At 69.7% G+C, this 57,671-nt stretch carries 51 protein-coding genes (1 of these 51 running past the window's edge); 15 read left to right on the top strand and 36 right to left on the bottom strand.

The window, feature by feature from the left end; all coding sequences use genetic code 11:
- Positions 1–175: 175 nt before the first annotated feature.
- Genes CLV67_RS42400 through CLV67_RS42410 form a run of 3 tightly spaced genes read right to left on the bottom strand, consistent with a single transcriptional unit; the run spans position 176 to position 1,414 of the window.
- On the bottom strand, positions 176–790 hold the full coding sequence (locus CLV67_RS42400; protein WP_106329111.1) for a hypothetical protein: 615 nt from the start codon (positions 788–790) through the stop codon (positions 176–178).
- A complete protein-coding gene (locus CLV67_RS42405; RefSeq protein ID WP_106329113.1) occupies positions 790–1,086 on the bottom strand; it encodes a hypothetical protein in 297 nt (98 codons plus the stop codon). The genes CLV67_RS42400 and CLV67_RS42405 overlap by 1 nt, the downstream gene beginning before the upstream one ends.
- 1 nt (position 1,087) lies before the next feature.
- Positions 1,088–1,414, bottom strand: a complete 327-nt coding sequence (locus CLV67_RS42410; RefSeq protein ID WP_106329115.1) for a hypothetical protein — start codon at positions 1,412–1,414, stop codon at positions 1,088–1,090.
- 211 nt (positions 1,415–1,625) lie between these two features.
- On the opposite strand from CLV67_RS42410, the gene CLV67_RS42415 reads away from it, so the two are divergent.
- Together CLV67_RS42415 and CLV67_RS42420 are read left to right on the top strand one after the other, a co-directional pair.
- Complete coding sequence (locus CLV67_RS42415; protein WP_106329117.1) at positions 1,626–2,822, top strand: DNA polymerase III subunit delta'; 1,197 nt, start codon at positions 1,626–1,628, stop codon at positions 2,820–2,822.
- A 125-nt stretch (positions 2,823–2,947) separates the two neighbouring features.
- A complete protein-coding gene (locus CLV67_RS42420; RefSeq protein ID WP_106329119.1) occupies positions 2,948–4,213 on the top strand; it encodes an SGNH/GDSL hydrolase family protein in 1,266 nt (421 codons plus the stop codon).
- 125 nt (positions 4,214–4,338) lie between these two features.
- Here the strand turns inward: CLV67_RS42420 and tmk are convergent, their stop codons facing one another.
- A complete protein-coding gene (gene tmk, locus CLV67_RS42425; protein ID WP_239166812.1) occupies positions 4,339–6,372 on the bottom strand; it encodes a dTMP kinase in 2,034 nt (677 codons plus the stop codon).
- Between the two features lie 182 nt (positions 6,373–6,554).
- On the opposite strand from tmk, the gene CLV67_RS42430 reads away from it, so the two are divergent.
- The gene (locus CLV67_RS42430) at positions 6,555–7,760 is read left to right on the top strand and encodes an amino acid deaminase/aldolase (RefSeq protein WP_239166813.1); all 1,206 of its coding nucleotides are present in this window, start codon (positions 6,555–6,557) and stop codon (positions 7,758–7,760) included.
- A 7-nt stretch (positions 7,761–7,767) separates the two neighbouring features.
- Here the strand turns inward: CLV67_RS42430 and CLV67_RS42435 are convergent, their stop codons facing one another.
- Entirely contained in the window at positions 7,768–8,397 is a 630-nt protein-coding gene (locus CLV67_RS42435) for a TetR/AcrR family transcriptional regulator (protein ID WP_106329123.1), read from the bottom strand.
- Between the two features lie 115 nt (positions 8,398–8,512).
- Between CLV67_RS42435 and CLV67_RS42440 the strand changes: the two genes are divergently transcribed.
- Positions 8,513–9,811 carry a D-arabinono-1,4-lactone oxidase gene (locus CLV67_RS42440; RefSeq protein ID WP_106329125.1) on the top strand — a complete coding sequence of 433 codons (1,299 nt, stop codon included), beginning with the start codon at positions 8,513–8,515 and terminating at the stop codon, positions 9,809–9,811.
- Positions 9,812–9,881: 70 nt separating this feature from the next.
- Here CLV67_RS42440 and topA read toward each other — a convergent pair whose 3' ends face one another.
- The 6 genes from topA to CLV67_RS42470 all read right to left on the bottom strand — a co-directional run bounded on the left by topA (position 9,882) and on the right by CLV67_RS42470 (position 18,024).
- Positions 9,882–12,701 carry a type I DNA topoisomerase gene (gene topA, locus CLV67_RS42445; protein ID WP_106329127.1) on the bottom strand — a complete coding sequence of 940 codons (2,820 nt, stop codon included), beginning with the start codon at positions 12,699–12,701 and terminating at the stop codon, positions 9,882–9,884.
- 193 nt (positions 12,702–12,894) lie between these two features.
- Positions 12,895–13,698: a hypothetical protein gene (locus tag CLV67_RS42450; RefSeq protein ID WP_106329129.1), complete on the bottom strand. Its 804-nt coding sequence runs from the start codon at positions 13,696–13,698 to the stop codon at positions 12,895–12,897.
- Positions 13,699–13,702: 4 nt separating this feature from the next.
- Positions 13,703–14,233 carry a hypothetical protein gene (locus CLV67_RS42455; RefSeq protein WP_106329131.1) on the bottom strand — a complete coding sequence of 177 codons (531 nt, stop codon included), beginning with the start codon at positions 14,231–14,233 and terminating at the stop codon, positions 13,703–13,705.
- Positions 14,234–14,337: 104 nt separating this feature from the next.
- Positions 14,338–16,749: a sodium-translocating pyrophosphatase gene (locus tag CLV67_RS42460; RefSeq protein WP_106329133.1), complete on the bottom strand. Its 2,412-nt coding sequence runs from the start codon at positions 16,747–16,749 to the stop codon at positions 14,338–14,340.
- 481 nt (positions 16,750–17,230) lie between these two features.
- A complete protein-coding gene (locus CLV67_RS42465) occupies positions 17,231–17,671 on the bottom strand; it encodes an ATP-binding protein (protein WP_106329135.1) in 441 nt (146 codons plus the stop codon).
- On the bottom strand, positions 17,668–18,024 hold the full coding sequence (locus tag CLV67_RS42470) for an STAS domain-containing protein (RefSeq protein ID WP_106329137.1): 357 nt from the start codon (positions 18,022–18,024) through the stop codon (positions 17,668–17,670). The genes CLV67_RS42465 and CLV67_RS42470 overlap by 4 nt, the downstream gene beginning before the upstream one ends.
- A 112-nt stretch (positions 18,025–18,136) precedes the next feature.
- Here CLV67_RS42470 and CLV67_RS42475 point away from each other — a divergent pair, with 112 nt between their 5' ends.
- Positions 18,137–20,503, top strand: coding sequence for a DEAD/DEAH box helicase (locus CLV67_RS42475; RefSeq protein WP_106329139.1), 2,367 nt, complete (start codon positions 18,137–18,139; stop codon positions 20,501–20,503).
- Between the two features lie 73 nt (positions 20,504–20,576).
- Complete coding sequence (locus CLV67_RS42480; protein ID WP_106329141.1) at positions 20,577–21,821, top strand: acyltransferase family protein; 1,245 nt, start codon at positions 20,577–20,579, stop codon at positions 21,819–21,821.
- Here CLV67_RS42480 and CLV67_RS42485 read toward each other — a convergent pair.
- The 8 genes from CLV67_RS42485 to ssd form a co-directional block, all read right to left on the bottom strand.
- On the bottom strand, positions 21,813–22,172 hold the full coding sequence (locus CLV67_RS42485; RefSeq protein WP_203737662.1) for an Rv3654c family TadE-like protein: 360 nt from the start codon (positions 22,170–22,172) through the stop codon (positions 21,813–21,815). The two genes, CLV67_RS42480 and CLV67_RS42485, sit on opposite strands and share 9 nt — an antisense overlap.
- Positions 22,169–22,534: a TadE family type IV pilus minor pilin gene (locus tag CLV67_RS42490; RefSeq protein WP_106329143.1), complete on the bottom strand. Its 366-nt coding sequence runs from the start codon at positions 22,532–22,534 to the stop codon at positions 22,169–22,171. Before CLV67_RS42490 ends, CLV67_RS42485 begins: the two co-directional genes overlap by 4 nt.
- Positions 22,531–22,659, bottom strand: coding sequence for a DUF4244 domain-containing protein (locus CLV67_RS42495; protein WP_239166816.1), 129 nt, complete (start codon positions 22,657–22,659; stop codon positions 22,531–22,533). Before CLV67_RS42495 ends, CLV67_RS42490 begins: the two co-directional genes overlap by 4 nt.
- A 141-nt stretch (positions 22,660–22,800) precedes the next feature.
- Positions 22,801–23,499 carry a type II secretion system F family protein gene (locus tag CLV67_RS42500; protein WP_106329147.1) on the bottom strand — a complete coding sequence of 233 codons (699 nt, stop codon included), beginning with the start codon at positions 23,497–23,499 and terminating at the stop codon, positions 22,801–22,803.
- Positions 23,496–23,672 carry a hypothetical protein gene (locus CLV67_RS52365; protein WP_170154214.1) on the bottom strand — a complete coding sequence of 59 codons (177 nt, stop codon included), beginning with the start codon at positions 23,670–23,672 and terminating at the stop codon, positions 23,496–23,498. The genes CLV67_RS42500 and CLV67_RS52365 overlap by 4 nt, the downstream gene beginning before the upstream one ends.
- Positions 23,669–24,415, bottom strand: coding sequence for a hypothetical protein (locus CLV67_RS42505; protein WP_239166818.1), 747 nt, complete (start codon positions 24,413–24,415; stop codon positions 23,669–23,671). The genes CLV67_RS52365 and CLV67_RS42505 overlap by 4 nt, the downstream gene beginning before the upstream one ends.
- Before the next feature lie 5 nt (positions 24,416–24,420).
- On the bottom strand, positions 24,421–25,590 hold the full coding sequence (locus tag CLV67_RS42510; RefSeq protein WP_106329151.1) for a TadA family conjugal transfer-associated ATPase: 1,170 nt from the start codon (positions 25,588–25,590) through the stop codon (positions 24,421–24,423).
- Entirely contained in the window at positions 25,587–26,642 is a 1,056-nt protein-coding gene (gene ssd / locus CLV67_RS42515) for a septum site-determining protein Ssd (protein WP_203737670.1), read from the bottom strand. The genes CLV67_RS42510 and ssd overlap by 4 nt, the downstream gene beginning before the upstream one ends.
- 230 nt (positions 26,643–26,872) lie before the next feature.
- Here ssd and CLV67_RS42520 point away from each other — a divergent pair, with 230 nt between their 5' ends.
- Together CLV67_RS42520 and CLV67_RS42525 are read left to right on the top strand one after the other, a co-directional pair.
- Complete coding sequence (locus CLV67_RS42520) at positions 26,873–27,241, top strand: STAS domain-containing protein (protein WP_106329154.1); 369 nt, start codon at positions 26,873–26,875, stop codon at positions 27,239–27,241.
- Between the two features lie 334 nt (positions 27,242–27,575).
- Complete coding sequence (locus CLV67_RS42525) at positions 27,576–28,376, top strand: HAD family hydrolase (RefSeq protein WP_106329156.1); 801 nt, start codon at positions 27,576–27,578, stop codon at positions 28,374–28,376.
- A gap of 431 nt (positions 28,377–28,807) precedes the next feature.
- On the opposite strand, the gene CLV67_RS42530 is transcribed toward CLV67_RS42525, so the two are convergent.
- Together CLV67_RS42530 and CLV67_RS42535 are read right to left on the bottom strand one after the other, a co-directional pair.
- Complete coding sequence (locus CLV67_RS42530; protein WP_106329158.1) at positions 28,808–29,290, bottom strand: PH domain-containing protein; 483 nt, start codon at positions 29,288–29,290, stop codon at positions 28,808–28,810.
- Positions 29,291–29,310: 20 nt separating this feature from the next.
- Positions 29,311–30,042: a Fic family protein gene (locus CLV67_RS42535; RefSeq protein ID WP_106329160.1), complete on the bottom strand. Its 732-nt coding sequence runs from the start codon at positions 30,040–30,042 to the stop codon at positions 29,311–29,313.
- A 223-nt stretch (positions 30,043–30,265) separates the two neighbouring features.
- Here CLV67_RS42535 and acs point away from each other — a divergent pair, with 223 nt between their 5' ends.
- The 4 genes from acs (at position 30,266) to CLV67_RS42555 (ending at position 36,504) form a co-directional block, all read left to right on the top strand.
- Positions 30,266–32,227 carry an acetate--CoA ligase gene (gene acs / locus CLV67_RS42540; RefSeq protein ID WP_106329161.1) on the top strand — a complete coding sequence of 654 codons (1,962 nt, stop codon included), beginning with the start codon at positions 30,266–30,268 and terminating at the stop codon, positions 32,225–32,227.
- 289 nt (positions 32,228–32,516) lie between these two features.
- Entirely contained in the window at positions 32,517–34,874 is a 2,358-nt protein-coding gene (locus CLV67_RS42545; protein ID WP_106329328.1) for an immune inhibitor A domain-containing protein, read from the top strand.
- 166 nt (positions 34,875–35,040) lie between these two features.
- Positions 35,041–35,511, top strand: coding sequence for a hypothetical protein (locus CLV67_RS42550; RefSeq protein ID WP_106329163.1), 471 nt, complete (start codon positions 35,041–35,043; stop codon positions 35,509–35,511).
- Positions 35,512–35,577: 66 nt separating this feature from the next.
- Complete coding sequence (locus CLV67_RS42555) at positions 35,578–36,504, top strand: alpha/beta fold hydrolase (protein WP_106329165.1); 927 nt, start codon at positions 35,578–35,580, stop codon at positions 36,502–36,504.
- 1,075 nt (positions 36,505–37,579) lie between these two features.
- Here CLV67_RS42555 and CLV67_RS42560 read toward each other — a convergent pair.
- From CLV67_RS42560 to CLV67_RS42580, 4 genes are all read right to left on the bottom strand, one after another.
- Positions 37,580–37,945: a hypothetical protein gene (locus CLV67_RS42560; protein ID WP_106329168.1), complete on the bottom strand. Its 366-nt coding sequence runs from the start codon at positions 37,943–37,945 to the stop codon at positions 37,580–37,582.
- Positions 37,942–41,388, bottom strand: a complete 3,447-nt coding sequence (locus CLV67_RS53940; RefSeq protein ID WP_239166814.1) for an SseB family protein — start codon at positions 41,386–41,388, stop codon at positions 37,942–37,944. Before CLV67_RS53940 ends, CLV67_RS42560 begins: the two co-directional genes overlap by 4 nt.
- A 245-nt stretch (positions 41,389–41,633) precedes the next feature.
- On the bottom strand, positions 41,634–41,927 hold the full coding sequence (locus CLV67_RS42575; RefSeq protein ID WP_106329170.1) for a WXG100 family type VII secretion target: 294 nt from the start codon (positions 41,925–41,927) through the stop codon (positions 41,634–41,636).
- A gap of 16 nt (positions 41,928–41,943) precedes the next feature.
- The gene (locus CLV67_RS42580) at positions 41,944–42,261 is read right to left on the bottom strand and encodes a WXG100 family type VII secretion target (RefSeq protein WP_106329172.1); all 318 of its coding nucleotides are present in this window, start codon (positions 42,259–42,261) and stop codon (positions 41,944–41,946) included.
- A gap of 264 nt (positions 42,262–42,525) precedes the next feature.
- On the opposite strand from CLV67_RS42580, the gene CLV67_RS42585 reads away from it, so the two are divergent.
- The 3 genes from CLV67_RS42585 to rarD all read left to right on the top strand — a co-directional run bounded on the left by CLV67_RS42585 (position 42,526) and on the right by rarD (position 46,188).
- Positions 42,526–44,289 (top strand): type VII secretion protein EccE, encoded by a 1,764-nt coding sequence (locus CLV67_RS42585; protein ID WP_146169516.1) that lies wholly within the window; start codon positions 42,526–42,528, stop codon positions 44,287–44,289.
- Between the two features lie 350 nt (positions 44,290–44,639).
- Positions 44,640–45,014, top strand: a complete 375-nt coding sequence (locus CLV67_RS42590) for a phage holin family protein (RefSeq protein ID WP_106329176.1) — start codon at positions 44,640–44,642, stop codon at positions 45,012–45,014.
- A 265-nt stretch (positions 45,015–45,279) separates the two neighbouring features.
- Positions 45,280–46,188, top strand: a complete 909-nt coding sequence (gene rarD / locus CLV67_RS42595; protein WP_106329178.1) for an EamA family transporter RarD — start codon at positions 45,280–45,282, stop codon at positions 46,186–46,188.
- Positions 46,189–46,451: 263 nt separating this feature from the next.
- Here rarD and CLV67_RS42600 read toward each other — a convergent pair whose 3' ends face one another.
- The 11 genes from CLV67_RS42600 to nuoH all read right to left on the bottom strand — a co-directional run.
- Positions 46,452–47,120, bottom strand: coding sequence for an anti-sigma factor family protein (locus tag CLV67_RS42600; protein ID WP_106329180.1), 669 nt, complete (start codon positions 47,118–47,120; stop codon positions 46,452–46,454).
- Positions 47,121–47,248: 128 nt separating this feature from the next.
- The gene (locus CLV67_RS42605; protein ID WP_043522768.1) at positions 47,249–48,043 is read right to left on the bottom strand and encodes an IclR family transcriptional regulator; all 795 of its coding nucleotides are present in this window, start codon (positions 48,041–48,043) and stop codon (positions 47,249–47,251) included.
- 222 nt (positions 48,044–48,265) lie between these two features.
- Positions 48,266–49,225 carry a polyprenyl synthetase family protein gene (locus CLV67_RS42610; protein WP_239166820.1) on the bottom strand — a complete coding sequence of 320 codons (960 nt, stop codon included), beginning with the start codon at positions 49,223–49,225 and terminating at the stop codon, positions 48,266–48,268.
- Positions 49,226–49,383: 158 nt separating this feature from the next.
- Positions 49,384–50,304 (bottom strand): pyridoxamine 5'-phosphate oxidase family protein, encoded by a 921-nt coding sequence (locus tag CLV67_RS42615; RefSeq protein ID WP_203737663.1) that lies wholly within the window; start codon positions 50,302–50,304, stop codon positions 49,384–49,386.
- 96 nt (positions 50,305–50,400) lie between these two features.
- Positions 50,401–51,933, bottom strand: a complete 1,533-nt coding sequence (gene nuoN, locus CLV67_RS42620) for an NADH-quinone oxidoreductase subunit NuoN (RefSeq protein WP_106329182.1) — start codon at positions 51,931–51,933, stop codon at positions 50,401–50,403.
- Between the two features lie 2 nt (positions 51,934–51,935).
- Positions 51,936–53,477 carry an NADH-quinone oxidoreductase subunit M gene (locus CLV67_RS42625; RefSeq protein WP_106329184.1) on the bottom strand — a complete coding sequence of 514 codons (1,542 nt, stop codon included), beginning with the start codon at positions 53,475–53,477 and terminating at the stop codon, positions 51,936–51,938.
- Entirely contained in the window at positions 53,474–55,396 is a 1,923-nt protein-coding gene (gene nuoL / locus CLV67_RS42630) for an NADH-quinone oxidoreductase subunit L (RefSeq protein ID WP_203737664.1), read from the bottom strand. The genes CLV67_RS42625 and nuoL overlap by 4 nt, the downstream gene beginning before the upstream one ends.
- Positions 55,397–55,407: 11 nt before the next feature.
- The gene (gene nuoK / locus CLV67_RS42635; RefSeq protein ID WP_106329188.1) at positions 55,408–55,707 is read right to left on the bottom strand and encodes an NADH-quinone oxidoreductase subunit NuoK; all 300 of its coding nucleotides are present in this window, start codon (positions 55,705–55,707) and stop codon (positions 55,408–55,410) included.
- Entirely contained in the window at positions 55,704–56,447 is a 744-nt protein-coding gene (locus CLV67_RS42640; protein ID WP_106329190.1) for an NADH-quinone oxidoreductase subunit J, read from the bottom strand. Before CLV67_RS42640 ends, nuoK begins: the two co-directional genes overlap by 4 nt.
- Entirely contained in the window at positions 56,444–57,004 is a 561-nt protein-coding gene (nuoI, locus tag CLV67_RS42645) for an NADH-quinone oxidoreductase subunit NuoI (RefSeq protein WP_106329192.1), read from the bottom strand. The genes CLV67_RS42640 and nuoI overlap by 4 nt, the downstream gene beginning before the upstream one ends.
- 1 nt (position 57,005) lies before the next feature.
- On the bottom strand, positions 57,006–57,671 hold the final stretch of the coding sequence (gene nuoH, locus CLV67_RS42650; protein WP_106329194.1) for an NADH-quinone oxidoreductase subunit NuoH. Its footprint extends 720 nt past the window's final position; only the last 666 of its 1,386 coding nucleotides appear in the window; its start codon lies beyond the right edge, outside the window; it ends in the stop codon at positions 57,006–57,008.

Raw genomic sequence — 57,671 nt, forward strand, 5'->3', positions numbered from 1 at the left:
ACGCCAGAATGATCCTCGCCCGCTTGGCCAGCACCTGCGCCGTCGACCCCCGACGCGTCCAGTTCGTCAGCGTCACCCGCTCCCGCTCAGTCAAATCAGAGGCACCATCGGACGACCAGCACGCGACATCCTCCGACGCTACACCGAATAACCGGCGAACTTCAGGCGCAGGACACTAGACGGAAAGCGGGGACTGGAGGTCGGTGGCTCCGGCCAGCAGGTCTTCGGCGTCGTCGTAGCTGTCGGCTATCGCTTGGAGCAGGCGGGCTCCGATCGCGGCGGCCGCGGCGGCTCGGTCTGCGGGTGGGTGGTCGTCGGCCAGGAGGGTTATCGCCTCGGTGGAGAGCATCACCTCGGCCAAGGTGGCTGCCAGGTCTGCTCGGGCACGCAGCATCCAGCTTGTCAGGGCGTCGGCCAGGTCGGCGGTGGCCTCCATCCGGTGGCCCAGACTGTCGGGGCCTCCGTTGAGGTGCTCGGCGGCGCCTCGGCGGGCCTTCTCGTAGGCCTCGGCAGCCTCGCCCGACCAACCGCCGGCCGGCGGTAGCGCGTCGGCCAGGTCGGCGTAGGCGCGGGCGTCGGCTCGCAGCTCGGGGACCGCGTCCAGCATGGGTGCCGGGTGCAGGGCGGCCACCGCGCGGGCGGCGTCGCCGGGTAGCAGGCGGACCCGGCGCAGCTCGCGCCAGACGTCGTGGCCGCCGGGCGCGCCGACGCCGGACAGAGCCTCGTCGACCCTGGCCAGCAACGGCGTGGCGGTGGCCAGCAGCTGATCCAGCTGGTCCAGCTGGTCCATCACAGGCCTCGCTGGAGTCTGCGGCGGACCAGGTCGTCGGTCTCGGTGTAGTGGCGTGCGCCGGAACGGACGGAACGGGCCATCTCCGTCAGGTGGGCGGAGGCGTCGGCGGCCTCACGGGCGCGGGCGGCGAGGATCGTGGACCAACCGGCGTAGAGGGCACGGCCGATCCGCCCTGGGCGGCCGGCGTCGTCGGCACCGAAGTCGGCGGCTCCCGGCACCAGCTCCGGCACCCGCCGGTCCATGATGGCCAGTGCCGCTGCGGCCTGGTCAATCTGGTCAGCGACTCGGTCCACGTCAGTGCCCCTCCAGCGTGCGGAACGATCCGAACACCTCAGCGTGCAGTTTCTCCCGTGCCCAGCGTGCGGCCTCGGCCGCGCTGGTCACCACGGAACGGATCTCCCGGGCGAACTCGGCCGGCTGACGATGCTGCAGACCGCCGTGCACCCGAACGTCCACGATGTCCCCCACGGCGGTGACGACGACCTCGATCGACTGATCCGGCGAGTGGACCGAGACGGTGTGTGCGGCCACCGCCTTGTCGAAGTCGGCACGCAGCTCCTCGATGTGCCGATATCGGTCGATCGCCTCGTCGATCCACGCCTCGTCGATCTCGCGGGCCATCCATGGCTCCTCACCGCGCGTCATGTCGCCGTCGCGTTCCGGGTTGAGACCGTACCCCCTCGGGCGACCGCCTCGCTACGGCTGTCCGTCCCCTGTGGATAACTCCGAACGACAGTACGCTCCGTTACCGTAACGACTCGAAGGGGCTACCTTGAGTGATCAACTCACACCGGTGGCGGTTTCTGTCGGTGGCTCGCCATACGATCGTCGGGTGAGTCACCAAGACGTCTTCTCGGAGCTGGTCGGCCAGGACGAGCCGGTCGAGGCCCTGCGCCGGGCCGCCGCGGCGGCCGCCCGGATCGTGGCGGGCGAGCCGGGCGGTGGCGGCATGACCCACGCCTGGATCTTCACCGGGCCACCGGGGTCGCGGCGCACGGTCGCGGCCCGGGTGTTCGCTGCGGCACTGCAGTGTGTGCGCGACGGCGCCGGGTGTGGTGAGTGCCACGGCTGCCACACGACGCTGGCCGGCACCCATGCCGACGTGCAGGTGGTCACGACTGAGGGCCTGACCATCAAGACCGAGGAGACGCGCGGGGTGGTGCTGCGGGCGGCGAGCGCGCCGACCGGAGGCCGCTGGCAGGTGGTGATCATCGAGGCGGCCGACCGGCTTCACGAGCGGGCCAGCAACGCGCTGCTCAAGGGGATCGAGGAGCCCCCGCCGCGCACGGTCTTCCTGCTGTGCACGCCGTCGGTCCATCCTGACGACATCCTGGTGACGATCCGGTCCCGGTGCCGGCTGGTCTCGCTGCGCCAGCCGCCGTCCGCGGCGGTCGCCGACTTCCTGGTGCAGCGGTTCGGCATCGCGCCGGATCAGGCCGGGTGGGCGGCCGCAGCGTCGCAGGGTGACGTGGAGCGAGCCCGTCAGCTGGCCGCCGACCCGGAGGCGCGGGGCCGGCGCGAGGAGGTTCTCTCCGTTCCGCGCAAGCTGTCCAACATCGGGGCCTGTTTCGACGTGGCCGCAAGGCTGGAGGCGGCCACGAAGCTGGAGGCGGCGAGCGCGGTGGCCGAGCTCGACGTGGCGGAGCGGGCCGCCCTGGAACGGGCGCTCGGCGCGGGCGGCACCGGCCGGGGCGCGACCACGGCGATGCGGGGTGCCGCCGGCCAGCTGAAGGAGCTGGAGCGCAATCAGAAGCTGCGGGCCACCCGCGCCCAGCGGGATGCGCTCGACCGGGCGCTGCAGGACCTGATCGGTTTCTACCGGGACGTGCTGGTCACCTCGATGCGGGCGCCAGTGCCGGTGGTGCACGGCGATCTTGCGGCGGTGTCGGCCGCGGCGGCCGAGAAGTGGTCGCCGGAAAGCACGCTGCGCCGGCTGGAGGCCGTGCTGACCTGCCGTGAGGCGATCGACAAGAACGTGAAGCCACAGGTCGCGCTGGAGGCCATGATGGTCACCCTCTGGAAGGGTTGATCTCCGGAAGTTGCGACCCCCCAGGGCAACACGGAAGACATCGACGGTCATCTTGACGCCGTGATCGGGGCGACCCTACGTTACGAGGGCTCGACCGTCCTGTTTCCGAAAGTTTCGGAGTACCGATGTCGACTCGACGCGAGATCCTGGCTCTGGCCTCCGGCGCCGCGGTCACCGCTGCAGCCCTTCCCGCTCCGGCGTACGCGGGTGGCCGCGACGACGGCTGGACCGCGACCTGGGCCGCCGCCCCCACGACCGTCCCGCCCGGACCCCCGGCGGAGCTGACCGCCCAGACCGTCCGCCAGGTGGTGCACACCAGCCTCGGCGGCGACCGGATCCGGATCCGCCTGACCAACGAGTTCGGCGTCACCCCGCTGCGGATCGGTGAGGTGCACGTCGCGATCCGGGCCGGTTCCGGTGCGAGCACCGACGCCCGCCCGGGGACCGACCGGCGGGTCACCTTCGGCGGACGCGATTCGGTGACTGTCCCGGCCGGATCACCGCTGGTCAGCGACCCCGTCCGGCTGACGGTTCCGCCCGGCGCCGACCTGGTGATCAGCATCTACCTCCCGGAGCGCACCGCGGTCACCACCCTGGCGGCGTTCGCCTTCCAGGAGAACGTGATCGCTGCGGGCAATGTCACCGCGGCCGCGCACGTCACTCCGACCAGCACGATCACGCAGTACCCGTTCCTGTCCGGCGTGAGCGTGTCCAGCGGGGCGGGTGCGGTCGTCACGCTCGGCGACTCGATCACCAATGGGGCGAACACCGAGACGAACGCCAATCACCGCTGGCCGGACCTGCTCGCCGCCCGGTTCCGGGCCGCGGGTATCAGGCGCGGTGTCGCGAACGTGGGAGTCTCCGGGAACCGGCTGCTGCACGATCCGAACCCGGCGCCGGGTTCCCCGGCCGAGACGTTCGCGGCATATTTCGCGCACAGTGCGCTGCGGCGGTTCGACCGGGACGTCGTGGCCCAGCCCGGCGCGAGCTACCTGGTGGTGCTGCTCGGGGTGAACGATCTCGGTCATCCGGGTACGGTCGCGCCGCTGACTGAGATTGTCAGCGCGGACGATCTGATCTGGGGGCACCGGCAGCTGATCACCCGCGCCCGGCAGGCGGGGCTCAGGGCGTACGGCGCCACGATCTTGCCTTTCAAAGGCGACACCCTCGGCTTCTACACACCGGAGAACGAGCGGAAGCGGTCGGCCCTGAACCGCTGGATCCGGACGTCCGGCGAGTACGACGGAGTGATCGATTTCGACGCGGCGGTTCGTGACGCGGCCGACCCGGAGCGGCTGGCCGCCGCCTACGACAGCGGCGACCACCTGCACCCCAACGACGCGGGAATGGCCGCGATGGCCGCAGCCGTCCCCCTACGCCTGTTCAGGTAGCCAGCGCGGGCCCAGAAAAGGGGCCGGCGCCGGCCGGAAAAGGTATCCGGGGCGCCAGCAGGAAAGGCGTCCGGCGCCGGACGCAGGAGGCCGACGCCGACCGAGGAAGGCGCGGGCTGAAAGCATCAACTGACCGAAGCCTCGGCAGGGCTGAGCAGGCCCGATATCCGCTGGACGACGGCGTCGGCGATCTCGTCGACCGGCCGGGACGCGTCGAGCACCAGGTAGCGCTTGGGGTCGGACGCGGCCAGGTCGAGGAAGGCGTACCGGACCCGCTCGTGGAAGGCCCGGGACTCGCTCTCCAGGCGGTCGGTACCCACACCGCGGGAGTCGACCCGGGTCAGCCCGACGCCGGGGTCCACGTCGAGCAGGACGACGAGGTCGGGCTTGAGGCCGCCGGTCGCCCACGCGGAGAGCCAGGAGACCTCCTGGACCGGCAGGGTACGCCCGGCGCCCTGGTAGGCCAGCGAGGAGTCGACGTACCGGTCACTGATCACGACGGCACCGCGGGTCAGGGCCGGCCGGACCACCGTGGCGACGTGGTGGGCCCGGTCGGCGGCGTAGAGCAGCGCCTCGGCCCGCGGTGACGGCGCCTCGGTCTTGTCACGGTCCAGCACCAGGCCGCGGATCCGGGCCCCGATGTCGGTGGCACCGGGCTCACGGGTGACGACCACGTCGCGGCCCTCCGCCTTGAGCGCGTCGGCGAGCCGGGTGACCTGGGTCGACTTACCGGCGCCCTCACCACCCTCGAAGACGATGAACATCCCGGAGCGGACGAACTCCTCCGGCGGCGACAGCGGACGGCCACGCAGCGAGCCGATCAGGTCGGCCAGCACCGGCACCCCCCGCTTGTCGTCCATCTGGCGGAAGGCCCCTATGCCGACCCAGATGCCGATCGCGCCGGCGACCAGCAGCAGGATCCGGGTGGACGAGACGTCGAAGCCGATCGGCCCGAACTGCACCCGGCGGGAGCTGCCCAGGCCGACCAGGACGCCGGCCACGGTGATGGCCAGCAGCAGCACGGTCCGGACGCCGATCTGCACGACCGCGAAGACGCGACCGCGTACCGCGTCCTCGATCTCGCCGTAGAGCAGTGTGGTGCCGGCCAGGAAGGCCATGCCGGCGCCGGCACCCACCATCAGTGCCCCGACCAGAGCCATGGACAGATGGAAGGCGAACCCGAGGAACATCACCGATCCGCTGGCGAGCACGATGCTCATGCCGAACCAGCGACGCCGGGACAGTTCCTTGACGATCATCGGGCCGAGACCGATGCCGAGCGCCAGACCCATGAAGATGAAGCCGAACAGCAGGGAGAACGCGGCCTCGCCGGCGCCGAGCGAGTAGGCGAAGGTGCGGGCGGCGCCGATCACGACGCCGCCGGCCGCGAACGCGCCGAAGATTCCGAGCACCAGACCACGGACCAGCGGGGTGCTGCCCAGGTACTTCCAGCCGTCGAGGAACTGCCGGGTCATGCTCTGCTCGGCGGCGCGCCGCCGTTCCTCGCTCTTGCCGCCGATCTCCTTGATGCCGAAGAAGACGACGAGCGCGGTGGCCAGGCGGGAGAACGCGTTGATGTAGAGGGCGATCTGCACCGGCTGCGCCCAGGACGGCAGCGAGACACCGGACTGCTGGAGGCCCGCGGTCAGCGCGGAGAGCATCAGCGCCGCGAGGATCGGCGTGATGCCGTACGTGGTGATCAGGGTCAGCTGATTGGAGATCTCGATCTGCGACTTCGGGATCAGGTTGGGGACCGCGGCCTCCTTGGCCGGGATCCAGATCAGCGTGATCGCCTCACCGACCAGGGTGGCGATGGTGGCCCAGGCGACGGTCTGGGCCGGGGAGGCGCCGAAGACCGGGGCGAGCGGGATCGACCCGTAGATCAGGAAGCGCAGCAGGTCGACGATCACCATCGTGTAGCGGCGGTCGAACCGGTCGGCGAGAACACCCGCTATCGGCCCGAGAACAAGGGCGGGGAGCAGGCGTACGGCGATGGTGCCACCGAACGCGGCCCCCTGGGCTGCCGTGTTCTCGAATTGGGCGGACGCGAACAGCGCGGTGGCGAGGATGCCGATCCAGTCGCCGAACGAGGCGGCCGCGAGCACGAGCCAGAGACGGCGGAAGCCACGCAGGCGTAGAACCGAGCGCAGTGCCGCCACACCTGAGAGGTCGACGGGTGCAGCAGGGTCCTGTTGCTTGTCGGTGTTTATGGCCCTACCTCCCGTGGTCAGTGCTCGGAGCACTGTAACCGGCCACTCCCCGGTGTGAGGGGCAAGCACGATCGGGTGGAGCAGAGATGAATGTCTTTCGTGTTACCCGCCTCACGGGATACCGTGCTCGCGTGCTCACTGACCGCATCGCCCTGCGCCGGCGGCTCGACCGGGTAACCGGCCACCTGGAGACTCCGGTCGCGGTGATCGACCTGGCCGCCTTCGACGACAACGCGGAGCGCCTCGGCGCCCGGGCGGCCGGGAAGCCGATCCGGGTGGCGAGCAAATCGGTCCGCTGCCGGACGCTGCTCACGCGGGTGCTGTCCCGTCCCGGATGGCGCGGTGTGATGGCCTACACGCTGCCCGAGGCGATCTGGCTGGTCCGCTCCGGCGTGACCGACGACGTCCTGGTGGCGTACCCCTCGGTGGATCGTGCCGCTCTGCGGGAACTGACCGCCGACGCGGATCTGGCCGCCGCCGTGACCCTCATGGTGGACCATCCGTCGCAGCTCGATCTCGTGGATGACGTCGTCTCCCCGGAGGGCCGTCCGGCCGTACGCCTATGTATTGATCTCGATGCTTCCTGGCGTCCCGCCGGGCCGTTGCATGTCGGCGTACGTCGTTCACCGGTGCATTCGGCCGTTCAGGCCGGGACGCTGGCGCGGACGCTGACCAGCCGCAAGGGTTTCCGCCTGGTCGGGCTGATGTGTTACGAGGCGCACATCGCGGGCGTCGGCGACGACCCGCCCGGACGGGCACTGCGGGGCCGCGCCATCCGGCTGATGCAGAGCCGCGCCTTCCCCGAACTGCGCGAACGCCGGGCGGCCGCGGTCCGTGCCGTCCGGGAGCACGCCGACCTCGAGTTCGTGAACGGCGGCGGCACCGGCAGCGTCTCGGCGACCAGCGGCGATCCCGCGGTCACCGAGGTGACCGCGGGATCAGGCCTCTACGGCCCGGCCCTGTTCGACAGTTACCGCAGTTGGCGGCCCACCCCGGCGGCGTTCTTCGCCTTGAGTGTGGTGCGCCGCCCCGCACCGCGGATCGCCACGGTGCTCGGCGGCGGCTGGATCGCCTCCGGCACCGCCGAGACGTCTCGCCTACCGGTGCCGTGGCTGCCCGAGGGGCTGCGGTTCAAGTCCGACGAAGGCGCCGGCGAGGTGCAGACACCGCTGCTGGGCGCGGCCGCCGAGCAGCTGCGCCCCGGTGATCGGGTGTGGTTCCGCCATGCCAAGGCCGGCGAGCTGTGCGAGCACGTCAACGAGCTGCAGCTGGTCGACGGCGAGACGAGCACGCCGGCCCTCACGTACCGCGGAGAAGGCCGTGCGTTCCTGGGCTGACCGGGTCTCAGGCCGAGACGTGCCGGTGCAGATATTCCCTTATGAGGGCTTTGGCTTCGGTGAGTACGGCTTCGTCGCCACCGGAGTCGCGGCGGAACGCCAGCTTGATCAGCGCGTCCGCGGCCTCGACCGAGATCTGCAGCGCGAACCGCAGCCGGCCCCGGTCGGACAGGTTGAACTGCTCGATCAGCAGCTCGGCCAGGCGCTCGGCGATGACCGCGTTGTTGTCCCGGTCGGAGTCCAGCAGATGCAGGTCGACCACGTCACCGAAGTGCAGCGTCCGGAAGCCCGGCACGCTGCGGTGCATGTGGATGTAGGCGTCGATCGCCGCATCGACCGCATCCCACCAATGGGTGAAGATCTCGCTGGCGAAACGGTCGGACAGACTCTGGAGATAAGCGTCCATGTTGCGCAGCGCCAGCGCCTGAACGATGGCCCGCTTGTCCGGGAAGAACTGGTAGACCGAGCCGATGGCGACCTCGGCGCGCTCGGCGAGCAGCGTCGTGGTCAAGCCCTCATAACCGACCTCGTCCACCAGCTCAGCGCATGCGTCAAGCATGCGCTGCACCCGGGCAACGCTTCTGCCCTGCACCGGAACACGCCTCAGCGGTCCAGTGCTGACGGTTGGTGTCGACACGCGTCGCCACTCCCTCTCAGCAGTATTAAAAAGGAACGTTACTCGGATCAACGAGCGAGGCGCATCGACGGGACGCCGGGTCACGGTGTCCGCTCGGACGGAGGACAAAGCCGGAATGACTACACCCGTTAACGCCCGCCGGTGGACCAACTGGGGACGCAACCAGGAGTCGATCGCCGAGGTGCTGACTCCCGGCAACGTCGACGAGGTCACCGCTCAAGTGAACCAGGCCGCCGAAAGGGGCCGCCGGATCAAGGTGGTCGGCAGCGGTCACTCGTTCACCCCGATCGCGGTCGCCGATGACCAGCGGATGTTCGTGCACCGTCTCAACGGGCTGGTGTCGGTGGACGGGCCGCTCGTCACCGTCCAGGCCGGGATGACGCTGTCCGCCCTGAACACGGTGCTGGCCCAGAACGGCCTGGCGATGCCCAACCTCGGTGACATCGACGCACAGACCGTCGCCGGAGCCGTCTCGACCGGCACGCACGGCACCGGTCTCGCGCACTCCACACTGGCCTCGTGCGTCGAAGCGGTGACGATGGTCACGGCGAACGGCAAAGTGGAGCGTTACACGACCGGGGATCCGGAGTTCCCGGCGGTCCGGCTCGGGCTCGGCGCACTCGGGGTGATGGTCGAGGTCACCCTGCGGTGTGTGCCGGCGTTCACGCTGCTCGCCGACGAGCGGCCGATGCCACTGACCGAGGTCCTGGCCGGGCTCGACGAATGGCTCCCGGATAACGATCACGTCGAGTTCTTCTGGTACCCGTACACCGACCGGGCGTCGTTGAAGCGGAACCGGCGGGTCGACACCGACGATCAGCCGCTGTCACGGTTCCGCGGCTGGCTCGACGACGACTTCCTCTCCAACACCGTCTGGCAGGGCGTCTGCGCGGTCGGACGGCGGTTCCCGGGTGCCGTTCCGACGTTCAGCGCCATCTCGGCCCGGGCACTCAGCGCGCGCACCTACACCGGGCCCTCCCACGAGGTCTTCTGCTCGACCCGCAAGGTCAAATTCACCGAGATGGAGTACGAGGTACCGCGCGCCGCCCTGGCCGAGGTCCTCGACGAGCTCCAGAGGATCTTCGACCGGCTGCCGTTCAAGGTTCAGTTCCCCGTCGAGGTGCGATTCACCGGGCCGGACGACATCTGGCTGTCCCACGGGTACGGGCGTGAGTCCGCCTACATCGCCGTGCACCAGTACATCGGCGCGCCGTACGAGCCGTACTTCCGGGCCGTCGAGGAGGTCTGCGCGGCGCTCGACGGCCGGCCTCACTGGGGCAAGCTGCACTACCGCGACGCGGAGTCGCTGCGGGCGGCGTACCCCCGGTTCGACGACTTCCTGGCCGTGCGGGACCGCCTCGACCCGAACCGGGTTTTCACCAACGACTACCTGAACCGGGTTCTCGGGCCCTGAAGATCAAAACCGGCTGTGTCGTACCGCTGTCTCAGCAAGGCTGAGGCAGCGGTACGACACAGCTGCGGGTTTACTCGGCGGCGGTGGCTGCCTTGCGCGGGGCTGCCCGCTTCGCCGGGGCGGCCTTCTTGGCGGCCGTCGTCGTCTTCTTCGCGGCGGTGGCACGCTTGGCCGGCGCCTTCTTGGCCGGGGTGGCGCCGTCCTCGCCGGCGGCGGCCTTCGGGGCGGCCTTCTTGGCCGGCGCCTTCTTGGCGGTGGTCTTCTTCGCCACCGGGCCCTTGGCACGCTTGTCGGCGATCATCTGGGAGGCCTGCTCCAGAGTGATCTCCTCGGGCGTCTGGTCGCGGCGCAGCGTCGCGTTGTACTCCCCGTCGGTGACGTAGGCGCCGAACCGGCCCTCCTTGATGACCAGCGGCTTCTGGCTGACCGGGTCGGCACCAAGCTCGCGCAGCGGCGGCTTGGCCGTCCGGGCCTGGCGGGTCTTCGGCAGCGCGAGCAGCGCGAGCGCCTCGTCAAGGGTGATCGTCAGAAGCTGGTCCTCGCTGCCCAGCGAGCGCGAGTCCTTCTCCCGGGAGATGTACGGCCCGAACTTGCCGTTACGCGCCACGATCTCGTTGCCGTCGGCGTCCTTGCCCACGATCCGGGGCAGCTTGAGCAGGTCGAGCGCCTGTTCGAGAGTGAGCGTCTGCGGCGACTGGCTCTTGAACAGCGACGACTTGCGCTCACCGGCCGAGACGTACGGCCCGAACCGCCCCGACTTCACGGTGACCTCGTCGCCGGTGGCCGGGTCGTCGCCCAGTACCCGGTCGCCGTTGCCGGCCAGGAAGAGCTCCTCGACCCGCTCCGGGGTCAGCTCGTCGGGGGCGATGCCGTCCGGCAGCGACGCCTTGTCCTCGGGGTCGTCCTCGCCGCCACCGACCACCTTGCGCTGCAGGTACGGCCCGAACTTGCCGACCCGGACGACGACCCGGCGGTTCTCCTCGTCGACGAAGAGCGGGATCGAGTTGACCTCGCGGGCGTCGATCGCGCTCAGGTTCTCGGTGACCATCTTCTTCAGGCCACCGGCCTTGGCGATCTCGGCGTCCGCCCCGGCGTCCTGGCTCCCGAAGTAGAAGGAGGTCAGGAAGGCGAGCTGGGTGCCGTCACCGGCCGCGATGTCGTCGAGCTGGCCCTCCATGGCTGCGGTGAAGTTGTAGTCGACCAGCCGCGGGTAGTGCCCCTCGAGCAGGCCGATCACCGCGAACGCCAGGAACGACGGGATCATCGCCTGGCCGCGCTTCTCCACGTACCCGCGGTCCTGGATGGTCTGCATGATCGACGAGTAGGTGGAGGGACGGCCGATGCCGAGCTCCTCCAGCGCCTTGACCAGCGAGGCCTCCGTGTACCGCGCCGGCGGCGTGGTGTGGTGGCCGGTCGCGTTCAGCGCGTCGGCGGTCAGCGGCTGGTCCTTCACCAGGTTGGGCAGGCGGCGCTCGGCGTCCTCGGCCTCGGCGTTCTCGTCGTCCGAGGATTCCACGTAGGCCCGCAGGAAGCCCGGGTCGGTGATCGTCTTGCCGGAGGCGGCGAAGTCGGCCTCCTCGTTCGCCGCCGTGGTCGCGCGGATCCGGACGCTGATCGAGTTACCGACCGCGTCGGTCATCTGCGACGCGATCGTCCGGCGCCAGATCAGCTCGTAGAGCCGGAACTCGTCGCTGCTCAGCTCCTTGGCCACCTCGCCCGGGGTGCGGAAGTTGTCACCGGCGGGACGGATGGCCTCGTGCGCCTCCTGTGCGCCCTTGGCCTTGGTCGTGTACTTACGCGGCTGCGGCGGCACGTTGTTCGCGCCGTAGAGCTCGGCGATCTGGCGGCGGGCGGCGGCCACGGCGGTCTCGGAGAGGTTCACCGAGTCCGTACGCATGTAGGTGATGTAGCCCTTCTCGTACAGACTCTGCGCGGTTCGCATCGTCTGCTGCGAGGAGTAGCGCATCTTGCGGGCCGCCTCCTGCTGGAGCGTGGAGGTGATGAACGGCGCGTACGGCCTGCGGCGGTACGGCTTCTCCTCGACCCGGGTGACCTGGAACGGGCGGCCCTCCAGGCGGGCGGCCAGCCCGCGGGCGCCGTCGCCGTCCAGCTGCACCGCGGTGGAACCGGTCTTGAGCTGCCCGGTGGTGGGCTCGAAGTCCTTGCCGGTGGCGATCCGGTCGCCGTCCAGCGCGATCAGCGTGGCCTGGAAGTTGCGCGGGCCGTCGACCTGGCCCTGCACGGCCAGGTGGGCCAGGATGTCCCAGTACTCGGCGGAGCGGAACGCCATCCGCTGGCGCTCACGCTCGACGACGATGCGGGTGGCGACCGATTGCACACGGCCCGCCGACAGGCCGCGCATCACCTTCTTCCACAGGACCGGGCTGACCTCGTAGCCGTACAGCCGGTCCAGGATGCGCCGGGCCTCCTGCGCGTCGACGAGCGAGCGGTCGATGTCACGAGGGTTGGCCACCGCGGCCTGGATGGCCGGCTTGGTGATCTCGTGGAAGACCATCCGCTTGAACGGGACCTTCGGCTTGATCGTCTCGATCAGGTGCCAGGCGATGGCCTCGCCCTCACGGTCCTCATCGGTGGCGAGGAAGATCTCGTCGACCTCCTTGGCGAGCCGCTTCAGCTTGGCCACCTGCTGCTTGCGGCTCTCGGAGATCACATAGAGGGCGTGGAAGCCGTTGTCGACGTCGACGCCGAGCCGTGCCCACGGCTGGCCCTTGAACTCCTCGGGGACCTCGTCGGCGTTGCGCGGCAGATCGCGGATATGCCCGACGGAGGCCTCGACCAGATAGTCGGGGCCCAGGTAACCGGCGATCGTCTTGGCCTTCGACGGGGATTCGACGATGACCAGACGGGTCGTCCTGGCGTCACTCGGCACGGCACTCCTTATTGACCTTCAGCGCTCCCTGCTCCGTTCGTGCGGAGCACAGACGTTCAACGTAACGCGCCGGACAAGCACACATTCCCGGGTCGCCCCGCAGTCGGATGGTAACGGCCCGGCCACCGCATGCGTCTGACCGCGACACCGTACACCGGGAAGTGACTGTAATGTCGGACACAATCCAGGAAGATCACGCGAGTACGCCGCCCGGCCAGAATTCCTCCGGGGCCGCCGGTGGACGCTCTCCGACCAGTTCCGCGAGCCGTCGCAGCCGTCGGGCGCCGGAGATGAGATATCGCCGTCCGTCATCCGACACCCGGCCCGCCAGACCGGCCCGGACCAGCGCGGCCTCCACCGCGTGGCGGTCCTTCTCCGGGTCGAGGCCGAGCACCCAGCCACCCGCTCGCGGTGCGCCCGCGGCGGCCACCCAGAGCCGCAACCGCGGTCCGGAGAGGAAGAGCTGAGCGGATGCCTCGGGCCAGGCCCGGGCAAGACCATTCAATCTTCGGGAGTACGCCGTACGCACCTCGAAGAACGGCCGGGGCGGCTCGGGGGTGTGATCCTCGTCCTCGACAGGTTCACCCGTGTCGACGTCGGCCGGCGCGTCAGCCGGCTCATCCACCTCCGCCTCGGGGGCCGGGGTGACGATCGCCTCTTCGTTCGCCGGGTGCTCGTCGTCGCGTACCGCATCAATCGGCTCCCACGTGGCCGCAAGGCCACGGGTGACCAACTCGCTGACCAGGACGTGCACCCGCCACGCCGCATCCACCCGGACCGTCACGCGGGCCGTGCCGCCCATCCGCCCCAATCGGCCCGGACCGGCCAGCAGACCGGCCAGATCCGCGGGTGAGGGCTCGGTCGTCTCCGCGCCGAACATCGACAGCTGGCGCCCGGCCCCGCTCGCGGACGTACCGCGCGGAGCCGCCCTCTTCGCCACCGGGACCGGCGGAGGCAGGACCTCACGCGGGATCAGCGGCCAGCCGGTCTCGGTCATCCGTTCACTGGCATTCGGGCAGGGAGTCGAAGGCCTGTCTCAGCTCGACCGACTCCAGGTTCGTGGTGTCCAGGTCGCTGCGCTGATATTCCACCGACAGCTGCTCCACGACCTTGCCGACCTCGGTGTAGAAGTTGTTCGGCGGATTCGTGGCGAGCGCCTGGATGCCGCTGCGGGCATGGCCGTACGCGTCGCGGATGCCGGCCAGCGAGCTGAGGAACCCGTCGGCGATGGCCTCGCCGTTCGTCACGTCGGGGACGCCGGCCCTCTCCACTCCGGCCCGTGCCGTCTCGCTCGCCGTCGCGGCGCCGTCGAACAGCCTCGCCAGATTCTCCTTCGCCTGGAAGGGCGTCGTCTCGGCGGTCATCTGCTGCTGGGTCCGGCTGGTCAGAGTGTCGATCTCGCTGCGCCAGGGGCTCAGCGTGGTGCAGACCACCGCGGCCCATGCCTGCGCGCCGGGATTGCTCGAGCAGGCGGTCAGAGGTGCGGCGAGCACCAGGACGAGAGCCAGGGAGATCGGTCGGACCGCGCGCATGGAAGCAGGGTACGACTACCGGCAGACAGTCCACACGCCTCGATCGAGTCATAGCGAAAGGCACCCGGTTTCCCGGGTGCCTTTCGTCCTGCTCGGACTGGATATCAGACGTTGTCCTTGATCCGGCTCGCCTCGGACGTGCGAGCGTCCTGAACCGCACGGCCGGTGTCGGCGGCACCGACGGCGGCCGCGGCGGCGCTGTCGTCACCCATCGAGATGGGCTTGCGCTTGCTCCAGACCACGGCGGCGGTCACGATCGCGACCGCCAGGACCGCGATGCCGATGCGCAGGCCCGGGTTGGCGTCGCTGCCGTAGCTCCAGGTCACGACAGCCGGGGCGATCAGCAGCGAGACCAGGTTCATCACCTTGAGCAGCGGGTTGATCGCCGGGCCGGCGGTGTCCTTGAACGGGTCACCGACGGTGTCACCGATGACCGTGGCGGCGTGCGCCTCGGAGCCCTTGCCGCCGTACGACCCGTCCTCGACCAGCTTCTTCGCGTTGTCCCACGCTCCACCGGAGTTGGACAGGAAGACCGCCATCAGCGTGCCGGTGCCGATGGCGCCGGCCAGGTAGGCCGCGAGCGCGCCCGGGCCCAGGCCGAAACCGACCGCGATCGGTGCCATGATCGCCAGCAGACCGGGAGTGAGCAGCTCACGCTGTGCGTCCCGGGTGCAGATGTCGACGACCCGGCCGTACTCCGGGCGCTGCGTGCCGTCCATGATCCCGGGGAACTCCCGGAACTGGCGACGGACCTCCATCACGACCGCGCCGGCCGAGCGCGAGACCGCGTTGATCGCCAGACCGGAGAAGAGGAACACCACAGCCGCGCCGATCAGCAGGCCGACCAGGCTGCGCGGGTTGGAGATGTTCAGCTGCTCCAGGATCTCGTTGCCGACGTTCGGCACCCCGGCCTCGGTCAGCGCGCTGGCCAGGCTGTTGGTGTAGGACCCGAACAGCGCCGTGGCCGCGAGGACCGCGGTCGCGATGGCGATGCCCTTGGTGATCGCCTTCGTGGTGTTGCCGACCGCGTCCAGCTCGGTGAGGATCTGCGCCCCGTGCTCGTCGACGTCACCGGACATCTCGGCGATGCCCTGCGCGTTGTCCGAGATCGGGCCGAAGGTGTCCATCGCCACGATGACGCCGACCGTGGTGAGCAGGCCGGTACCGGCCAGCGCGACCGCGAACAGCGACAGGGTCAGCGACGAACCGCCGAGCAGGAAGGCGCCGAAGACGCCCGCCCCGAGCAGGATCGCCGAGTAGACCGCAGACTCCAGGCCGACACTGATGCCGGCCAGGATGACGGTGGCGGCACCGGTCTGCGACGACTTGCCGATGTCCTGGACCGGGCGACGGTTGGTCTCGGTGAAGTAGCCGGTCAGCGCCTGGATGGCGGCGGCCAGCACGATACCGATCACGACGGCGCCGACCGCGACCCACTGCGGGTTCTGGCCGCTGTTCAGGATGTCCTCGGCGATGCCCGAGTCACCGAAGCCGGCGAAGCTGTCCGGCAGGTACATGAAGCTGACCACGGCCACCGCGACCGCGGAGAGCGCGGCCGAGATGTAGAACGCCCGGTTGATCGCGGTGAGACCGTTGCGGTCGCTGGCGCGCAGCCGGGTGATGAAGACACCGATGATCGCGATCAGCACGCCGATCGTGGAGACGATCAGCGGGAAGATCAGACCGTCCTGGCCGAAGGCGGCCGAGCCCAGGATCAGCGCCGCCACCAGGGTCACCGCGTAGGACTCGAACAGGTCGGCGGCCATACCGGCACAGTCACCGACGTTGTCGCCCACGTTGTCGGCGATCGTCGCCGCGTTCCGCGGGTCGTCCTCGGGGATGCCCTGCTCGACCTTGCCGACCAGGTCCGCGCCGACGTCGGCGGCCTTGGTGAAGATGCCGCCGCCGACCCGCATGAACATGGCCAGCAGCGCGGCGCCGAAACCGAAGCCCTCCAGGACCGTCGGCGCGTCGCCACGGAAGATCAGCACGACCAGTGCGCCACCGAACAGGCCGAGGCCGACGGTGAGGAAGCCGACCACCCCGCCGGTACGGAAGGCGATGCCCATCGCCTTCTCCCGGCCGCCCTGCTCACCGGCCGCCGCGGCGACCCGCAGGTTGGCCCGGGTGGCCAACGCCATGCCGGCACCGCCGATGAACGAGCTGAACACCGCTCCGACGATGAAGAACAGCGAGCGGCCGATCTTGACCAGGGTCTCGTTGTCGGTCTCGTGCACCGGCAGGAAGAACAGCAGGACGACCGCGATGACGACGAAGATGGCAAGAGTCTTGAACTGCCGGAACAGGTACGCCGAGGCGCCCTCCTGCACGGCGCCCGCGATCTCCTGCATCTTCGGTGTGCCGCGCGCGGTACGCAGCACCGATTGCACGAACGCCGCCGCGAAGCCCAGCGCCACCAGGGCGAAGACCAGAGCGACGACGACGAATGTGATGTTTGACCCGCTGAGGGACACTCCGCCGCCCTCAGCGGCGAGGTCTATCGAGGTCCCGGCCATCCAAAGTCCTCCTGTGCACCAATGGCGCCCGGACGCGGACGAAAGCCCCCGGACGCATTCCCCGGGGAGACGGGGAACGACCGGCCAGACCCGCGGACGCGGGACCAGCAGTAGCTGACAACTCGCGTACTGTATAGGGCTTACGTGTCGGTCGTCACATGTAGCACCAGCCGTGTCGCGGTGATGATCGCCGCTGTGTTAATCCGTAGTCGATCTCGGGTAGACGGGTAGCCGCGAGTGTCTGGATTCTGGCCTGCTCCAGGACACTATTTCAGGAAATATCGCCATGAAGTGGGCGCGGCGTTCGGGCGTACACCCGTCGGGGTTGATCTTTGAAATTCTCGCCACGCGAAAGGTGTCCACCCAGCCGGCGACCTACGGACCTGGATCTTCCATGCCGCCCTGGTCAATCTTGAGCGGCCGTCGCCCCTCTGACGGTCAGGGGACGGCTGATCGGTGGCTGGAGCGAGGGCCCCGGGGGTCAGCGGCGGGTTACCGGCCAGACCATGCGGACCTCGGTGCCCGGGCCGTCGTCCACCGGTCGCACCTGGAGGTCGTCGACGAAGCCGGCGAGCAGCGCGAAACCCACGCCGGTAGTGAGGGCGTCGTCGGTCAGCGACTCGGCGGCCAGCTCGTCCGGGGGCAGTTTCGTCAGGCCGACGCTCGCCTCGATCGGGGCGTGGTCGATGACCCGGACCGTGTACGAATCCGAGTCGGACATCTCGACCGTGACGAGGTCGGTGAGGCCGTACTGCCGGTGCAGTGTGACCGCCCGGGTGCAGGCCTCACCGATCGCGAGCCGAACCTCGTCGAGCAACTCCTCCGCGACCCCGGCACGCCGTGCCACGGCGACGCCGACGAGCCGGGCGGTACGCACGTGCACCGGCGCCGGAGAGAAGGAGAGCCGAACGGTGGCCATCACGAAGCGGGACCGCTGCCGTCGCGTTCCGTCGCCGCATCGACCGTCGGGAAGATCGGGAAGACCTGGTCCAGCGCGGTGATCCGGAAGATTTTGAGAAGTGGCTCCTTGGAGCAGACCAGCCCGAATGTGCCGTGTGCCGTCCGCAGCCGCTTGAGGGCGCCGACCAGCACACCGAGCCCGGTGGAGTCGAGGAAGTCGACCCGTTCCAGATCGACCACCACGTCACGCGAACCCGCGTCCACCAACTCGATGAGACGCTCGCGCAGCCGGGGGGCGGTGTAAACGTCGACCTCACCGCCGACCTCGAGCACGGTGTGCCCGGCGACGGTCCGGGTCGTGAGTGACAGCTCCATCGGTCCTCCTCCCTGATCTCTCCCCCGCGAAATCTAACCACCGACGGGAAGGGGGCGACGCGTGGCACCCACCGTCCTACCCGTTTGAGGTTCGGGGCACACCGGTGTCACAGTGCAATGCGTGACCTCCACCGCCTTCGGTCCTGCTGAGCTGCTGCACCGGCTGCGGGCTCGCGGCAGCGGTACTGCAGTGTCGCCGGTCACACACATCGAGCGGGTGCCCGCCCGTGAGGGCCGCACGGCGCCGTGGCCCGCATGGACCGACCCCGCGGTGCGTGACGCGTTCACCGCGCAGGGGATCAGCGCCCCGTGGGAGCATCAGGCGGCCGCCGCCACCCTCGCCCGGGAGGGCACGCACGTCGTGCTGGCCACCGGCACCGCTTCGGGGAAGTCCCTGGCGTACCAGCTGCCGTCACTCGACGCGCTCGCCACGGACCCTAGAGCGACAGTGCTGTACCTGTCACCCACCAAGGCACTCGCCGCCGACCAGTTGCGCGGCCTGATCCGGCTCGGGCTGGACGGGGTGCGGCCGGCCACGTACGACGGTGACACCCCGCGCGAGGAGCGCGAGTGGATCCGGCTGCACTCGCGGTTCGTGCTCACCAACCCCGACATGCTCCACCACAGCATCCTGCCGGGACACGGCCGCTGGGGGGTCTTCCTGCGCAGGCTGCGGTACGTGGTGATCGACGAGTGCCACACCTATCGCGGTGTCTTCGGCTCGCACGTGGCGCACGTGCTGCGACGCCTGCGGCGGGCCACCACGCGGTACGGCGCCTCACCCACCTTCATCCTGGCGTCGGCCACGTCGGGCGATCCGGCCGGTTCGGCATCCCGCCTCACCGGGCTGCCCGTGACAGAGATCACTTCAGACGCGTCGCCTCGCGGGGCCGTGACGTTCGCCCTGTGGGAACCGCCGCTGCTGCCACCCGTGTCGTCCGGCCCCTCACCGTCACCCGACGATCTCGAACTCGGGCAGCCGATCCGTCGATCAGCCCTGCGCGAAACCGCCGACCTGCTCACCGATGCCGTGGTCGCCGGTACCCGGACCATCGCGTTCGTGCGGTCCCGGCGCGGGGCCGAGGTGATCGCCTCGACCGCCCGGCAGTCACTCGACGAGGCCGTCCCGGGGCTCGGCGACCGCGTGGCCGCCTACCGGGGCGGCTACCTGCGCGAGGACCGGCGCGCCATCGAACGGGCGCTGCTCTCCGGCGAGCTGCTCGGGCTCGCGTCGACCAACGCGCTCGAGCTCGGCGTCGACCTGACGGGGCTCGACGCAGTCCTGATCTGCGGTTACCCCGGCACCCGGGCGTCGCTCTGGCAGCAGGCCGGCCGGGCCGGGCGGGCCGGTGACGAGGCGCTCGCCGTCCTGGTGGCACGCGACGATCCGCTGGACACGTATCTGGTGCACCATCCGGAGGCGGTGTTCGGCCGCCCGGTCGAGGCGACCGTGCTGGACCCGGGCAACCCGTACGTGCTGGGGCCGCAGTTGTGCTCCGCCGCCTCCGAGGCCCCGCTGACCGACGCTGACCTGGACCTCTTCGGCGAACCGGCCCGTGACCTCGCCGAGCGGCTGGTCGGCGAGGGGGTGCTGCGAAGACGGCCGTCCGGCTACTACTGGATCCATCGTGGACGGCCCGAGGTCGATCTCCGCGGCACCGGTGGGGCGCCGGTCTCGGTGGTCGAGGCCACCACCGGACGGCTGCTCGGAACGGTCGATCACGGGTCGTCGCACGCGATGCTCCACCCTGGAGCGGTCTACCTGCACCAGGGCGTCACCTACCTGGTGGACGACCTCGATCTCGAGGACGCCATCGCGCTCGTGCACCAGGAGGAGCCTGACTGGACCACCCATGCCCGGGACGTGACGAACCTGTCGGTGGTTAACGTCCGCTCGTATGTGGACGCCGGGCCGGTCGGACTGTTCCTCGGCGAGGTCGATGTCACCAACCAGGTCGTCTCCTACCAGCGGCGGCGCCTCGGCAGCGGCGCGGTGATCGACACCCGGCCGCTCGACCTGCCGGTACGCGAACTCCGTACCGTCGCCGTCTGGTTCACCGTCTCGCCGCAGGCGCTGACCGCGGCCGGGGTGGACGCCGGCGAGTTCCCCGGCGCGCTCCACGCGGCCGAACACGCCGGGATCGGCCTGCTGCCGCTGATCGCCACCTGTGACCGGTGGGACATCGGCGGGCTGTCCACCGCCAACCACGCCGACACCGAGGCGCCGACGGTCTTCGTCTACGACGGGCACCCCGGCGGGGCCGGGTTCGCGGAGCGCGCGTACGGCACCGCCGAAGAGTGGTTGCGGGCCACCCGGGAGGCGATCGCGTCGTGCGGGTGCGAGGCCGGATGCCCGTCCTGCGTGCAGTCACCCAAGTGCGGTAACGGCAACAATCCACTGAACAAAGAGGACGCCGTGAAAGTCCTCGACACGGTGCTCGCCGCACTCGCCGGAAATTCCGAGCGTTTATCGCATTAGTGATCGGGGAACAGGCAGATCTTGGCCGAGACCTGACGATCTCCAATCGTGGAAGAGGTAGCCTGCCTCACCGATGATTCGACACGACGAACGCGCCGAGACCACTGACCGCAACAGGACCGCCGGGCCCCGCCTCGCGGCGCTCGACGGACTGCGCCTGATAGCCGCACTGGCGGTCGCGGTGTTCCACCTCAGCGTCTCGTGGCGCATCGACGGCAGCAGCCCGCCGAACCACTTCCTGCCGGACCTCACGCAGGCTGCCGTCTACGGCTTCCTCGGCGTCGAGCTGTTCTTCCTTATCAGCGGCTTCGTCATCGGAATGAGCAGCTGGCGGCGCGGGCTCGGCGACTTCTTCGTCTCCCGGGTGAGCCGGCTCTACCCGGCGTACTGGGTGTGCATCCTGATCACCGCGGCGGTGGTGACGATCGCGCCGGTGACCGGTGGCGTGCCGGTCAGCGGCACCCCTGATCTGCCGCAGATCGCGGCCAACATGACCATGCTTCAGGAGCCGCTCGGCATTCCCGCGGTCGACACCGTCTACTGGACCCTCTTCGTCGAACTGCGGTTCTATCTGTTGTTCGCCGCACTCGTGGCATTCGGCCTGACGTACCGCCGAACGGTGATTTTCTGCGCCGCCTGGATGGTCGTCGCCGTGATCGGGCCGACGCTCGACAGCCGGCTCGTCAACATCATCGCCATTCCGGAATACGCGCCGTATTTCATCGCCGGGATCGCCATGTTCCTGATCCACAGATTCGGCAGGTCGCCGTTACTGTTCGCGATCGTCGGCTTCTCCTGGCTGGTGAGCGTCAACCGGGTGGCGGACCGGGTGGCCGGCGTCAACCCGGGCTTCGAGGTGCCGACGTGGCCCGGCATCGTCATCGTGTCGCTGTCCTATCTGGTCGTGCTCGTCATCGCGCTGGGCTGGACCGACCGCATCCGATGGTCGTGGCTCACCACCGCGGGCGCCCTGACCTATCCCTTCTACCTGCTTCACCAGCGCATCGGGTACAGCCTCATCCGGCACACCCACGAGCGCACCGGGCTGCCCGCCTGGCTCCTGATCGCGGGCGCGATCCTGGTGGTGCTGGTGATGGCGTGGCTGGTGCACCGGTTGGCCGAGCGTCCACTGGGGCGGCTGCTGCGCCGGGTGCTGCGGAAGTCCGTCGCCGATGTACGCCGGGACTCCGAGGCCGAGGCCCGGGCCGAGACCGTCCAGGCCGGGCACAGCGAGGGCCTCGGCAAGCCGCGACGGCCGGGGGTCAGCCCGTCGCCGCGGCAACCGTCGTCCTCCCGTCTTCAGGACGTCTCACGCTGAAGACGGTTCCGAGATCGGGCCCGCGCGGGAGGCGGCTCCGGCGTTCGCCGGGAACACCGCGAGCCTGACCTCGGCACGGACCACGATGTCCAGCCCGGTGACCCTGCAGGCCGTCATCCGCGCGTGGTTGGCCTCGACGTATCGCCGTGCCTCGGCACACGCGGCGACTTCACCCTCGATCGCGTGCGGCCCACCGGCGAGCGCGCCGAAATCGGCTGCCACCTTGGCCTGGTGCCGGGCCACCCGGGCCGCGCCGACGGTGGCTCCGGCCGAACCGAGCAGAACCAGAGCCAGCCCGACGGCCAGCACGAAGATCGACGCAGCTCCACGATCGTCCCGCAGCCGGCTCACGGGATCACCACCTCCTCGGGCTCACGCGCCGCCACCGCTTCGCCGCTCACCAGGACGCCGGGAAGGTCGGTGCCGAACACCCGGACCCGGGCGGACACCGCCGCCGTCACACTGTCCCCACTCGCGCCGACCGCGATGGCGGCACCCTCCGGGGCCAGCCGGGCCGCTGCGGCGGCGCCGTCCTCACCACGGGAGGCGGCGAGGGCCGCTTCCCGGGCCGCGTCCAGGCACTGCATCCTGGCCGACACCGCCATGACCGCCGTGACGCCGAAGCCCAGCATGAGCATGAGCGCCGGCAGCCCGGCCGCGAGTTCGGCGGTGAAGGAGCCCCGGTCGCGGCCGGGCCACCGGCGCCGGCTCACTTCAGCGCCCGGCCGATGACCGCGCCGAGCGCCGACTGGACCGGCCCGCTCGTCACGACCTTGAGCAGGACCCCGGCGAAGGCGACCGCAGCGAGCGTGCCGATGGCGTACTCGGCGGTGCTCATGCCGGCGTCCGCGGCCTCCGCCTGGAGCCGCCGGTAGCGGGCGATGAGTTTGTACACAGGACCTCCTCGGTTGCGGTGGTACGGCGCAGGGCACGCCGCACCGGGTTTCACAGCACGCCGCGTCAACAGGTGCGGCGGGGTCTACAGGGCCCGGCTCAGCAGGGCGATCACGGTCGGCACGAGCCCGGCCAGCACGAAGGCCGGTAGGAAGCAGAGGCCGAGCGGCAACACGATCAGGACGCCCGCCCGCTGGGCCGCGGCCTCGATCGCCGTCCCACGGTCGGCCCGCAGGTCACCGGCGAGGCGTTCCAGAGCTCCGGCCAGGGCGCCGCCGCTGGCGCTGGACCGGACCGCCGCCGCGATCAGCCGTTCGGCGTCCGGCACCCCACTCAGATGCGTCCAGGCCTCGGCCGGTTCGGCGCCGAGCCGTAGTGAGCGGGCGGTCCGCTGGAGCCGATCACCGAGCGGTCCGCCCAACGCCTCGGCGACCGCGCCGATCGACCGGTCCACCGCGGTTCCGCCCTTGAGCGCCGCCGCCAGCAGGTCGGCGCCGAGCGGCAGGTCTGCGAGGGCCTCCTGGCGTTCCCGGCGCACGTCGGCGGGTTCCCGGCCGCGCAGGAAGCGGTCCGTGCCGACGGCCACGGCGAGCCCGGCCGGCACGCCCCATCCGGTGCCGATCAGTCCGGCGACCGCCAGCCCTGCCAGCATCGACAGCAGCAGCCGGGTCCGTGGACCGGAGTCCGGCCGCGCTTTCGGCCGGGGCAGCCGCAGCCGTCCCGGCGGCGGCAGCAGGAGAAGCGCGGCCACCAGCGTGCACATCGCTACGACGGGCCCGCTCATCGTGAGACCTCGGCCGGCTCGACCCGGCGGGACGGGGGTTTCTCCGGCGCGGCCGCGCACCTCGTGACCGCCCCGTCGGCTCCGACGAGAGCCGCCACACAGCACTCGCGCAAGGGCACCCGGACCGGGCCGCCGGGCCGCAGCAGCGCGGCCACCCCGCAGGCCGGCTTCACGGGACCACCCGCTCGGAGAGCCGTTGTGCCCACTTGAGCCCGGCGCACTGCAGCAGCACCGCGACGGTCAGTGCGGCCGCGCCGAGCGGGGTGCCGAACAGCACGCCCAGCGGGTCGGCCCCGATCCCGTGCCCCAGTGCGATCCCGGCCAGCGGCAGGGCCGCGAGCAGCAGCGCCGTGGTCTGCGCACCGGACGCCTGGGCGGCGGCGGTCTTGGCGGAGCGGTCCGCCGAGCGGGCGTCGGCCTCGATCCGTTCCAGCAGGTCGGCGGCGGGCGCTCCGGTGCGTTCGGCGAGGCTCCACACCGCCTCGGTGAGCCGGCCGAGCCTGCCGGAGCCGGAGCCGACGGGTCCGGATCCGGAGCGCCCGGCGGCCAGGACCGCCGCGGGGATTCCCGCTCGCAGGTCGGCGACCAGAGTCGACAGCTCGTCCAGGCCGGCGGCACGGTCGGTCGCGGCCTGTTTCCGGGTGGCCCGGCGCCGCCACTCGTAGACGATCACCGCGGTGTAGACCGCCGCCACGGCACCCGCGACCGGGCCGGCGTTCAGACCGGCGAGAGCGGCGGCCGGTACGGCGGCGACGACGGCCGTCCGCCCCACCGGTCCGCCGACGAGCCGGGAGACGGTGCGCCGCAGGCGGGCCGGGTCGATCACCCGTCGCTGCCGGCCCGGCAGCCGGTCCCGGGCCGACTCCCCCGATCCGGCCACCAGAGCCGCTCCGGCGATCAGCAGCGTCGCGAGCATCCAGATCACGACGGCCGTCCGGGGCCGAGGAGGGCAGGAACCGGCACACCGCGCTCGGTCAGCAGGCGAGCCAGTGTCGCGGCGCCCGGCCCGAGGCCGCTATCGCGGTGCCAGGCCGGCATCACGGTGGCCAGACGCTGCTCACCGGAGGGCACCAGGACACTGATCGACTCCAAGGTGCGGCCTTCGCCCGTACGCCGGACCTGAAGAACCACCTGGAGCGCGGCGACCACCTGGGCGTGCAACGCCGCTCGCGGCAGGCCGCCCAGCAGACCGAGCGCCTCCAGCCGGGCCGGCACGTCACCGGGCGCGTTGGCGTGCAGCGTCCCGGCACCGCCGTCGTGGCCGGTGTTCAGCGCGCCGAGCAGGTCGACGATCTCGGCGCCCCGGCACTCGCCGATGACCAGGCGGTCGGGCCGCATCCGCAGCGCCTGCCGCACCAGGTCGCTGAGGCCGATGGCGCCGGCTCCCTCCACATTGGCGGTACGTGCTTGAAGTGCCACCACGTGCGGGTGCACCGGCCGCAGTTCGGCCGCGTCCTCGACGAGCACGATCCGCTCGTCCGGCGGCACGAGCCCGAGCAGGGTCGCCAGCAGGGTGGTCTTGCCGCTGCCGGTACCGCCGGTGACCAGGTACGCGAGTCTCGCCGCCACGACCGCGGCCAGCACCGCAGCGGCCGCCATCGGCACCGTTCCGTGCCCGACGAGGTCGTCGAGGGTGAACGGCCGCTGCCGGAACGTCCGCAGGGACAGGTAGGGCCCGGTCGTGGCGACCGGCGGCAGCACCGCGTGCAGACGGGTGCCGTCCGGCAGCCGGGCGTCGGCGTAAGGCTGCCCGTCGTCGAGCCGCCGCCCGCAGGCCGCGACCAGTCGCTGGGCGAGCCTCCGGACCTCGGCGGCGTCGCTGAACCGGATCGATGTCCGTTCCAGCCCGGAGCCCCGGTCGACCCAGACCTGCAGGTTGTTCACGAGCACATCGGTCACGGCCGGATCGGCGAGCAGCGGGGCGAGCGGCCCGGCACCGATCAGTTCGTCCCGGACGCGGCCGGCGATCCGGAGCACGGCCGTGTCGCCGAGCACGGCGTTCTCCCGGCGGACGGCGCTGACGACGGCGGCCGGGGTCGCCTCCATCCCGTCGTACGCGAACCGCCTGCGCACCCGATCGGCGACCGTCACGCCACGGCCGCCTTCGAGCCCGTACCCATGAGGTCTTCGACCAGCCGGCGGCAGAGGACGGCGAGCGCGCCCTTGCCGTCGGCGGTCGGCGCCGTCCCGCGTTCGATCCCCTGGCAGACCGCCGTCTCGGGCCGCAGTGTCCCGGCGAGCGGCAGCCCCAGCGCCCGCGCGATCTCGCGGGCACGGAGCTTGCCGGGCGCCGGACCGCGCACCACGACGGCGATGTTCTCGCAGTGTGCCGCCACGGTGGCCGCGGTCCGTGCGGCCGACGCGGTGGCCCGCAGCTCGGCCGGGACGACGAGCAGTGTCCGTTCGGCGGCCTGCAGCGCGAGGACGGCCGCGTCGTCGAGTTGCCGCGGCAGGTCGGCGACGATGACGTCGCGACCCCTGCGGGCCGCGTCGAGGGTGGCGGCCATCGCCTCGATGGGTACGCCGGGCAGTTCGTCCCGGTCGAACGAGAGCAGCACCAGGTGACCGCGGTGCGGTAGCGCGCTGAGCAGGGTGGGCGGGTCGACGCGGCCGTCCGCGCCGGCCAGGGCGGGCCAGCGGAGTCCGCCGACCTGCTCCCAGCCGAGCACCAGGTCCAGGCCGCCGCCGAGCGGGTCGGCGTCGATGAGCAGCGTCCGATGACCGGTCCGGACCGCGGTGGTGGCCAGTCCGGCGGCGAGGATGCTGGCACCCGCGCCGCCACGGCCACCGATCACCGCCAGGGTCCGGCCGTCGCCGGCCGGGCCGGGCGGTTCGTCGGTGGTGAGCTGGTCGACGACCCACGGTTCGGCGTCGGGCAGGACGGCCACGTTCTCGGCACCGAGCAGGTCGGCGACGTTGAAGGCGGGGTCGGCGGCACCGGCGAACCCGATCAGGATCACCCGGTGCCGGCGCGGCAGCCGGGCCCGCAGGCAGGCGACGGCCTGGTCGGCGCCGATCAGAACGATCGGGGCGGTGGACCAGCGGGCCCGGGCGCCGGCCGGGTCCGGTGACACTTCGGCCTCGACACCGCTCACCGCGGCGAGGCGCAACAGTTCGTCGAGCAGGTCCGGGTCGGCGGTCACGATCAGGGGACGACGCGGGGCGGGCATCGCTGACCTCCAGCGGGGACGGCGGGTTGGGGCGCCTACCCTCGCCGGGCCGTTCCGGCCGCGACAAACCCCGGCCCGTCCGGGCTGTGGACAACGTGGATCGGTGGACAACCCGCCGTCCGCGGTGATGATCTGCTACGCGCAGGCATGTCCTTCGCGCGGTTGGGTATGTTGGGGAATCTGTTCAAGCGCTGGAGTCAGACATGGAGAGTTCGATTCGTACGACGCTCGCGGAGGACGGCACCGTCACCGTGACGGTGACGGGCGAGGTCGATTTCTCGAACTCCGAAGAGGTCGCCAGGGGTATCCACGACGCGGTCACCGACTGGTCACCGCCGGATGTCGAGGTCGACCTGCGTGATGCCACGTTCATCGACTCCACCGGGCTCGGTGCGCTGATCGAGGGTTACCGCTCGGCCACCGCGGCAGGCGTGGGTTTCCGGGTCGTCAATCCGAGTGACACGTTCCGCCGGGTGCTGACCGTGACCGGGCTCTCCGGCTTCTTCGGGCTGATCGATGCGGGCGAGACCCCCGCACGTGACGGCGAGCCGAGCCGGGCGACCGGAGCCTGAAAGGGAACGACCCCCGTCGGGGGGCGACGGGGGCCGTCCTGGGATTCGGCTCCGGGGGGGTCGAGCCGAATCGCTCGGCGACCGCGGGGGGCGCGATCACCGAGGCTTGAGCCCGGGGTCGAGACCCGGGGGCGAGGTAACTGGGTGAAGCGGGAACAACACACACCTCGTAACAAACACAAGTTTGCCTCAGGATCACGGTCCCCGTCGAGTACCGATTGTCACGTCGGTGGGCATCTTCTGCCCTCTGCCCGATTTCACAGCGCGTCACCGACGGGTGCGTCGGCCGCGCGGGGCAACCGTTGCGAGCGTGTTCCGGCTACACTTTCGGCCCGTGGGCCTGAGCGCCGCGTTTTTCGACCTCGACAAGACCGTCATCGCCAAGTCCAGCGCGCTGGCCTTCGGACGGCCGTTCTATCGGGATGGGCTGATCAGCCGCCGTGACGTGGTGAAAACCGCCTATGCCCAGTTGATGTTCAGGCTCGGCGGCGGCACCGATGAGCAATCGATGGCCCGGACCCGGGACTACATGGCCGCCCTCTGCAAGGGCTGGCGTGTGGAGCAGGTTCAGCAGATCGTCTCCGAGACGCTCAACGATCTGATCAACCCGTATGTCTACGCCGAGGCGGCCGCGCTGATCGCCGAGCACCAGGCGGCGGGCCGGGATGTGGTGCTGGTCTCAGCCTCCGGTGACGAGATGGTCCGCCCGATCGGGGCACTGCTCGGCATCACCGACGTCATCGCGACGCGGATGGCCATCGTCGACGGCCGTTACAGCGGTGCGGTGGAGTTCTACTCGGCCGGTCCGGCCAAGGTGACGGGTGTGCGCCGGCTCGCCGACGAGCGCGGTTACGACCTCAGCGAGTGCTACGCCTATTCGGACTCCAGCAGTGACCTTCCGCTGCTCGAGGCGGTGGGGCATCCGAGCGCGGTCAACCCGGACCGCACTCTGCGCCGGGTCGCCTCGCTGCGTTCCTGGCCGGTTCTCGAGTTCCGCCATCCGGTTCCGCTCGGCCGGCGACTCCGCGACCGCCCCGCGGTTCCGGTCGCCGCGGCGATCAGTGTGGGCGTCGGCGTCGCCATCGGTTTCGCGCTCTACGGCCGCCATCGGCGCACCCGCGCTGCGGTCGCCTGAGAACCTTCCCCATTTCGTACGGCTACGTGAGTGACGTGGCATCGAAGCGACGTCGCTGCGGCGTCCCGGCCCTGACGCCGCTTCCGGGCGTATGCGTCCCTCGTCGCAAAGACTGGACGTGGTACGCGCGTGCCCGTACATCGGAAGCGGTTGTTGTTTGGTCTGAGCTTTTCCCTTTCGGTCGCGTTTCCGCCGGAAATCTGGCGATCAAGCGAGCCGGGGCGTAGAAATGACTCGCGGGCCCGGAAACATCGGGCACCGTGCACGGCCACCGGGAACCCACGCGCGATCAGCCACGGCAGGCACGTTGCGACGGGACCTCCGCCCGAGAGGGCTATGGACCGTCGACAACGACCCAGGTGCACGCCTGATAACCCGGTACGGACGCGCACAGCCGGCGCCCCCGCGAGGGACGCCGGCTCTTCCACGTCTCAGGCCTTCTTCTCCCCCGCCGCCCGATGACGGTTGCGGATCTCCTGGTAGACGGCCCGGAACAGTTTGGGGCGGGCGTGGAAGTCGACGCCCTGCGCCCACAGCTCGGTCCCGACCGTGGCGCCGTCATTGCGTTCGATCACCACGGTCATGTCCCGTTGCAGCTCCCACCGCCCCAGCCGGTGGATGGTGTGGTGCAGGCGCACACCCGCGATGTCGCGCCAGCTCATGGTCCGGGACCTGACCAGGCCGCGTATCAGCACACCGTCGCGGCTGACGTAGACGCCGTGCTGGATGATCCGCCAGGCGCCGACCGCCCAGATCGCGGCGAGGCTGCCCGCGAGCGCGCGGACCCCGTGGCCGATCAGATCGAACTGGCGGATGGTGGCCCAGGCGAGGAACAGCAGCGCGGCCGCCTCCCAGGCGATCACGATCCAACGCCCGGTGCCGGGCGGATAGGGACGGACCCAGTACGAACCCACGCAGCAAAGTATGCCGGGGCTTAGACGGCTGCCAGTACTCCGTCGCCGATGACGGTGATTTCCTCGGCACCGGCCGTGATCGCCGCGGCGTAGTGACGCAGCCAGGACCGCACCCCGTCGGTGGTCCCGGTCGCGTAGGCGCCTGCCGACCCCACGTACTCCGGCTCTCTCGAACGGTGGCCGACCTCGACCGTGACCAGGCCGCGTGGGTCGAAACCGCGCCCGATGAGGGTGAGCCGGGCGGCGGCCCTGGCCACGACGCCGGACGGCCCGGCGAACGGCTGGAGTGTGAGCAGCTCGGCGTGCACGATCGCGGCGAGCAGCATCGGCGGGGTGGTCTCGTTGCCGGCGACGAGCCGGGCGAGGGCGTCGATCCGCTCGGCGCCGCCGGTGAGCCGGCCGAGGTCGTGGTCGTGGACGACGCCGCGAGCCGCGAGCACGTGCAGTTTCGCCAGCACCTGCCGGGGCGCACGGGACCAGAGGTCGACCAGGCCGGGCAGCGACTCGGCGACCCGGAGGGCGCCCTGCATGACCGGGTCGGTGACGGTGCCGCCGCGTACCTCCTCCAGCTCGTGGACGCTGCCTTCGAGAGCGGCGCTGGCGACGGCGGCGCGCAGGCTCGCCTCGGCCGCGACCTGACCACCGTGCCGGCGCAGGGCCCGGTGCCGGTGGGCGGCGTCGACGGCCTGCCGGGCGTCGGCGAAGGCGGGCGCGATGTCGGTGAGATCGAGCAGGGGTGCCAAGGGATCCACATGACCACGGTAGTGAACGCCGCCGGCGGTAAAACAGCGGAAACAAGGGCTGCACAAATGAGCTTGGAACTGGCAAGATTCGCGCAGTAGTGAGCATCAATGCACCAGTCGGCGCGCGCACGGCACCATCGGGCGCGAGCTGAGACGCAAACCTTCGTCGGGTCCTCCGGCGCAACTAGTGTGCAGTTGAAGAGATCCCGGTCACGGCAGAGGAGCCGCCCTCATGAGCGAGACATTGGAGAACCTGTCGTCGGAGACGCGGCAGTTCCCGCCGCCCGCCGACCTCGCGGCGAACGCGAACGTCAAGGCGGACGCCTACGAGGAGGCGGCCGCCGACCGGCTGGCCTTCTGGGCGAAGCAGGCCGAGCGGCTGGCCTGGGCCAAGCCGTGGGACCAGATCCTGGACTGGTCGAACCCGCCGTTCGCGAAGTGGTTCGTCGGCGGCGAGCTGAACATCGCCTACAACTGCGTGGACCGTCATGTCGAGGCCGGCAACGGCGACAAGGTGGCCATCCACTGGGAGGGCGAGCCGGGCGACACCCGCACGGTCACCTACTCGGACCTGCTGAAGCTGGTCAGCCAGGCCGCCAACACGCTCACCGACCTCGGCGTGACCGCCGGCGACCGCGTGATGATCTACATGCCGATGATCCCCGAGGCCGCGGTGGCGATGCTCGCGTGCGCCCGGATCGGCGCCACGCACAGCGTCGTGTTCGGCGGCTTCTCGGTGGACGCTCTGGCCACCCGGATCGACGACGCCGACGCCAAGGTGGTGATCACCGCGGACGGTGGCTACCGCCGGGGCAAGCCGTCGGCGCTCAAGCCGACCGTCGACGAGGCGGTGGCGCGGACCGGACGCATCGAGCATGTGCTGGTTGTCCGGCGTACCGGCCAGGAGGTCGAGTGGACCGACAAGGACAAGTGGTGGCACGAGACCGTCGAGCAGGCCAGCCCCACTCACGAGGCTCAGGCGTTCGACTCGGAGCACCCGCTCTTCATCCTCTACACCTCGGGCACGACCGGTAAGCCGAAGGGCATCCTGCACACCACCGGTGGCTACCTGACCCAGACGTCGTACACACATCACGCCGTGTTCGACCTCAAGGCCGACACCGACGTCTACTGGTGCACGGCCGACATCGGCTGGGTGACCGGGCACTCGTACATCGTTTACGGCCCACTCTCCAACGGCGCGACCCAGGTGATGTACGAGGGCACGCCGGACACCCCGGACCGCGGCCGGTTCTGGCAGATCGTCGACAAGTACAAGGTGTCGATCCTCTACACCGCACCGACGCTGATCCGCACCATGATGAAGTGGGGCGACGACATCCCCGCCAAGTACGACCTGTCGTCGCTGCGGGTCCTCGGCAGCGTGGGTGAGCCGATCAACCCGGAGGCGTGGATCTGGTATCGGGAGCACGTCGGCCGCGAGCGCACCCCGATCGTGGACACGTGGTGGCAGACCGAGACCGGCGCGATCATGATCTCGCCGCTGCCCGGCGTGACCGCTGCGAAGCCCGGCTCGGCGATGACCGCGCTCCCCGGCATCGGTGCCGACGTGATCGACGACCAGGCGCAGTCGGTGCCGAACGGCGGCGGCGGCTTCCTGGTGCTGACCGAGCCGTGGCCGTCGATGCTGCGCACCATCTGGGGTGACGACCAGCGCTTCATCGACACGTACTGGTCGCGGTTCGACGGGTACTACTTCGCCGGCGACGGCGCGAAGAAGGACGCGGACGGCGCGCTCTGGCTGCTCGGCCGGGTCGACGACGTCATGCTGGTCTCCGGCCATAACATCTCGACCACCGAGGTGGAGTCGGCGCTCGTCTCGCATCCGTCGGTGGCCGAGGCCGCGGTGGTCGGCGCGACCGACCCGACGACCGGGCAGGCGATCGTCGCGTTCACCATTCCGCGGGGCAATGTGGACACCGCGGGCGATGCGGGCGAAGCGCTCATCAAGGATCTGCGCAACCACGTGGCCAAGACGCTCGGTCCGATCGCCAAGCCGCGTCAGATCATGCTGGTCGCCGAACTGCCGAAGACCCGGTCCGGGAAGATCATGCGGCGACTGCTGCGTGACGTGGCGGAGAACCGGTCACTCGGTGACGTCACGACCCTTCAGGACTCAACGGTCATGGACCTCATCTCCTCCGGACTGAAGACGGCCAAGCCCGAAGACTGACAAAGATTAATAAAGGCTGGTGACACAATTGTGTCACCAGCCTTTTGTCTTATTTGCCGGTCTCCGTGTTATGACCGGACCATATCGAATAACCGTTGGCCATCAATATGCTTGGCGATCCCCGAACATCGTTTGGTTTGCATACGTTCACCTGAGTCCCGAACGACGGGACCGTTTCACGCCGGACGCCCGTACCCCAGTGATCCGGCTGGCGAAAGCGGAGGTAAACGTAGTGCGCAAGGTGGTCGCAGGACTACTCGGCGCCGTGGTCGTGACGAGTGTCGGGGCGATGGCTCCTACGTTCGCCGTGGCGGCGCCACCCTCGGACCCAGCCCCGGCGGCGCCGGCCAGCGAGTCCGCTCTGGTCGACGACCATGACCTGCCCAACCCTCTCGAGGAGAAGCGCCGCGCACTGCGCGAGCAGGCAGTCTCCGAGGTGGTCAGCGGTAAGGCCAAGGTCGAGACCGTGAACGGCAGCAAGGTCGTCAAACTGGGCAAGACCTACGGCAACGGCGGCTTCGGTCACCCGGGCAAGAACCAGTACGTCGAGCTCGCGCGCGAGAAGACCGACAAGATCTTCGTCATCCTGACCGAGTTCGGCAACGAGCGGCACCCGTCGTTCCCGGACCAGGACACGACGCCGCAGTTCGCCGGTCCCTCTACCTTCGAGGGCCCGCTGCACAACGCGATCCCGGAGCCGGACCGGTCGGTGGACAACTCCACCATCTGGCAGGCGGACTACTCGCCCGCCTACTTCAAGAAGCTGTACTTCGGCACCGGCAAGAACGTCGAGTCGGTCAAGACCTACTTCGAGGAGCAGTCGTCCGGCCGTTACAGCGTCGACGGCCAGGTCTCCGACTGGGTCAAGGTCAAGTACAACGAGGCACGGTACGGCCGGTCGAGCGACAACCCGACCGACGCCAACGGTGACGACCCCGCCGTCTGCGCGAGCAGCAACTGCACCAACGTGTGGGAGCTGGTCAAGGACGGCGTGAACCAGTGGTACGCGGACCAGCTTGCGTCCGGCAAGACCGAGGCCCAGGTCAACGCCGCGCTCAAGGAGTACGACGTCTACGACCGTTACGACTTCGACGGTGACGGCAACTTCAACGAGTCCGACGGCTACCTGGACCACTTCCAGATCGTCCACTCCGGCGGCGACCAGGCCGACGGCGACCCGTACCAGGGTGAGGACGCCATCTGGAGCCACCGCTGGTACGCGTTCGTCAACAGCGCCGGCGCGACCGGCCCGGCGAACAACAAGCTCGGTGGCGCCAAGGTCGGCAGCAGTGACCTGTGGGTCGGTGACTACACCGTCCAGCCCGAGAACGGCGGCCTGAGCGTCTTCGTTCACGAGTACGCCCACGACCTCGGTCTCCCGGACGACTACGACACCAGTGGTCTGGGCGACAACAACAGCGAGTACTGGACCCTCATGGCGCAGAGCCGTCTCAGCGCCAAGAACGACCAGGGCATCGGCACGCGTCCGGGCGACCTCGGCGCGTGGAACAAGCTTCAGCTCGGGTGGCTGAACTACGAGACCGTCAAGGCCGGCCAGAAGAAGGTCGTCAACCTCGGTCCGCAGGAGTACAACACCAAGAAGAAGCAGGCCCTCGTGGTCAACCTGCCGGACAAGCAGGTCACCTCGGATCTGGGTGCTCCGTTCGCCGGGACCAAGCAGTTCTTCTCCGGCAACGCCGACGACCTGAACGTCTCGCTCTCCAAGGCGATCGACCTCACCGGCAAGACGACCGCGGCCGTCTCGCTCAAGGGCCGCTACGGCATCGAGATCGACTACGACTACCTGTACGCCGAGGCCTCCACCGACGGTGGCGCCAACTGGACGAAGCTCGACGGCACCGCCGCCGGCGCTCCGTTCATCAAGGACGGCGCGGGCAACCCGGCGATCAGCGGCTCCACCGCCGGCGCCTGGGTCGACATCAACGTGCCGCTGAACGCGTACGCGGGTCAGAAGATCGACTTCCGCCTGCACTACGTCACCGACGGTGGCGTGTCCGAGGGTGGTGTCTTCGCCGACGAGCTGACCGTCACCGCTGACGGCGCGGTCGTCTCCACCGAGGGCGCCGAGGGCACCTCGACCTGGACCCTCGGCGGGTTCACGATCGTGGGCGCCACCAGCACCGCGAACTTCCCGAACTACTACATCGCCGGTTACCGCAGCTACACCGGGTACGACAAGTACCTGGCGACCGGCCCGTACAACTTCGGGTTCATGAACACCAAGCCGGACTGGGTGGAGCACTACAACTACCAGACCGGTCTGCTGATCTCCTACTGGGACACCTCGCAGGTGGACAACAACACCAACGAGCACCCCGGTGAGGGCCGCAACCTGTACGTCGACGCCCACCCGAAGCCGCTCCTGAACCCGACCGGGGTTCCGTGGCGCTCGCGGGTCCAGGTGTACGACGCCCCGTTCAGCTTCTACCCGACCGACGGAATGACGCTGCACCTCAACGGTGCGAAGTCGGTCATCAAGCCGCAGCTGGGCAACCCGGTCTTCAACGACAAGGGCAAGTACTTCTACGAGGAGCTGCCGAACCACGGCGTCAAGCTCCCCGCGGTCGGCGTCAAGATCGCGGTGCTGAGCCAGGTGGGCACCTCGATGAACGTGGCCGTGTACTGATCCACGCACGACACCAGGACGGCGCCCGGGGCAACCCGGGCGCCGTTCGCGTGTACGGAGTCTCGCTTGTACGGAACCTCGCGTGTACGGAACCTCGCGAGCACGGAACCGAACCGTCCAGCGATTCGTCCTATCTTCGACGCCTTACGCGGGAAGGATGGGCTTCATGCGCACTCGAACAACATTCCGGATCGGCCTGGCCGTGGTGGCCGGGACGGTGATCGCCGGTTGTGCGAACGGAGTGGAGTCACCCGCCTCGTCGCCCTCATCGGCTTCTCCCCCGCCCTCGATCACCACTTCGTCGTCCCCCTCACCGGAACGAACCACCGAGAGCAGCCCGGTGACACCGTCGGAGCGGCCGCTGCCGACCATCACACTGACCGACAAGCCGCCCAAGGAGCCCACCGACAAGCAGCCGTCCACCGGCTGGGTGGCCGGCATGGTCACTCGCGGGGGTACCGGTCCGTGCTACGGATTGATCGCCGACGACGGCAACAGGTACGCCCTCTACTCCACCGCCGGTATCGACCTGAAGCAGGGCGACCGGGTTAAGGTGCAGGTGGAGGCCACGCCGCTGCGGATCTACTGCGGCCCCGGCGACCTCATGGCGATGACCGATGCCGAGACCATCAAATGATCACGGTGCGGCTCCATTTCGCCACTGCCCGGCTTCATGTGTGACAGCGCGGCCTAGGCTGACGACATGGGCGGTCGGGTGGACGAGTCGTGCGTGCTGACGGAGGGACCGTGGAGCCACCGATTCGTCGGCGCCAACGGCAGCCGCTTCCACGTCGCTGAGGTCGGCACCGGCCCTCTCGTTCTCTTCCTGCACGGCTTTCCGGAGTTCTGGTGGGCCTGGCACGACATCATGCTGCGGGTCGCGGACGCGGGCTTCCGGGCCGCCGCAATGGACCTGCGTGGTTACGGAGCCAGCGACAAACCCCCTCGGGGGTACGACGGGTACACGATGGCCGCGGATGTCACCGGTCTGATCCGGGCGCTCGGCGAGCGTTCGGCGACCGTGGTCGGTGCCGGAGCGGGCGGCATGATCGGCTGGGCCGCCGCCTCGTTCCACCCGAAACTGGTGAACCGGCTGGTCGTGCTCGGGGCCGCGCATCCGTTGCGGTTGCGGGCGGCCCTCTTCGCCGACCCCCGGGGCCAGCTCGCCGCGTCGTCCACGGTGGCCCGCTTCCAGGTGCCGCGGTTCGAGCACGTACTGACCCGCGACGATGCCGCGATGGTCGGTGAACTGATGGCCCGGTGGAGCAGCCCGCGCTGGGCGGCCACACCGGAATTCGCCGAGTACTCCGCGCGCTGCCGGGAGGCCATGCAGATCCCGCAGGCCGCGTTCTGTGCGCTGGAGGCGTACCGCTGGGTGGCTCGCAGTGCGTTGCGCCTGCAGGGCTACCGCTTCGTCAAACTGATGCAGCCTCCGTCGAGTGTGCCGACTCTGCAGCTGCACGGCGCCCTGGACACCGCCGTGCTGCCCCGCACCGCACAGGGCTCCGGACGCTACGTGACCGCGCCGTACGAGTGGCGACTCATCCCGGACACCGGCCACTTCCTCCACCAGGAAGCGCCCGACGTGGTGACCGGCGAGATCCTGCGCTGGCTGAAGACGCCTTCCTGATCTTCGTCTTACCCTCACCTTAAGTGATCTTTAAAAGATCAACTTCGCTCCGGATCTGCCCTAATCTCACGATCTGTGGCGGTCACCTCCCTCCAGAATGTGACGCCGCGTAGCCGTCGTATTCCGCTGAACCCGTCCCTTCGCACCCACCCTCCCCATCGGATCCGACCGGCTGACATCCCCCACCTCCAGCCGATCACGATCTCCGGATGCCGGGGCCGGCCCTCGAAACCCCTTTCGCGGCGGCCGGCTCCGGCACCCGGCACAGTCGACTCGTCACTGGCGGAACGGTCCCCTGCACCCACCGCGAGCGACGACCGATCCGGCCGACACCGGCGCCCGGCGGCCATCCCTTTCTCTCCTCCAGGTCACCGGGCATCAGGACGGCCGACGGGCTCCCCGCTTCAGATGCGGGGAGCCCAACCTGTCTTCTGCCGTTTTCAGTCGACTCCCGTCGTTCCAGTCGACTCACGTCGTTCCAGCCGACTCACGTCGTTCCAGCCGACTCACGTCGTTGCGGCTGACTCTCGTCGTTGCGGCCGATTTTGCCTTCGCCTGCGCGGCTGGCTGCCTCCCTTGCGGTGGGCCTTCGGCTGCGCGGTGGCTTCCTAGCCCACGTCTGCGTCAGGTCCACGATCGTGCCGATTCCCCGGACGTGATGCCCACGCCCAACCGACCCGACCCGATCACCCAGCAGCACCCCACGCACCCCTCCCAGGCCGGCCCGATCACCCAGCGGTGTCCCACGCACCCTTCCCGGGCCGGGAAGCAGCCATATCACGGGGCCGGCCTCCGCAAACAGCCCACGATGATCGTCCAGCACCGGGAAAAGGCGGTCATCCCCCACGCAAGCCGACGACCACGACCACCCGACACCTGACGGCCCGCGAGCTGGCGTAGCCGAGTCACCTCAGGGCAGGGAAACCCAGACCCGAGATACGACTGACAGCCTCACACCCCGACTCGGAAGCGCGCCTACGAAACACGGCCTCGTTGCAGCCGACATTGCGTTCGCCCTCGCGGCCGACTACCAACCCTGCGGCGGCCTTCGCCTTTGCGGCCGGTCCGACTCGGATCAGATGCGGTGCTCGTAGCGGTCGCGAACCTCGTGGGCCGGAGCCCAGCCCTGGTAGACGCCGTAGTCGAACTCCTCGAGTCCCAGCTGACGGGCCACCGGGGCGCGGCCGCCGGTGTACTCCAGCCGCAGCCAGGAATCGGCCTCGGCCAGGACGATGAACGGCTCACCGCGCCAGGTGCACAGCGTGCGGACGTACGCCATCTCGTCGTACTCGTCGGGTTCGAGGACCCGGACGTAACGGCCCGGCTTCGTCTCCTGGAAGCCCTCGGCCGGGCTGGTGGCGTAGATGCGGACTTTGTCGCCGTCAGGGGCCGCGTCGTACTCCTGGCCCTGCCAGGTGACCACGTATCCGTCGCGCATCACTGCTCACCCACCCGGCGCCACTGGGGGCCGTCCGCGTCGAAGATCGCCATCATCCGCTCGTTGCCGTCCGCGTCGATGCTCCACAGCTGCGCGCCGTGCGGCAGCCGGACACTGTCCACCTTGAACTCGGCGATGACGTCGCGGCCCTCGCCGGGGGCGAAACCGTTGCCACGGAACGGAGGACGCTCGATCACCCAGCCGTCCATCGCGCGCAGCGCTTGCTCGTTCTGCCCGCCATAGGGGATCCGGTACAGGCTCGGCCGATACGCCGGCCAGCGCAGCACGAACGCCTCCTTGGCATCCGGCTGGAACGGCGACGAGTCGTAGTAGAGCCCGAGGGCACCGAACAGCTCGCCGGGAGTGCGCAGGTGCTCGACCTCGGAGGCGCGGTGCACGAAGCCGGCGACCCGGTCGTAACCCCGGTCCAGGTAGTAGTCGACCTGCTCCGCGGCGATCGTCTTCTGCATGACCGTGGCCTGCTGGGCCTCGTCGCTGGCGGGCTCGGGCGCCGGCACCGGGGCGGCTTCCGTCTCGGCCGGCGGTGCCTCCACCGGCTCGGAGCCGAGACCGGCCTCGGTGGCCCAGTTCGCCAGGGCGATGATCTGGGCGCCCGGGTACTTCGCGCCGACAGGCGTGCCCGGGTTCACCGCGAACGACCAGGTCGGGTCGGGCCAGTTGCGGATCAGCTCGTAGAAGCGGACCCCGACCGTCCGGGTGGGCTCGCCGAAGTGCTCGGAGAGCCGGTCCTTGCTGGTGAAGACGATGAGGTAACGCTCGCCTTCGAACTCTTCGGGCTGGAAGGCGAAGCCGGACTCGCCGGGCGCGCTCCCCGGACGGGAGTGGCTGGCGACCGGCACCATGACCTGCGCCAGCAGAAGCGTGGAGAGGAAGACGTCGTTGTTGCCGGTGTCGGCTGCGTCCTGAAGCTCGCGTTCGACGTCGTTGGCCGGGACGAACACCTCGGAGGCCGGCCCCCGCGAACCGGTGGCCGACCCGGAGACGCCGAGGTTGGTGGCACCGGCGGGGGTGTAACCGCCGGTCGCCACGGGCAGCGCCTGCGTCGCGAAGGCCGAGCCGCCGAGCGCCTGGGTCGCGTACGCCGACGCCGGGCTGCCCTGCGGGGGCAGGCCGTAGGACGTGCCCGCAGCGGGCGGCGCGGGAACGGCCGGTGCCGCGGACGACGTCGGAACGGCGGAACCGTAGCCCGGCCCGGCCGGGTAGGACGACGATCCGCGACCGGCACCGGAGGCGCCCGGGATCACCGGCGGCAGCAGATTGGTCATCGTCGTCGCGGCGGGCGAGTCGGCCTCGGGCCGCGGGGTGATCGACGGAGCCGGCCCGGACGGTCCGAACCGGTCGACGGCCTGTGGGGGCGCCGGACGGTCCCAGGCGGGCGGGGCCTGCTCGGAGGCCGGAGGCCGGGCGCCGAGCGCCTGGGCCGCGGCGGCCATAGAGGCGGGTCGCTCCGACGGCGGGGTGACCTGCCTGCGCGGCAGGGCACCGCCGGGCCCACCGGAACCACCGACGGCGGCCGGCGACCCGGAGCCGAGCGGCGGCGCGGCCGGCGAACCAGCGCCGTACGGTGACGCTGCCGACGATCCGGTGCCGTACGGGGGTGCGGATGACACCGGCGGCGCGGCCGGGCTGACCGGTTGCTGGCCCCCCGGTCCGGGGTAGCCGGATACCGCCGCGGGACCGCCGAAGCCGGGGCCTGCAGCCGAAGGCCCACCGAACCCGCCGTTCGAGGCCGGACCACCGGGCCCGGCACTCGGAGCGGACGACCCACCGCCGAAACCCGTACCCGAGGCAGGAGCACTCGACCCGGCGCTGGGAGCGGAAGCCCCGCCGTTGAAACCCGAACCCGATGCAGGACCAGCCGACCCGGCACTCAAAGTGGAAGGAGCGCCGTCGAAGCCGGTAGCCGAGGACGCTGGCGAGCCTGCGAAACCGGACACCGGAGCCGCGGATGAACCACCGAAACCGGAACCGGGCGCTGCGGGCGGGCCGCCGAAACCGGAACCGGGGGCGGAAGAGGTGCCGGCGAGACCGGACACCGGAGCCGCGGAGGGACCGCCCGTGGCAGTGGCCGCCGGGGAGGCCGGTCGGATCGGGGGCGGCGGCGTGGCGTTGCCACCGGTGTTCGCCGCATTGGTCGCGGCCGGCACGAAGCCCGCCATGCTGGACATCGATCCGCCACCGGTGGACTGGCCGGGCTGCCGTCGAGGCAGAGCACCACCGGAGCCAGAAGGCATGGCACCACCGGAAGCCGGAGGCAGGGCTCCGCCGGAGACCGGACCGGCCGGGGGGATGGGCGGAGCGGGCGGCGCACCGGCCGGTTTCGGGCTCTGCTTACCGGCCCAGTTCGGGTCGACCAGAGCCTCAGCCGGGTTGTACGGCGCGACGTGTTCCGGAACGGGCGGCGTGTTCGCCATCGGGGTGCGGACCGGCAACGGCGCCTTCAGGTCCTGGAGCGGACCGCGAGGGTCCTCCTCCGGACGGAACGGCACGACGGGCTTCTCCCACCCCGGAGTCGCCATCCCGGAGCCGATGTTGCCCCGGCTCGGCGGCAGGGGATGCGCGGCCGGAGCCGGCGGGGCGGCCGGGCTGCGCGGAACGTCGGCGGAAGGAACCGCCGGAGGAGCGTAGGCGGCCGGTGCCGGGGGCTGGTAAGCGCCGGGCACGGCCGGGGAGACGGGGGTCCGGACCGGCAGCCCGCTCGGCGAGGTGCCGCTCGGGGTGCGGATCGGCAGACCACCGGGGCCCATCGGCGGCGTGTTGCCGACCGGCGGGATCGGGGCCACCGCGGGCGCGACCGGAGACGCGGGCTGCGGAAGCGGCGGCGGGACCGCTGCCGGAGCCGGGGAGACAGACGGGCTCGCCGGGACCGGCGCGGAACCCGGGGCCGACGTGGCGCGTGGCCCACCGGCCGTGGCCTGGTCGTAGGTCGGTCCCCCGACACCGTTCTCGCCACCGGACCGGCTCGCCGCGAGGGCGGCCGCACCGAGCTCCTGGATCTTCGAGCCGGCGTGCGATTCACGACCGGGACCGCGGGTGGGCAGCCTCAGATCACCACGGGCCAGCTGAGCGACGAACCACGCCGGCAGATATCCCTCGATCGGCAGGCCTGGATTGACGGCCAGCCACCACTCGAGGTTGGGCCAGGTGTTGGCCAGCTCGGAATATGGCACACGGCGCGCCGAACCCGAATAGTCGGCAAGGCAGGCCTGTAGCGCGGCGTTCGACGTGAACGCCAGCACGTGGGTGCGACCGCCGGTGCTCCACGTGCCCCAGCCCATCGGCGCCGTGCCGGCCAGGACGTCGGCGGAGACCGGTAACAGAAGGTCGACACCGGCGAGAATGCGGAAGTAGGACTCCTGGTCGTCGGTGCGCAACGCATCGCGCATCGCAACCTCGGCGTCCGTAGCCGGTTCCCACTCGGACACGTCCACCTCTCCCCACGCGTGTCAACGAGCCAACTCAACGCGTATAACCTACAAGGTCAGGCCACAATCACAATGGGCGGCGGCATGCTGACCGTCAGGTTGGGCAGACTAAGCCACTGAGAAGGGGCCGTCCGGGCCCCGCGGGCAGGCACCGATAGCTCGATGTGATCACCCAACAACCGATGGTAACCGCGGGAACCGGCTAAGCCATTTACGCGAACGGGCGACCCGACTCGCGTATGCGACTACTGGAACCGCTGGGCCGCGGAGTGCTCGGTGTCCCGATAGTCGTCCGTCGACCGCTCGAGGGCCGATCCGATCTCCGTCAGGATGATCTGCAGATCGGCGGAGGCAGCCTGCCATTTGCGCTGACGGATGTTGTACGCCTCTTCAGCCTTGCCGGACCAGGTGCCCGACAGTTTCTTGCCCTCACCCTCGAGGTACTCGAGGTCGGCGGTGAGCTTGTTCACCGCCTTGGCGATGTCGACGCGGGCCTGGCCGAGCGCGTGGAAATTGACGAGCAGGTGACCGTCGTTCATGACTTCCTCCGGTGGGTCAGAGCGGCAGGGTGAAGTTGCCACCGGTCCGGCCGATGCTGGACGCGGCCTCGGTGTCGGAACGCTCGTAGCTCGCCCCGGAGGTGCGAATACCCTCGGCGGTCTCGGCGAGGGCCTCGTTGAGCCGCTTCAGGTCGTTCGCATAACGGATCTTTACGTCCTCGAACGCCCTGGCGCCCTGCCCCTTCCAGGTCCCGCTGAGCGCCGAGAGCTCATGCATCAACTGGCTCAGCATGCTCTGCAGCGAGCCGTTGATCCGATCGAACTCGTTGGCGGTACTCGCCATCTGTGCGGACTGGCTCTCAGTCAGCGACATCTGGGCGTCACCCCTTTCGCAATCTGATCCGTTGTGGACCACGCTTGCATCGACACGGGCCACTAGGTTAGCCGCTCACGATCGGACACGACGCCCGCCGCGAAACAACAGCGACGACGTTAGCCGCCTGACACGAGACACGTCTGCCCCGGACCTTCAACCTGTGGATAACCGTCCGGTCGGGCAGCCGGGCTGTGGATAACTGCCCTACGATGACCCGCGCATGTGGGTGAATGGATGCCCGGCGACGGAGAGGGGCGAATCGTGAGCATCGAGGTCGCCGTTCCGATGGCCGAGTCTCTGATCCGCCCGCGTCGCGGCGGCCGGCTGCTCGGCGCCCGCGCGGAGCAGATCGTCGCCACCCAGATCGCGGCCGTCCTGATCCTGGCCGGTCTGGCCATCGGTGGGCTGGCCATGGTGCCGGCCGTGATCGGCGCGGCCGGCCTGCTCGCGCTGACCTGGCTCCGGCTGCGCGGCCGGTGGGCCTTCGAGTGGCTCGGTGTCGCGGTCAGATACGCCGGCCGCCGACGGACCGCCGCTGTCACCAGTCCGACCGCCCTGCTGGCGTACGCGGCACCACGCGTCCGCCTGACGACCCTCGATCTGCCGGGTGGCACCGCCGCGGCCCTCGCCGACGACTCGGGCCTGACCGTTCTGATCGAGCTCGGCGATCCGGCCGACGAGACGTCACGGATCCCCTCGTTCGCGGCCCTGCTGCACGCCACCGGCCGCGATCAGGCGGTCGGCGACCAGCCACGACTGCGGGTCCAGCTCGTGCTCAGCGCGGTCTCCGCACCTACCGCACGGGGTGGCACCGGCCCGGCACAGAGCTCCTACCGCACCCTGGCCGAGGGCAGCTCGCTCGGCCACCTCCGCGCGCTGCTCGCACTGCGGGTGTCTCGGGCCGGCGGCTGGTCGGACGAGGAGCTTCACCGCAGCCTGGCCGGGCTGGCCCGCCGCCTCACCCGCCGCCTCGGGCCAGCGATGGCCCGTCCACTGGGTGACGTCGCCGCCCTGCGGGCAATCGCCGACCTGGCCAACGCCGACACGAGCGGCACCGACAGCGCACGGGAGAGCTGGTCCGGCCTGCGCCTGGGCGGTCTGCTGCAGGCGACCTTCCGGTGCCGGCCACCCTCCGGGACCGAGCTGAGCAGCAATCTGATCACCCGGATCCTGCACCTGCCGGCGGCCGCCACCACGGTGTCCCTGACCGCGGAGGGCCTGTTCGTCCGGCTCGCCGCCCCCGACGCTCCCGGGCTGGAGACCGCCGTCCGGGCACTACGCAGCCAGCTCTCCACCGACCGGATCCGGGTCAGTCGGCAGGACGGCGCTCAACTGCCGAGCCTCGCCGCGACGCTGCCGCTGGGTGCTCAGGCGGTGGACGGCCGGGCCATCGGTGCTCCGGAGCTACCACTCAGCCCAGCCGGTCTGATGATCGGCCGCAATCAGAGCGGCGGTCCGGTTCTGATCCGCCTGTTCCGGCCGGAGCCAACACGGGCGCTGCTGGTCGGTGGCCTGCCAGGGGCGCAGCTGCTGGTGTTCCGCGCGATGGCGATCGGTGCCCGGGTCCTGGTCCGGACCACCAGGCCGCACGCGTGGGAGCCGTTCGTCCGGGGCGCGGCCAACCCGGGTGAGGCGATCACGATCCTGCCACCGGGGCGGCCGTTCGACGCCCCGGCCGGTTCGGTACGGCAGCCCACCCTCACGGTACTCGACACCGGTTCGGCGCCGAGTGGTCCGGAGCCTGCCCGGGACGCGGGCTGGCAGACGACGCTGGTGGTCCGGGACGAGTTCGGCGCCTCTGATCTGCCGCACGCCACCGAGGCCGACGTGGTGGTGCTGCAGCGGCTGACGTCGGCCGAGGCGGCGCTGCTCGGCGGCACGCTGGGGCTGGGCGAGACCTCGTCGTACTTCCCACGGATGCGCACCGACATGGTCGCGGTGATCAACCGGCGGGCGGTCCGCTGGGCGGTGTTCTCCCAGACCCCGATCGAGCAGAGCCTGATCGGCGAGCCGGTCCGTCGCTGAGCAAATTCCACCCGAGCAAAGCCCGACGCGGCCTGAGCAAAGCCCGACACGCGGCCCGAGCAAAGGCGGACACGCGGCCCGAGCAAAGGTGCGTGTGTCCCGAGCAAAAGGCGGATGGGCCACCCAAGCAAAGGGCGGCGTACGGCACAGCCGGAATCGGGCGGCCGGTCCAAGCGGAGGCCCGGCGGCCAGCCCGAGCAACAACTGGACGGGCGACCTGAGCCAAGGCCGGACAGCCCGGGCGGGCGGGAGCGGAACCCGTGACTTGATCCTTAACTCCGGCATAGATCTCACAAAGATCGCGGGGTGTCGTTTCCACTGGTGGACGGGCCATGGCACCATTCCCGGCCATGGGCATCCTCATCCGGCTGGTGATCACGGCCGTTTCGCTGTGGATCGCGACTCTGGTCATCGACGGCATCGATCTGACCGCCGAGTCCACCACGACCAAGGTGGGCACGCTGCTCGCCGTCGCGGTGATCTTCGGGCTGGTCAACGCGGTTCTGCGGCCGATCATCAAGACCATCGGCTGCGGTCTGTACGTGTTCACGCTCGGCTTGGTCGCGATTCTGGTCAACGGCCTGCTCCTGCTCCTGACGAGCTGGATCGCCGACAAGCTGGACCTGGCGTTTCACGTGGACGGCGTCCTGCCGGCGGTTCTCGGCGCGCTGCTCGTCGGCATCGTGAGCTGGCTGCTGAACATGCTGGTCCCCGACAACGACTGACAGCGTCCCGACAACGACTGACCGCGTCTCGGCAACGACTGACCGCGTCTCGGCAACGACTGACAGCGTCTCGGCAACGACTGACAGCGCCCCGACACCGGCTGACGGTGTCCCGGCAACCGGTGGACGGTGTCCCGGCAACCGCTGACAGCGTTACGACGACGACTGACACGCTGTGAATGCAGGCCAGTGAGGCGGAATTGGCCTCGTGACCTGCTTCATATTCGCAAGGACCGGATCACGCTCACCCCCTTACCGTAGGGGCATGAGCGACGAGCGGCGCGGGTACGTGTACGGCCTCACGGCGTACGTCATGTGGGGTTTCTTCCCCATCTACTTCAAGCACCTGCGCCCGTCCCCGCCGCTCGAGATCCTGGCGCACCGCGTCGTCTGGTCGGTCGTCTTCGTGGCCCTGCTACTGGCCGTGGCCCGCAACTGGCGATTTCTGGGACGCCTCGTCCGTACGCCCAGGCTGCTCGGTGGCGTTTCTCTAGCCGCGCTGCTGATTGCGATCAACTGGGGCACCTACATCTACGGGGTGAACTCGTCTCGGGTCGTGGAGACGGCGCTCGGCTACTTCATCACCCCGCTGCTCGTCATCGTGCTCGGTGTGACAGTGCTGGGTGAACGGCTCCGCCCGCTGCAGTGGACGGCCGTCGGGATCGGCGGTCTGGCCGTGGCGATCCTGACCATCGACTACGGACGTCTGCCGTACATCGCTCTGATCCTGGCGGCATCGTTCGGCTGCTACGGCCTGATCAAGAAGCGGATGTCCCTGCCGCCGGCGGAGGGCCTGTTCGTCGAGTCGGCTGTGCTCCTGCTGCCCGCGCTGGCGTTCCTGACCTGGCTCAACCTGACCGGTGGCGCCGAGTTCGGCCACGTCTCGGTGCTGCACACGGTGCTGATGCTGATCGCCGGCGTGCTGACCGCGATCCCGTTGCTGCTGTTCGCCGGTGCCGCCAACCGGGTGCCGCTGGCCGGTCTCGGCATCCTGCAGTACGTGGCCCCGATCCTGCAGCTGGCCGTCGGTCTGCTCATCTACCACGAGCCGATGCCGCCGGCCCGTCTCGCCGGTTTCGGCCTGGTCTGGCTGGCTCTGATCGTCTTCACCGCCGACGGCATCCGCAGCGCCCGAGCCTCGGCCCGGATCCGCGCGGCGGCGGTCACGGCTTAGGCCGCATCCCGCTGTTCGATCGGCCAGCTGTGCCTCGCGCACCCTTCCCGGGCCGGGAAGGGTGCGCGAGGCACAGCCAGCCTCAAACCGGCCAGGATGATCGTCCAGCACAGCAATGTCGCGGTTGTCGAGACCTGACGCACCCACGCGCGCCTGATGCCGGGATCAGCCACGACCTCACGCACACCCCGGTCGAGAAGATCTGGCCGAGCCACGAAATGGCACTAAGAATCCCCAGGGCTGAGATGCGGCCGGCGGAGTCTCTAGCTCGGCGGCTCGTAGACGAGCATCACCTTGTCGTCGGAGCGGACGAGTTCGAGCCGCGACAGGCTGCCCTCGGTGAAGTGTGTGGCGGCCGGCAGCAGGAACTGCTTGCCCGGCTGCGCCAGCCATGACCCGAGCTGCTCGGTCTGTTCGTCGGGGCCGTAGGCGACCAGCCGGAAGGTGTACGGCTTGGCCGTCGGCGAGTAGCTGCACTCCATCTCGACCCGGCTACCGGCTCCGGTGCTGGTGATCCGGACGGTGGCCGAGATCGGCGATCCTGGGTCGATCCGCGTCATGGCGACCGCGGGCCCGGGTGGTGGCGCGGTCGTCTCACCCGCGGTCAACCCCCAGTACGCCAGCCCGCCTCCGATGGCCAGGAACAGCACGAGCGCCGCGATCGAGCTGACGATCCGGATCGGGCGGGCCCGCACCTTCTTCAGGGATGGCGCGTGCGCCGGCCGTGACAGCGACGACAGACTGGGGTCGAGCAGTTTGGCGAACTCGTCCGCGTCGAGCCGGTCGAGCATGTCCGGCACGAGCGCCAGATCGGCCACCGCCTCACGACAGAACGAGCATGTAGCCAGGTGTCGTTCGTACGCGGCCCGCTCTATCGGCGACAGCGCGCCGAGGACGTAGGCGGCGTCGTCGTGCCCGTCCTCGCATCGCATCCGTACCGCCTCCAACCGGGTTGCTGCTCCCGGTCTGTGTTACGCGGCATCGGGCTCTAAGGTTCAACGAATCATTAAAGCCCCACGTCAAGCCGTGGCGGCCTGGATCCGGAGAGCGACCACCCCGTTCAGGCGGTCGCCGACTCCCCTCCGGACAGGGCTTCCGCCACGTTCCGGGCGGCTGCGGTGAGCTTGGCCCGGACCACTCGTGCCGAGGTCAGCATCTCTGCGGCCGGCATGGAGCAGGCGAGAACGAGGCGTCTTTCCATGTCCCGGTCGGCGACGACGACCACGGCGGCGGACGCCAGGCCCTGCCGGAACTGTCCCATCTCGATCTGCATGCCGCGCCGCTCGCCGGCGGCCAGATCGGCCTCGAGCGCCTCGGGTGTGGTCAGGGTGGCGGGGGTGAAGGCCCGCATCCCGTAGTCGCGTAGATAGCGTGACCGCTGGTCGGGAGTGAGGGTGGCGAGCAGCGCCTTGCCGAGCGCGGTGGCGTGTCCGCCCTCGTCGAAACCGGGCGCCACGTCGTCCATGAACGGGGACCGGGCGCCCTCGGCGGACGCGGTGACGGCTATCCGGCCACCGACGAACCGGCCCAGGTAATGGCTGTATCCACTGTCGACGGCCGCCCGGCGCAGCGCCTCACCGACCGCGGGCGGGCCGCGGAATGCCGAGACCAGTTCGCGATACCGATCGGCGATCTCGAGCCCGACGATGTACGTGCCGTCCTCACGACGGATCACGTAGCCCTCGTAGGCGAGGGTCCGGACGAGGTGATAGGTCGTCGCGACGGTCAACTCGCATCTGCGGGCGATCTGCTTCACGGTCAGCCCGCGTGGAGCCCGGCCCACGGACTCCAGCACACGCAGGGCACGCGACACGCTCCGGATGAGATCTGACGGCTCCGCTAGGGGGTCACGCACAGCTACCTCCGAGGCCAGGGACTTACACCATATGAACAATCGGCCTCGGAAGGAATGCCAAACGGAAGTGGATCACGATCGATTTACACAGCGCGTGTGATCAATGGGACTGTCCGCATCGAGACGAGAGTGAGCAAGCCCACACAACATCGACTCCACCAGCGCAAACGCCTGAAGCGCGTACCACGGTGGAGTTTGGTTCGATATCCGTCTTCCCGGTGCTCAGCCTGTGCGGTCGGCGATGAAGTCGCAGAGCGCCTCCATCGTCCGCCGCGCCTCGCCGGTGGGCAGCTGCGCCAGACGGGCCCGGGCATCCTCGGCGTACGACCGCACGGTCTCGCGGGCCCGCTTGAGCGCCGCCGACTCCCGCAGCAACGTCAGCGCCTCGGCGTGCAGGTCGTCGTCGGTGATCGGGCCGGCCGACAGCAGCTCACGCAGCCGGACCGCGGAGGCGTCGGTGTCGTCGCCGGACAGCGCGTAGAGCACCGGCAGCGTCGGGATGCCCTCACGCAGATCGGTGCCGGGGGTCTTGCCGGATTGCACTGACTCGCTCGCGATGTCCAGAAGGTCGTCGGAGAGCTGGAAGGCGATGCCGATCGCCTCGCCGTAACCCGCCAGCGCCTCCACGAACTCGGGCCGGGCGCCGGAGAAGAGACCGCCGAACCGGGCCGCCGTCGCGATCAGCGAGGCCGTCTTCTCGGTGATGACGTGCAGGTGGTGCTCGATCGGATCGGTGCCGCGCGGGCCGACCGTCTCGGCGATCTGACCGTGCACCAGCCGCGCGAAAGTCTGCGCCTGCAGGTGTACCGCCTCGGTGCCGAGCGTCGCGGCCAGATCGGCGGCCTGGGCGAAGAGGTAGTCGCCGACCAGGATGGCCACCGAGTTGCCCCAGCGTGCGTTCGCACTCGGCGCCCCACGCCGGACCAGGGCCTCGTCCATGACGTCGTCGTGGTAGAGGGTCGCCAGGTGGGTCAGCTCGACCACGTTCGCCGCGTCGACGACCTGGGGCGACGACGGATCCCCGAACTGTGCCCCGAGCGCGACGAGCAGCGGCCGGAACCGCTTGCCCCCTGCGTCGGCCAGATGCCGGGCGGCCTCGGCCACCAGAGGATCGGCGCTGGCCACATGTCCGCGGAGGGCAACCTCCACGGCGGCCAGCGTCGCAGACACCGACTCGTCCATCGCGGGATCGACGTCGAGGCCCAGCGATGACAGCGCGAGTTCGCGCGGGGTCAGATCACCGGTGCTCACCACGCTTTCACCTTGCCATACCGGTCTGTCGCATTCAGTCCCAGGGTGGCACGCGACAAGATCAAAAATCCGACACCTGCGGTACGGCCTCAGCCGCGCGCCCGGACACGGGAGCGGATCGCCCGGTACTCGGCCCACGGAACGGCCGGACGGGCCAGCTGACGGCGTTCCAGGTACCGCTTCGTGGCGGCCTTGGTCTCCCGCAGGATACGGATCTGGTCCCGCGCACCGCCCCTGTGCCGCGCTCCCGGCTCGACCAGGCGGTCCGGCATGAGCACCCAGCCGTCCCCGTCGGCGACGAGTTCGCCCCGCACGCTCGCGTTGTAGAGATTCCACAGCTTGTCGTCGTGCCGATGCACCAACAGCCCGGCCGGCCCGGCGGCGACCGGCACGCCGGCCGGTACCTCGACCCGGTATCCGGCCGGTGTCGCGGTCACCGTGGTCCGCAGCAGCACGGGCGCGCCGGCTTCGTCCACCGCGGTCAGCACCACCGAGTCGAAGGTGTCCAGAACCTCGGCGCCGAGGAGGCCGCTGTCCGCCAGTGAGGCGCCGGACCGGACCGGCAGCGGACGCTCGACGATCTCGGTCGGGGTGACCGTGATCTTCAGGCGCATGTAATAGAAATCGGTCATCAGGTTCATCGGCCAGTCCAGGTAGGACTGCGAGTGGGGCTGCCGCTCCAGGAGCAGCTCCCAGAGCGCCGCCAGATCGCCGTCGGGTCGCACGTGGACCTCGTCCGGGCAGATCGCCTCACCCCGTACCAGAATCTGCTCCGGTTGCGGCAGACCGCTCGCTGTGGGGTTGGAGAAGAGCAGTGCCACCCGGCCGTCCCGGCGGACGTTGAAGGCCTTCTGCGGGTAACCGAGAGACGTGGTGAGCAGGATCGTCCCGTCCGGCCGGACCAGACCGGAGGTCGGCCAGGCAACCGGCGAACCGCTCTTGGTCAGTGTCGCGAACTCACAGGTCCGGTAGGCCTGAAGGGTCTCGTTCAAAACGGTCGGGTCAGACACGCGGCGAGCATAGACGCGCATCATCGACAACCGGTGAACGCCCCTCCCACGACGAAGGCCCCGGCGATCGCCGGGGCCTTCACGCACTGATCAGAATCAGCGGACGAACTCTGCCGCCTGTTGGGTCAACTCGATCAGCGGAGCCGGGGCGACACCGAGCGCCACCGTCACGATCAGGCCCAGAGCGAGCACCGCCGAGGTGAGGAAGCCCGGGATGGAGACGGCCGGGGTCGTCTCGCCCGGCTCGGACAGCCACATCAGCACGACGACCCGCAGGTACGGGAACGCCAGCAGCATGCTCGTGATGACGCCGAAGATCACCAGCCAGGTCTGCCCGCCGTCGACGGCAGCGCCGAAGACCGCGAACTTGCTGGTGAAGCCGCTGGTCAGCGGGATACCCGCGAAGGCGAGCAGGATGAAGGTGAAGATGCCGGCGAGCAGCGGGCTCTTCCGGCCGATACCGGCCCACCGGGACAGGTGGGTGGCCTCGCCGTCCGAGTCGCGCACCAGGCTGATGATCGCGAACGCCGCGAGCACCGAGAACCCGTACGCCACCAGGTAGAACATCGTGCTGCTGAGGCCGTCCGGGTTGAGCGCGAGGACACCGACCATCAGGTAGCCGGCGTTCGCGATCGACGAGTAGGCCAACAGGCGCTTCAGGTCCGTCTGGGTGACCGCCAGGATGGCGCCGACGAACATGGTGAGCACCGCGATGCCGCCGAGGATCGGCTGGAAGTCCCAGCGAACGCCCTCGAAGGCCACGTAGAGCACCCGCAGGAGGGCCCCGAACGCGGCGACCTTGGTGCAGGCCGCCATGAACGCGGTGATCGGCGTCGGCGCGCCCTGGTAGACGTCAGGCGTCCAGACGTGGAACGGCGCCAGCGCGGCCTTGAAGAGCAGACCGATCGAGATCAGGCCCAGGCCCGCGTAGAGCAGCACGGGGCTGCGCTGCGGGTTGGAGACCGCCTCGTGCACCACGCTCAGCTGGATCCCGCCGGCGTAGCCGTAGACGAAGGCCACCCCGAACAGGAAGAACGCCGAGGCGTACGAGCCGAGCAGGAAGTACTTGAGCGCGGCCTCCTGGCTGAGCAGGCGCCGGCGGCGGGCCAGCGCGCACAGCAGGTACAGCGGCAGCGAGAAGACCTCCAGCGCCACGAACATGGTCAGCAGGTCGTTCGCCGCCACGAACAGGAGCATGCCGCCGAGCGCGAAGACGCTGAGCGGGTACACCTCGGTGGCGCCCGGCTGTCCACTGGCCTGCTGGGCGTCCTTCTGCGAGCCGACGGTGATCGCCGCCTGCGAGACGAACGCGCCGCCCTGCTCGATCGTGCGGTCGCCGATCAGCAGCAGCGACACCCCGCCGAGCACCAGGATCGAGCCCTGCAGGAACAGGGTCGGGCCGTCAACGGCGACCGAGCCGCCGATGGTGACGGTCCGGGTTCCGCGCTCCATGATCACCGCGACCAGGGAGGCGACGACGGCGATCAGGGCCAGCGACAGCTGGACCACGTTACGCGCCCGCCGCGGCACCGCTACCTCGACGAGGACGCCGAGGCAGGCCGCACCGAAGAGGATCAGCATCGGCAGCAGTGCCCCGTAGTCGATCGGGGGCAGTTTCAGGGGATCCATGGTCAGCCGCCTGCCTTTCCGTCAGCCACCACGGTGGGGGCCGGGTCTTCCTTGCCGACGTCCTGCATCGTCGCCTGCACCGCGGGGTTGATGACGTCGGTGACCGGCTTCGGGTAGAAGCCGAGCACCAGCAGGAGCACGATCAGCGGCGCCACGACCGCCTTCTCGCGCAGGGTGATGTCCTTCGACATGGCCGGCACTTCGGCCAGAGCCGGGTTGAGCGTGCCCTGGGTGGTCCGCTGGATCATCCACAGGACGTACGCCGCGGCCAGCACGATGCCGAGCGTGGCCACCACGGCGTACGCCGGGTTGGTGCTGAACGTGCCGATCAGCACCAGGAACTCACTGACGAACGGGGCGGTACCGGGCAGCGCCAGCGAGGCGAGACCGGCGAAGAACAGCACGCCGGCCAGCACCGGCATCAGCTTCCCGGCCCCGCCGAAGTCGCTGACCAGCGCCGATCCGCGTCGGGCCACGAACATGCCGACCACGATGAACAGCAGGCCGGTGGCCAGGCCGTGGTTGACCATGTAGAGCACCGCGCCGGTGCCCGCCTGGGTGGTGAAGGCGAAGATGCCGATGCCGATGAAGCCGAAGTGCGCGATCGACGTGTACGACACCAGGCGCTTGAGGTCGTTCTGACCGACCGCCAGCAGGGCCGCGTAGATGATGCCGATCACCGCGAGGACCATGGCCGCCGGCGCGAACCACTTCGACGCCTCCGGGAAGAGCGAGAGGCAGTAGCGCAGGATGCCGAACGTGCCGACCTTGTCCATCACGCCGACCAGCAGCGCGGCAGCACCCGCCGGGGCGGCGCCACCGGAGTCCGGCAGCCAGGTGTGGAACGGGAAGAACGGCGCCTTGATCGCGAACGCCACGAAGAAGCCGAGGAACAGCCACCGCGCGGTGTTCTGGTCGATCGCGGCGGTCGCCTCGGCCAGTTTCGTGAAGTCGAAGGTCTTCCCGCCGAGCACCCACAGCCCGATCACGGAGGCCAGCATGAAGAGGCCGCCGACCAGGCTGTAGAGGAAGAACTTGACCGCCGCGTACTGCTTCTGGCCGGTGCCGAACGACCCGATGATGAAGTACATCGGGATCAGCATGATCTCGAAGAACACGTAGAACAGGAACACGTCCGCCGCGGCGAACACCCCGATCATCGTGAACTCGAAGGACAACAGCAGCGCGAAGTAGGCCGGCGCCGACCGCGTGCTCTGGTCGACGTCGTTCCAGGACGCCAGGATGACGACCGGGAACAGGATCGCGATCAGCATCAGCATGACGAGCGCGATGCCGTCGGCCGCGAAGGTGAAGTTCGCGCCCCACGCCGGGATCCAGGTGTACGACTCACGGAACTGGAACCGCTCACCGCCGTCGACGGTCCAGGCGATCCACATGAAGACGCTGAGCACCAGGACGACCAGCGACCAGATCAGCGCGACCAGCTTGGCCAGCTCGGCCTTCTTGCGCGGGATGAAGGCGACCACACCCGCACCCACCAGGGGCAACAGAGTGAGGATCGAAAGGAACGGGAAGTCTTTCACGCCAACCACCCCAGTTGGATCGCGATGAAGGCGCCGACCACGAGCATGGCGCCGGTGAGAATCGACGTGGCGTACGAGCGGACGAAGCCGGTCTGCAGCCGCCGGAGCCTGCCGGAGCCGCCGCCGATACCGGCCGCGATGCCGTTGACCAGGCCGTCGATCCCACGGTTGTCGAGGAAGACGAGGGCCCGCGTGAGGTAGATGCCGGGCCGCTCGAAGACCGCCTCGTTGAAGGCGTCGGTGTAGAGGTTGCGCCGCGCCGCGGTGACCAGCACCCCGGCCGGCTCCGGCTCGAGCGCCGTGCCCTTACGGAACAGCGCCCACGCCAGGCCCGCGCCGAGCACGGTGACCAGCAGCGACAGGATGGTGATGACGGTGTGCGACAGCACGCCGTGCGCCTCCCCCTCGCTCTCCCCGAGGACCGGCGTCAGCCAGTCCGGCACGGTGCTGGCCATGAGGGCACCAGCGCCGACCGAGCCGACCGCGAGCAGGATCAGCGGGATCGTCATGATCGCCGGGGACTCGTGCGGGTGCTGGTTGTCCTCGGTCCAGCGGGCCGGGCCGTGGAACGTGAGCACGAACAGCCGGGTCATGTAGAACGCGGTCAGACCGGCGCCCAGCAGAGCCGCACCGCCGAAGACCCACGCCTCCCAGGCCACCTCGCGCTCGAAGGCGGCCGCGATGATCGGCTCCTTCGAGAAGTAGCCGGACAGCGGCGGGATGCCGATGATCGCGAGCCAGCCGGTCCCGAAGGTCAGCCAGGTGATCTTCATGTGCTTCGACAGGCCACCGAACCGCCGGATGTCGACCTGGTCGTGCATACCGTGCATGACCGAGCCAGCCCCGAGGAACATGTTGGCCTTGAAGAAGCCGTGCGCCAGCAGGTGCACGATGGCCAGCGCGTACGCCCCGCCGCCGAGCCCGACGCCGAGGAACATGTAACCGATCTGGGAGACCGTCGACCAGGCCAGCACGCGCTTGATGTCATCCTTGGCCGCGCCGATGAGACAGCCCATGAGCAGCGTGATCGCGCCGATGCTGACGACGATCAGCTGCAGCGTGGTGTTCGCTGAGAAGATCGGGTTGGACCGGGCGATCAGGTAGACGCCGGCGGTGACCATGGTCGCGGCGTGGATGAGGGCGGAGACCGGAGTCGGGCCCTCCATCGCGTCCGGGAGCCAGGCCTGCAGCGGGAACTGACCGGACTTACCGCAGGCACCGAGCAGCAGCAGGATTCCCATGATCAGAATCGTGCTCGCGGCCAGCGAGTCGACGCCGTTGAAGACGTCGTCGTACTGCGTGCTGCCCAGCTCGGTGAACATCAGGAAGATGCCGATCGCCAGGCCGGCGTCGCCGACCCGGTTCATCAGGAACGCCTTCTTGCCGGCGGTCGCCGCCGACGGCCGGGTGTACCAGAACGAGATCAGCAGGTACGACGCCAGACCGACGCCCTCCCACCCGAAGTACAGCATCACGTAGTTGTTGCCCAGGACCAGCAGCAACATCGCCGAGACGAACAGGTTGAAGTACGCGAAGAACCTGCGGCGGCCCGGGTCGTGTTCCATGTACCCGACCGCGTACAGGTGGATCAGCGAGCCGACACCGGTGATGAGCAGGACGAAGACGCCGGCCAGCGGGTCGAAGAGCAGGCCGAAGTCGACCTTGAGGTCTCCGACGACGATGAAGTCCCAGAGACTCAGCTCAGCGGACCGCTTCTCGGCGTCCAGACCGGACAGGGCGAAGAAGAAGACCAGGCCGAGTACGAACGACGCGGCGACCGAGGCCACGCCGAGCCAGTGCCCCCACTTGTCGGCCCGTTTGCCGAGCAGCAGCAGGATCGTCGCACTGGCCAGCGGGATCGCCACGAGCAACCAGATGTTGCTCAACACTCCCGTCGCCGGGGCGAATGTGTGTTCCACGAAATGCCCCTTCAGTACTTCAGGAGGTTCGCGTCGTCGACACTCGCCGAGCGTCGCGTACGGAAGATCGACATGATGATGGCGAGGCCCACCACGACCTCAGCGGCAGCGACGACCATCACGAAGAACGAGATGATCTGGCCGTCGAGGCCACCGTTGATACGGCTGAAGGTGATGAGCGCCAGGTTCGCCGCGTTCAGCATCAGCTCGATGCACATGAACAGGACGATCGCGTTGCGGCGGACGAGCACCCCGGCAGCGCCGATGGTGAACAGAATCGCCGCAAGCACCAGGTAATAGTCAGGTGTCACTTCTCGGTTCCCTTCGGCGCGGCCTCGTCAGCCGTCAGCTCCCGGATCGGAAGGATCGGCGAGATGCTCCGCTCGGCTCCGTTGCCGTCCGGCAGGCGGGCCGGTGCGGCCACCGACATCGTGTTCGCGTAGACGCCGGGACCGGGCTTCGGACCCGGGTAGTTGCCCGGCCGGAACCGCTCCTTCATCCGGGTCACCTGGTCGCGTACGTCCTCCTTGGCCTTCTCGACGTGCGCCAGGATCATGGCGCCGACCGCGGCGGTGATCAGCAGCGCCGAGGTCACCTCGAAGGCGAAGACGTACTTGGTGAACAGCAGCGAGGCCAGGCCCTGCACGTTGCCGTACTGGTTGGCGGCGTCCAGGCCGACCGCCTCGGTGCTCCCGAGGGACCGGGCCAGGCCGGTGCCGATCAGGGCGGCGAAGGCGACACCGAGCACGATCGCGGCGATCCGCTGACCCCGCAGTGTCTCGATCAGCGAGTCGGACGCGTCCCGGCCGACCAGCATCAGCACGAACAGGAACAGCATCATGATCGCGCCGGTGTAGACGATGATCTGCACGAAGCCGAGGAACGGCGCCGAGTTCATCACGTAGAAGAACCCGAGGTTCAGCATCGTGAGGACCAGCCAGAGCGCGGAGTGCACCGCGTTACGGGCCAGCACCATGCCGAGCGCGCCGATCACCGCCAGAGATCCGAGAATCCAGAAGGCGACCTGCTCGCCCGTGGAGACCGCTGTCATTCCGGGTCCCCCTGAACAAGCGGGGCCTTCTCGGCGCCGGCCGAGGTGCCCGGGTTGGTGAGGGCGCCGACGTAGTAGTCCTTGTCGGTCTCGCCCAGGCGCATCGGGTGCGGCGGCTGCTCCATGCCCTCCAGCAGCGGGGCCAGCAGTTCCTTCTTCGTGAAGATCAGGTCCTGCCGGTTGTCGCGGGCCAGCTCGTACTCGTTGCTCATCGTCAGCGACCGGGTCGGGCAGGCCTCGATGCACAGGCCGCAGAAGATGCAGCGCGCGTAGTTGATCTGGTAGATCTTCGCGTACCGCTCACCCGGCGAGAACCGCTGCTCGTCGGTGTTGTCGCCACCCTCGACGTAGATCGCGTCAGCCGGGCAGGCCCAGGCGCACAGCTCGCAGCCGATGCACTTCTCCAGGCCGTCCGGGTGCCGGTTGAGGATGTGCCGCCCGTGGTAGCGCGGTGCCGGCTTCGGCGGTGAGAACGGATAGTCGGTCGTGATCACCTTGCGGAACATGTGCGCGAAGGTCACGCCGAAACCCTTGAAGGAGCCGGTGAACGTACCCACGTCACACCTCCTTCGTTTCTGGCTCGTCGCCGTCCGCCGAGGCGGGGACGGTGGCCGGGGCGCGTTCGGCCACGGCACGGCGGGCGCGGGGACTCGGCGGGACCTGCAGGTCCATCGGCGGCACCGGGAAACTGCCCGGCGGCCGCTGGTGCAGCTGTTCCTCGATGGAGAGCTGCTTCGGTTTCTTCGGCGACGGCCAGCCCCAGGCGACCGCCAGGACCAGGATCGCGACCACGCCGGTGGTGATCCACCGGGTCTGGTCGGAGATCTGGCCGCTGCGGGCGACCTTGAAGAAGGCCAGGATGAGGATCCAGACCAGGTTGACCGGGATCAGCACCTTCCACCCGAAGCGCATGAACTGGTCGTAGCGCATCCGGGGGAGCGTGGCCCGCAGCCAGACGAAGCCGAAGAGCAGGATGAACACCTTGCCGAAGAACCAGAGCAGCGGCCAGTAGCCGGAGTTGGCGCCCTCCCAGAACGTGGTGATCGGAGCCGGAGCCCGCCATCCGCCCAGGAAGAGTGTGGTCGCGAACGCCGAGACGGTGATCATGTTGATGTACTCGGCGAGGAAGAAGAGCGCGAACTTGAACGACGAGTACTCCGTGTGGAAACCGCCGACCAGCTCGGACTCCGCCTCGGGCAGGTCGAACGGCGCCCGGTTGGTCTC

This window comes from Actinoplanes italicus, from assembly GCF_003001815.1.
In the GTDB taxonomy this organism is placed as follows: domain Bacteria; phylum Actinomycetota; class Actinomycetes; order Mycobacteriales; family Micromonosporaceae; genus Actinoplanes; species Actinoplanes italicus.

Excerpts from the sequence above, each read along its gene's own strand:
- CLV67_RS42400 (WP_106329111.1), bottom strand. The coding sequence starts at position 790 with ATGGACCAGCTGGACCAGCTGGATCAGCTGCTGGCCACCGCCACGCCG.
- CLV67_RS42410 (WP_106329115.1), bottom strand. The coding sequence starts at position 1,414 with ATGGCCCGCGAGATCGACGAGGCGTGGATCGACGAGGCGATCGACCGA.
- CLV67_RS42420 (WP_106329119.1), top strand. The coding sequence starts at position 2,948 with ATGTCGACTCGACGCGAGATCCTGGCTCTGGCCTCCGGCGCCGCGGTC.
- CLV67_RS42440 (WP_106329125.1), top strand. The coding sequence starts at position 8,513 with ATGACTACACCCGTTAACGCCCGCCGGTGGACCAACTGGGGACGCAAC.
- CLV67_RS42450 (WP_106329129.1), bottom strand. The coding sequence starts at position 13,698 with ATGACCGAGACCGGCTGGCCGCTGATCCCGCGTGAGGTCCTGCCTCCG.
- CLV67_RS42455 (WP_106329131.1), bottom strand. The coding sequence starts at position 14,233 with ATGCGCGCGGTCCGACCGATCTCCCTGGCTCTCGTCCTGGTGCTCGCC.
- CLV67_RS42460 (WP_106329133.1), bottom strand. The coding sequence starts at position 16,749 with ATGGCCGGGACCTCGATAGACCTCGCCGCTGAGGGCGGCGGAGTGTCC.
- CLV67_RS42470 (WP_106329137.1), bottom strand. The coding sequence starts at position 18,024 with ATGGAGCTGTCACTCACGACCCGGACCGTCGCCGGGCACACCGTGCTC.
- CLV67_RS42480 (WP_106329141.1), top strand. The coding sequence starts at position 20,577 with ATGATTCGACACGACGAACGCGCCGAGACCACTGACCGCAACAGGACC.
- CLV67_RS42495 (WP_239166816.1), bottom strand. The coding sequence starts at position 22,659 with ATGAGCACCGCCGAGTACGCCATCGGCACGCTCGCTGCGGTCGCCTTC.
- CLV67_RS42500 (WP_106329147.1), bottom strand. The coding sequence starts at position 23,499 with ATGAGCGGGCCCGTCGTAGCGATGTGCACGCTGGTGGCCGCGCTTCTC.
- CLV67_RS42505 (WP_239166818.1), bottom strand. The coding sequence starts at position 24,415 with ATGCTCGCGACGCTGCTGATCGCCGGAGCGGCTCTGGTGGCCGGATCG.
- CLV67_RS42520 (WP_106329154.1), top strand. The coding sequence starts at position 26,873 with ATGGAGAGTTCGATTCGTACGACGCTCGCGGAGGACGGCACCGTCACC.
- acs (WP_106329161.1), top strand. The coding sequence starts at position 30,266 with ATGAGCGAGACATTGGAGAACCTGTCGTCGGAGACGCGGCAGTTCCCG.
- CLV67_RS42545 (WP_106329328.1), top strand. The coding sequence starts at position 32,517 with ATGGCTCCTACGTTCGCCGTGGCGGCGCCACCCTCGGACCCAGCCCCG.
- CLV67_RS42550 (WP_106329163.1), top strand. The coding sequence starts at position 35,041 with ATGCGCACTCGAACAACATTCCGGATCGGCCTGGCCGTGGTGGCCGGG.
- CLV67_RS42555 (WP_106329165.1), top strand. The coding sequence starts at position 35,578 with ATGGGCGGTCGGGTGGACGAGTCGTGCGTGCTGACGGAGGGACCGTGG.
- CLV67_RS42575 (WP_106329170.1), bottom strand. The coding sequence starts at position 41,927 with ATGAACGACGGTCACCTGCTCGTCAATTTCCACGCGCTCGGCCAGGCC.
- CLV67_RS42580 (WP_106329172.1), bottom strand. The coding sequence starts at position 42,261 with ATGTCGCTGACTGAGAGCCAGTCCGCACAGATGGCGAGTACCGCCAAC.
- CLV67_RS42590 (WP_106329176.1), top strand. The coding sequence starts at position 44,640 with ATGGGCATCCTCATCCGGCTGGTGATCACGGCCGTTTCGCTGTGGATC.
- rarD (WP_106329178.1), top strand. The coding sequence starts at position 45,280 with ATGAGCGACGAGCGGCGCGGGTACGTGTACGGCCTCACGGCGTACGTC.
- CLV67_RS42600 (WP_106329180.1), bottom strand. The coding sequence starts at position 47,120 with ATGCGATGCGAGGACGGGCACGACGACGCCGCCTACGTCCTCGGCGCG.
- CLV67_RS42610 (WP_239166820.1), bottom strand. The coding sequence starts at position 49,225 with ATGGACGAGTCGGTGTCTGCGACGCTGGCCGCCGTGGAGGTTGCCCTC.
- nuoN (WP_106329182.1), bottom strand. The coding sequence starts at position 51,933 with ATGGATCCCCTGAAACTGCCCCCGATCGACTACGGGGCACTGCTGCCG.
- CLV67_RS42640 (WP_106329190.1), bottom strand. The coding sequence starts at position 56,447 with ATGACAGCGGTCTCCACGGGCGAGCAGGTCGCCTTCTGGATTCTCGGA.